Genomic DNA, 54,954 nt, shown 5'->3' with positions numbered 1-54,954 from the left:
TGACGATTCGGCGTTTCGCCCAGAACGGTATTGAGTTGAAAGGCGCGGTGTTCAACGGCGTCGAGAAGCGCGCGGCCAGCTATTACGGCAACGGCAGCTATTACAACTACGAATACGCGTCCGACCAGTCCTGAAATTCAGCGACGGTCCTTACAGGCATGAAAGTGGGTGGGTTGTGAAAAAAATACTGCACGTGGCGGAAACGATCAAAGGTGGGGTGGCGACGGTCATCCGCACAATTTCGGCGGCTCCCGAAGACGGGCGCTATGAGCTGGTGTATCTGGTCCCGCTAGACCAAAAGAACGAGCTGCACGGCATCGATGAACAACAGATTCGCACCTTCGCCCGAAGCGGACGGAATGTGCCGTCGCTGCTGCGTTTTGCCTGGCAACTGGCGCGGGTGCTGCTCAAGGAAAAACCCGACGTGGTGCATTTGCACAGCACTTTTTCCGGGGTGATCGGCCGTTGCGTGTGCGTGCTCCTGCGGCCGTGGCGCAAGCCGAAAATCGTCTACTGCCCGCATGCGTTTTCGTTCCTGATGGAAAGCTCGCCGATCAAGCAGAAAGTCTATGCGTGGATCGAACGGGTGCTGCAGAAGGTCACGGACAAAATCATTTGCGTCAGCCAGTTCGAACTGGACAAGGCGGCGAAATTTGGCATCGAGCGCCAGCGCATGACGCTGATCTACAACGGCATCGATCACAAGCATGAAGAACGCAAGGTGGTTGATCCGGCACCCATTCATCTGCTGTTCGTCGGTCGCCTCGACTACCAGAAAGGCTTCGACGTATTGCTCAAGGCCTACAGCGAAGCAAAGCGCAGTGACCTGAAACTGACGGTGGTGGGCAGTGCGGTGAACGAGGACGTCGTCGAGTGTCCGCCGCTGGACGGGGTGGAGTACCTGCCCTGGGTGACGCCAACCGAGGTGCACGCGCTGTATCAGAAAGCCGATGCGCTGATCGTCCCCAGTCGCTGGGAAGGCTTTGCCATGGTGCCGCTGGAAGGCATGGCGCTGGGCCTGCCGGTGATTGCCAGCGACTGCACGTCGTTGCCCGAACTGGTCACCCATGGCGTGTCCGGTTACGTGTTCCCCGCCGGTGACCACCAGGCGCTGGCCGATCGGCTGAAGAAAATCCAGAAGCCTGCGTTGTCGGCGCTCGGCATCGAAGGCCGGCGCATCGTTCGCGAGCGTTTCAGCGCCGCGTTGATGATCCGCCAGACCTACGACGTGTATTCCGCTCCCTCTTATTAAGTAGAACTCCGCTCATGAACGTAACGATTTTGCATGGCTACAGTGCCTCCAACTCCGGTGATGGTCTGCTGGTCGATCTGGCCATTGCTTTGGTGCAGCGCAACTTTGGCGAAGACACCGCGATCAGTGTGGTGGCTTCCGATCCGGACTCTTTCAAGTACCTGCCGCACCCGCGTTTCGAGGCGCCAGTGATGGCGGCCAAGGGTTTTGGCCGGGTCAAGCAGGCGGTGTTTCTCAATCAGTCCTACGCGGGGTTGGCGGATCTGCTGAAGAAAACCGATCTGATCGTCGGCGTCGGCGGCGGCTACATGCGCTCGAAAAGTGCCTTCGAGCACATCAAGCTGAAGCTCGGCCACGCCAAGCAACTGGAAACCGCGATCCTCAGCAAAGTGCCGTCGGTGTACCTGCCGCAAAGCATCGGGCCGTTCCACGGCGACAGCGACAAGATCGTCGGCCACTACGCCAGCGCCGATGCGGTGTTCGTGCGCGATAACCGCTCCTCGGCATTGTTCGATGCCTGTGAAAATGTCTACCGCGCGCCGGACCTCGCGGTGCAGGCCCTGGCCGGCAAGATCCTCCAGCAACCCAAGTTCACCCGCTGCGCCTCGACGCCGGCCACGGTGTGCGTGGTGCTGCGCAAGCCGCCGGCCTGGAGCAAGGAAAAGAAGCTGGCCTACGTGGCCAACCTGAAGGTGCTGCTGCAGCGCTTGAAGAACAAAAGCAAAGTGGTTTGCGCCGTACAGAGCGCCGTGCGCGGTAACGATGACGGCGCGTTCTATCGCGAACTGGGCATCACCGAAGACCTGTTGCCATTGAAGGCCACGCTGGCCAAATACCAACCGGACCTGGTGATTTCCGTACGCCTGCACGGCGCGATCGAATCGCTGCTCTCGGGGGTGCCGGCGTATCACATCAGCTATGAACGCAAAGGCTTCGGCGCCTATCAGGACATGGGCGTCGAGGACTGGGTCATCAACGGCGGTGACATCAATGTCGACACCATCATCGACACGGTTTACGCGCCTGACGCGCTGTCGAATTTCGGCAAGCGCCTGACCGACACCTGCCGCGAGATCGAGGCGAAAACCGTGGCCATGGACGACATCATCAAGGGCGTCATTCGATGATATTCCGGCTGTTGCTGCGCGGCGGGGCACTGGGCGCGAAGTTCTTGCTGGTGCTCGCCATCACCCATTACCTCGGTTACGAGGCGCTGGGTTTTTACGGCGTGGTGGGCGCGGCATCGTTGATCGCGTCGAAGTTCTACAGCGTCGGTTTCAGTTCCGAGATCAACCGGCTGATCAGCGTGGGCGGCAGTTCGCGCCGGGTCGTCGACAAGGTGCTGTTGCTGTACCTGGCCGTGGGCTTGGCGTTGTCGGTGCTGACGGTGGTGATTTATTCACTGTTCCAGTCGGTGGAAGCGACTACCGCGTTGATTGCCTGCGTGACGCTGGTGCTGCTCACCGAGCACCTGTCGTTCGAGATCAACTCGTTCGTGTTTTCCGCCCAGAAAGCCACGGCGGGGGCGCTGCTGTTTTTCATCAAGACCGGACTTTGGGCGCTGCTGGCCGTGGGCGGGATGGCGCTCGGCTGGGTCTCGGGAATCGCCAGCGTGTTGTGGCTGTGGGTCATCGCCAACGGGCTGGTGATCGTCGCCGGTTACCTGATCGTGGTGAAGGTTCATCGCGGGCGGGAAGAGGGGACGCTGGCCACCGCCGCTGTGTGGAAAGCCGGGTTGCCGTTTTACCTGGGCACCGGCCTGATCGCACTGAGTCAATACGCCGAGCGCTTTCTGATCATCGACCTTGAACCCTACGCCAGCCTCGGTAAATACGTGTACGCGTGGTCGGCGGCCAATACCTTGCAGGCGCTGTCCTACGCGGTGGTGGCGGTGGTCGGCATTCCGCTGCTCGCCAAGCGGTATCAGGCCGATCAGCAACCGTTCACGGTCAGGCAGTTGTTCGTGAACAAATGGGTCGCGCGTTCGCTGGCGGTTTCGGCGGTGGTCGCGGTGGGCATTTATCTGTTCTTCAACGTGGTGCTCGATTATGTCGCCACCAGCGTTCCGCGCCCGGACAACGGCATCCTCTTGGTGCTGATTTTCTCCTTCGCCCTGCGTGCCATTGGCGACATCGTCTGGGGCGGCTTGATCGCGTCGAAAAACAGTCGAGTGTCCCTCGCCAGCGCGGCCATTTGTCTGCTGGTTTCAGTGCCGGTCAGTTACCTGCTGATCAAGCACTGGTCGATCTACGGCGCGGCCTGGGGCAACGTCTTCGCGATCATCGTGCAGCTCGCCGTGATCGCACTGCTGACTCGCGCCACGCGGGCGAAAAAGGCTGTCGTGTCATGGGTCTGAAGTTGCCGTGCATCGAGTTTCGTGGCCGCCGACTCGATTCGTCGCTGTCGTTCCTGATCCTGTTCACCGGGCTGTTTCTGTCGGTGGCCATGCCGCTGCTGGTGCCGCGCGATCCGGGCCCGGATGCGATGACCCTGTGGTCGTCCTATGCCCGGGCCGACAACTGTAATTTCTGGAACCCGTTCTCGCCGGATCGCTCATCCTACGAGTGTTCGGCATTCCTGCTGCGGCCCACCGGGATCAACCTGACCAACGCCTGGGCCTATGGGATGTTCTGCAACTTTTTCCTCACCGCGATTCCCGTGGTGGTGTTCCGGCGCATGCCGCTGACCATCTTCGGCACCCTGTGCCTGTGGGGCATCGTGCGTTCGTTTTTCCTGGAAAACCTGACCAAGGAAATCATCGTGTCGGTGGCGGTGCTGAGCATTCTGTTCAGCTCGCTGACGCGCAAATATCGCGGCGGATTTTTTCTGTCGGCGGTGATCTATGGCGTGCTGATCCGGCCCTACTGGATTCTGTTTTCGCTGTCCTGGGTCGGCGTCTGCGTGATGAAAAAATACGTCTCACGCATGACCTTCTTCCTGATGCTGTTCCTGTTCTATCTCGCGGTTGCCATGGCGATCCAGTTGGCGTTGGGCTTTCCGGTGTCGTCGATTCGCGCCAGCAACAACGAGCTGCGCACGGCGGGCGAGGAGGGTTCCAAATCGCTGATCGTCTCGTGGCTCAGCGGCAGCGACTTCGTTTCGCAGGCCCTGGATTCGATGATCATTTTCTTCCGGTTGTCGTTCCCTGTTGAGCTGATCCTGCTGTCCGGGCCGGGTCAGGTGATCTTCGTGGCATTGATGATCATGACCGCGCTGCTGCTGTTCAAAGTCATCACCTCGACCGATTACAAGGGCGCGCCAATCCAGACCAAACCCAAGGAACTGATCGCGATTCCGCTGGCGTTCCTGCTGGTTCAAGGCCTGTTCGAACCGGACTTCGGCTCGTTCGCCCGACACTTTTCGATGGTGGTGCCGGTGCTGTTCGTGGGCCTGGGATTGATGCTTCGGGCGAACAAACCGGTGAAGGTTGAATCAAGAATTCTGAATTGAGGCAGGTGCTTTATGTCGAGCAAGAAAAAGTCCCTGGAGATCGAAACCCTGCGTGGCCTGGCGTGCCTGTTGCTGGTGCTTTATCACGTGATCGGGCCGTTGGGCGGTGGTTTGAAAATCGACATCGGCTCGCCGTTCCGGGTGATCGCCGATTCGATGGTGTACGTGCGCATGCCGCTGTTCACCTTCATCTCCGGCTACATCTATTCCCTCTACAAGATTCGCGGCAATGACTTTTCCGCGTTCTTCAGTGGCAAGGTGCGGCGCCTGATCGTGCCGCTGTTTTGTGTGGGGGTGCCGTTCTCGCTGTTGCAGGCGGTGGGGCCGGGGGTGAACAAGGATGTCAGCGTGATGGATGCGCTGTTGTCGTTTTATGTGCCGATCAACCACTTCTGGTTTCTGCAGGCGGTGTTCATCATTTTCATGTTCGTCGGCCTGCTGGAGTGGCGCGGTTTGTTGCGTACACCGACGCGCCTGTATCTGCTGTTCGCGTTCGCGGCGGCGGTGTTCCTGTTGCCGCCGTTTCCCGTGGATGCGTTCGGCATCAACGGGGCGATTTATCTGCTGCCGTTCTTCGTGGCGGGCATGATCGGCCAGGAAAAAGTCAGCGAGCTGAAGCAGACGTTCAAGGTGATCGGCCCGCTGGTGTTTGTGCTGATCTCGCTGACGCTGCTGTACGTGGCGGCGGTGGATCGCGAGTTGATCGTCGACCGCCGCAGCCTGATCGGCCTGACGGTGGGCTGTGTGTCGTGCATCGCCTTGCTGTCGAGTGACATGCGTTCGAAGGCGTTGACCTGGCTTGGCGGTTATTCCTATGCGATTTTCCTCTTTCACGTGTTGTTCGCCGCCACGTCGCGTTCGATTCTCGGCCGCCTGGGTGTGAAAGACGAAAGCGTGCTGGTGTTCTGCGGCGTGACGTGTGGCTTGCTCGGGCCGGTGTTGTTGTCGATGATTTTCAGCCGGTTCAACTTCACCTCCGTGCTGTTTCTCGGCGAACGTGCGGTGACGAAAAAGAAGCCGGCGGCGACCATTGCCCCGGTGGCGCAGACCCGATGAAGGAAGCGATTGATGTTGGCTGTTGATGATGTGCCGCCGGTGGCGGCGTCGGTGGTGCAAATCGGTGACGCTCGCGAACGGTTTGGCCAGTGGCGCGAGGGCAAGGTCGGCAAGGTGTTGTCGATCTCGGTGATCGGCGACAGTTACAGCGCCGGGCAGGATTTCTACCTGAACAGACTGGTGCAGCGGGTGGCCGGTGAAGTCGGGTTTGCCGGGCCGGGTTATGTCGGCTTCAACCACGGCGCAGCGCTGGGCGGCACGCACTTCAAGTACACCCGCAGCAGCGAGAAATACTTCGGCGGCGACTGGCAGGTGTCCGGCCTCGGGCAGGCCAGCCCCGACAGCCGCACGGTCACCGGCCGGCCCGGCGCCTGGCTGCAAGTCGAGGCCAGCCCGACGCCTGCCATCAACACCGAGGTCACTCAGGCGAAACTGCTCTACCTCGGCAACGGTGAGTCCAGTGAGTTGCGTTATCGCTGGTCGCCCTCCGCCGACTGGCAGCCGTTGAAACTCGCGGGCGAGGGCGTTCAGGAAGTTCCGCTGTCCGGCACATCGGCAGCGACCGATTGGGCCTTCAGACTGGAAGTGCTGAAGGGCGCGCCGACGCTGTTCGGCCTGTGGCTGAGCAACGATCAGAACGGCGTTCGGGTATCGAAACTGGCCGCGTCCGGCGCAGCGTCCGCAGATTTCTACCACGACGATGCGCGCTGGCAGGCGCAGTGGAAAACCGTGGTGTCGAAGATTCCCGCCGACATTTACCTGATCATGCTCGGTGGCAACGACCAGGGTTTTGGCGTGAAGCCCGAGCAGTATCTGAATAACGTTCAGGGGCTGGTCGGCATGCTCCGCGAGATTCAACCGGCGGCGAGCATCAACCTGATCCTGCGTCAGGACACCACCCGCTCCAGCGCGTATCCGATGTCGGCTTATGCGCAGGTCATCGAGCCCTGGGCCCGTGAGCAGCATCTGGGTTATGCCAATCTGCAATGCGCGTTCGGCACGGACGTCAAAGGCTACGCCGCGGCCATGATCGGGCCGGACAAGATTCATCCGCTACCGGCCACGGGCGGGCGGGTGATTGCCGATTACTTCTATCGTTGGGTCGTGGGCGGACAGCAAAAGGTCTCGCCACAGGACCAGTGTGGCGAGACCTCGAAGTAGCGGTCAGTTGTCGAACAGATCCAGATGGCTCAGCAGCTCTGCGGTTTTCTGCGGCATCAACTGCGTCACGCAGCGGGTTTCCACGTTGACGATGATCACCGGTTCGTTGCAGCAGATCCGCACCCGAAATCGCCAGTCGCTGAAAATCATCTTCAGGCCGTCGCGGTCATCGACCTCCAGCGCCTGTTCGCCGTAGATCCGTTTCAGGTGGGCGAGCAGGGGCCAGGGATCGCGCATCGGTCGGCGTATGTCCCCGGAGGAGGGAAACACGCCGATGCGATCGACCAGCAGCAGGGTGCCCAGCCACGGGCCGTTGGCGCTGGGCAATGGCTGATGGCGGGATAACCAGCTCATCACCCCGAGGTTGTCCACCTCACGTTCAATCTCTGCGGAATGTTGTGCAATGTTCATGGTTGCCTCGTTGGATGTGCGTGCTGCGATGGATCAGTGGGGCCGCTCAGCGGCCCTTCAGGTAAACGTTTTCGTAGCAGAAGTTGGTCGCCTGCAGGTAACCCTCGGCGTCGCCGCAGTCGAAGCGCAGGCCCTTGAATTTGTAGGCCAGCACGCAACCGTTCTGCGCCTGTTTCATCAGGGCGTCGGTGATCTGGATTTCGCCGCCCTTGCCTGGCTCGGTGTCGGCGATCAGGTCGAAGATGTCGGGCGTGAGGATGTAGCGACCGATGATCGCCAGGTTCGACGGCGCGTCTTGCGGGGCCGGTTTTTCCACCATGTGGTTGACCCGGTAGATGCCCTCGGAAATTGCCTCGCCAGCGATCACGCCGTACTTGTGGGTCTGGTCGCGCGGGACTTCCTGGATGGCGACGATCGAGCAGCGGAATTTCCTGTAGAGCTCGATCATCTGCGTGAGCACGCCGTCGCCTTCCAGGTTCAGGCACAGGTCGTCCGCCAGCACCACGGCGAACGGCTCGTCGCCGATCAGCGGACGACCGCTGAGAATCGCGTGGCCCAGGCCTTTCATTTCCACCTGACGGGTGTAGGAGAAGGTGCAGGTGTCGATCAACTCGCGAGTGCCGGCCAGGAACTTCTCTTTCTCGGTGCCGCGAATCTGGTGTTCGAGTTCGTAGCTGATGTCGAAGTGGTCTTCCAGTGCGCGCTTGCCCCGTCCGGTAACGATGGCCATGTGTTGCAGGCCGGCATCCCGTGCTTCTTCGACGGCGTATTCGATCAACGGTTTGTTGACGATCGGCAGCATTTCCTTGGGCATGGCTTTGGTGGCCGGCAAGAAACGCGTGCCATAACCGGCAGCGGGGAACAAACATTTACGGATCATAAAAGTTTCCTGGTCATTCATGGCGCACTGCCATCGTTTATTGCAATAACGAAAAGTTGCAAGTTATTGAAGCTGTACTTTAATACCTGACTCGGGAGATGAGTGGCAAATAGCAATGAGTGTAAAACACGACAATGTTATGAGATGTCGGGTTAACGGTTATTGGTTATTTTTAGTCGGCATCTGTTGATAGTGATGACTGCGCGGGAGTGCTAATAAGTACCAGGCAATACAGTTTGGCTTGTAAAAATATTTATAGCCAGTGATTGAACTGTTTTTGTTTCTGGTTGTTGTCGCCCTGTTTGTGTGAATCAAGACACACATTAAACAAACAGCGCTTGACACGCGAGTTGGCACTTTTCCCACTATGGACCGCGCTATGAAGATTCTGGTAACGGGTGGCGCCGGCTATATCGGCTCGCACACCACACTTGCACTACTTGAAGCAGGTTATGAAGTTGTAGTTCTGGATAATCTTTGCAACAGCAGCGACGCCGCCTTGCACGCGGTGGAAGCCATTTGCGGCAAAAGTGCGCTGATGATTCGCGGGGATGTCTGTGACCGGGCCTTGCTGGACCGGATTTTCCAGCAGCACGCCATTGATGCCGTGCTGCATTTCGCCGGGCTAAAGGCCGTGGGTGAAAGCGTGCGCAAGCCGCTCGAATACTACGAAACCAACGTCAGCGGCAGCATCACGCTGTGCCAGGCGATGGCAGCGGCGGGGGTGTTCCGGCTGGTGTTCAGCTCGTCCGCCACGGTCTACGGCGAGCCTGAGCAGATGCCGATCCGCGAGGATTTCCCGACCGGCACTCCGACCAATCCCTACGGCCAGTCCAAGCTGATCGTCGAGAACGTGCTGCGCGACCTGTGTCAGTCCGAACCGCGCTGGAGCATTGCGCTGCTGCGCTACTTCAACCCGATCGGTGCCCATCACAGCGGCATGATGGGCGAGGACCCCAACGGCATCCCCAACAATCTGGTGCCTTACATCAGCCAGGTGGCGGTCGGCAGCCTCAAGGAATTGTCGATCTTCGGCGACGATTACCCGACCGTCGACGGCACCGGCGTGCGTGACTACATCCACGTCGTCGACCTGGCGGACGGGCACCTGAAAGCCCTGCAAACCATCGCCGGGCGCACCGGCATTCATACCTGGAACCTCGGCACCGGCGACGGCTACAGCGTGTTGCAGGTGCTGCGGGCTTTCGAACAGGCCTGTGGGCAGCCGGTGCCTTACCGGGTGATGCCACGGCGGTCCGGGGACATTGCCGAGAGCTGGGCCGACGCCTCCAAGGCGGCAAAAGAGCTCGGCTGGAAAGCCACGCGCAACTTGCAGGACATGGTCACCGATACCTGGCGCTGGCAATCGAATCATCCCCGGGGTTATCAGGGATGATGGCGTTTTAGTGCAATGTTAGTTTCAGTCAGGTTGTTAGATATCGTCGGGAAATTAGACTGGCAATGCCTTTTGCAAGTCCGTAGATATAAACCTGCCGTTCGACTTTTATCAGTTGGGTAAGACTGTGAAAGAACAACGGATCATGTTCGCGCTTTTTGCGACTTGAACTCTACCACCTCTAACCAGCACCCGATGTTCAGGTGCGATGTTAGAAAGGAGTTGATATGAAAAAAGTGATGGCGATTGCCCTGTTGACGATGTTGAGCAACTGGGCATCCGCAGCTGAAGCGCCGCTTACAGCAGTGACCAATGTATCTGGCAGTGTTGCGGCTTCTACAGCGCCCGCTGCCAGTACTGCCATGGTCGCCAGTGCTGTCGCGGCGTCCAACAGTGGTGGAAGTGCCAACGGCGGTACAACGGGTACCACCGGTACCACGGGTACAACCGGCACGCACAACTAACTGAAGTCTCTGTTGGTGCAGTACAGGGTCGCCCGACGAAAGTCGGGTGACTTTGTTTTTGGATTCGCCCTTGAATAGCGTAGTGCCATTATGACCCGTCGTTTTTCTCTTTTATTGTTGGCAAGTATCGCTTTGCAAGGTTGCATGTTCTCCCCCGGCCAGTACCTGAGCACCAGTAGCATCACCCGCCAGGGCGCCAGCGAAAGCAGCCGGGTCGAGCTCATTCAGATCACCCCCAAACTAATCGCCATGAACCGCGCCACGTACAAGCGTGAGTCGGTGCCGGCGGAGTTGTTGGCGACCCCGGCCGAATACCGCATCGGCAGCAACGATGTGTTGTACATCACGGTCTGGGATCACCCCGAGCTGACCGCTCCCTCGGGTGCGCAACAGCAGATCGACGCCAACGGTCGTCTGGTGCGTTCCGACGGCACGCTGTATTACCCGTACATCAAGGAAGTCCAGGCCGCCGGCAAAACCATCCAGCAACTGCGTTCGGATATCGAGCAACGTCTCTCGGCGTTCATTGCCGAGCCGCAAGTGGATGTCGCGGTGCTGCGGTTCGCCAGCCAGAAAGTCGTGGTCTCGGGCGCCGTGACCAAGGCCGGTCCCCAGGCGATTTCGACCAACCCGCTGAGCGTGGTCGAAGCCCTCGGTTCGGCCGGTGTCGATACCAACAATGCCGACCTGTCCGGGCTGATGCTGACGCGCAACGGGCGGGTCTATTCGCTCAATCTCGACGCCCTCAATCAGCAGGATTCCGAATTGCAGAACGTCTACCTCAAGGGGGGCGATCAGCTGTATCTGCCGTACAACGACAACAAGCGCATCTACGTGATGGGCGAGGTCAACCAGCCCCGTGCGCTGAGTTTCAAGACCGCCACCATGAACCTGTCCGACGTGCTCGGCTCGGTCGGCGGCTTGAGCCAGACCACCTCCAACGGCAACGCCGTGTACGTGATTCGCGGGGTCGAAAACCTCGACGTGGAGCCGGCGAAAATCTACCAACTGGAAGCCGAGTCGCCGACCGCCATGGCGCTCGCTTCGCACTTCGAAGTGCGACCCCAGGACGTGGTCTATGTCGGGCCTGCCAACGTGACTCGCTGGAACCGCCTGATCAGCCAGTTGGTGCCGTCGGCATCGATTGTCGGGACCGGGGCTTCCGCTGCGAAGAACTGGAGCGAATACAGTAACAACAGCAAATAAGGCCGCCGACTGTGAAAACGTTGAAAGTGGGCGTGTGCCTGATGGCGGCCGTGTTGTTGAGTGGCTGCAATCCGCTGATGAGCGCTTCGTTGAACAACCTCAAGGCGTCGGTCATCGGACCGGATGAGCTCGATGTGTCGGCGGAGCAGGTGGCCGGGGTCAAGTATCCCCAGCTCAAACTGACCACGCCATCCGGCTCCGGGGTGCTGGCGCTGGTGCGCGAGCGTGAGGACCTGCAGTTCTGGGTCGCCTCCGGCAAGCAGGTGTTGCTGATGCGCGACGGCCTGGCCCTGCGCACTGTCGGCCTGGGCGTGGAGGGTGATCTGGACGGCACGCGGCTGTCCGATGACTCGCCGTTCAAACAGGGCCTGCATCGCATCACCGACGGTTACACCAGCCGCCGCTGGATCGACCTCTACAAGGGGCAGGAAGTCGGGATCATCGTCAACAGCCGCTTCTCCCGAAAATCCCTGGAAACCCTCGACATTCTCGACAAGGAATACTCCGTGCTGCGTGTCGATGAGCAGATTGACGCGCCGGCCATCGGCCTGCGCGCGACCAATCGTTACTGGGTCGATCCGGTGGACGGTTTCATTGTGCAGAGTGAACAGCAACTGACCTCGCAGTTGCGGGTCAGGATCGTGCAATTGACCCCTGACCGCAGGCATGTCCCGTGAAGCGGCTCAGAGCGCTCTCGGCGTGCCTGATGTTGCTTGCCGGTGCCAGCGAGGCCGCGGTGATCGTCAGCGGTGATGTGGCCAACCCGGGCCCGATCGAATTGCCGGCGGGCGGGCGCTTGCGCGATGTGATCGGCGAGGCCGTGCCGAATGCCGAAGGCTACTGGCTGGCGGGCGTCCTGTTGCGCCAGTCGCTGCTGGAAGAACAGACGCGACTGAAGGTCGGCGTGCTGTTCGATCTGGATGTGCTGCGGCGTATGGCCATGCTGTTCGACAAGCCGAGTCGGGCGGCGCTGGCCCAGCGTCTGGCCGAGCAGGTCCGGCAGATGCCGGTGACCGGGCGGCAGATCGCCGATCTCGATCCGGTGGCGGTGGAAGTCGGCTTCGCCCGCAACATCCGTCTCGACGATGGCGATCAACTGATCTACCCGAAACGGGTCGACGAAGTCGAAGTGCTGGGCGCCGTCGCCGAGCCGTGCCGCTTGCCTTATCAGCCGTTGCAGGAGGCCCGCGAATACCTGCAGGGCTGCACGTTGCTGGAGGCCGACGCCGATGCCGATTACCTGTGGCTGATCCAGCCCAACGGCGAATCGCGGCGGGTCGGCATCGCCCACTGGAACCGCGAGAGCGGGCAGATACCCGTGGCCGGCAGCAAGATTCTGGTGCCGGTGAAAAACGATGATCTGGATCCGCCTGTCCCTGAACTGAATCAGCAGTTGGCCGAATTGATTGCCACGCAGTTGGCTGAGGTGGTTCGTTGAATTTGCGTTTTGCAGCTGTGTTGTTATTGCCGTGTGGCCTGGTGCATGCCGAGCCACGCATTACCCAGAATGACTTCGGCGGCGTCGGTCTGTTGCAGACCCCGACCGCGCGCATGTCGCCCGCCGGTGAGTTGAGCGTCAACGCCAACCGCACCGAACCGTACAGCCGCTACAGCGTTTCGTTGCAGCCGCTCGACTGGCTGGAAGGTTCGTTTCGCTACACCGCCATCACCAACCGTCCGTACGGTTCCGAAGCGCTGAGCGGCAGCCAGAGCTATAAGGACAAGGCGGTCGACGCCAAGGTCCGGCTGTGGCAGGAAAGCCACTGGGCGCCGGAAGTGGCGCTGGGCTTTCGAGACATCGGCGGTACCGGTTTGTTTGCCAGTGAATTCTTCGTGGCCAACAAGCGTTATGACAACTTTGATTTCAGTGCCGGCATTGCCTGGGGTTACATCGGCAATCGCGGCGATGTCGACAACCCGCTGGGTTCGATCAGTGACCGCTTCAACACCCGCCCTGATCTGGAAGGCACCGGTGACGTCAACGCCGGCTCGTACTTTCGCGGCAAGCCATCGTTTTTCGGTGGCGTGAGTTACCAGACACCCTGGGATCGCCTCAGCCTGAAACTCGAATACGAAGGCAACGACTACAAGCACGAGCCCAAGGACAACATCATCAAACAGGACTCGCCGATCAACCTCGGTGCGGTGTTCAAGGTGACTGATTCCGTCGATGTGAGCGCGGCCTGGGAGCGCGGCAACACGGCGATGTTTGGCATCACGTTCCACACCAATTTCGTCAGTCGCAAGGCCCCGGCCAAAACCTTCGACCCACCGGCCGAACCGCTGCCGGCGAAGGCTCCGAGCACGAAGATGGAAGAGGTCAACTGGGCCGACGTATCCCGGCGCTTGCAGCAGAACGCCGGCTACAAGGTCGAGCGCATCACCCAGCGCGATTCCGAACTGATCGTGTACGGCGAGCAGCAGCGCTATTTCCATTCGCCCAAGGCGGTTGGCCGTGCGAGCCGGATTCTCGACAACAGCGTCAACGACGACATCGACTGGTTCACCGTGGTCAACAAGCGCTACGACCTGCCGCTGGAAGAAACCAGCGTGCCTCGCCAGACCTTCCGCGAAGTGATCAACAACGAGGAACCGCTCCAATCGCTGCACCGCACCACCGAGATCAATCCGGCGATGCCGCGCAACGAGAAAACCCTCTATACCGAAGCGCCGCAGCACTTCAATTACGGCGTCGGCCTGGGCTTCAAACAGAACGTCGGCGGTCCCGATGGCTTGCTCTATCAGTTCACTGCCGACCTGGACGCCGAGTATCGCTTCAACCGCAACACCTGGTGGAACGGTTTGCTCAGTCAGAACCTGATCAACAACTTCGACAAGTTCAGCTACGACGCACCCAGCGGCCTGCCGCGTGTGCGCACCGACTTGCGTCAGTACCTGACCACGTCGGACACCACCATGCCGCTGTTTCAGGTCAGCCACGCCGAGCAACTGGACAAGGATTTGTACGGCATGGTTTACGGCGGTTATCTGGAATCGATGTTCGCCGGGGTCGGGGGCGAGGTGCTGTTTCGTCCGACCGGCAAGCGCTGGTCGATCGGTGCGGACCTGAACTACGTGCGTCAGCGTGAATTCGACCAGGGGTTCGGCCTGCGTGATTACTCGGTCTGGACCGGCCACATCACCGGCTATACCGATCTGCCGTTCGACACGCTGGCCGCGGTCAGCGTCGGGCGTTACCTGGCGGGCGACTTTGGCGGCACGGTGGACATCTCCCGCGAGTTCTTCAACGGCGTGCGCTTTGGCGCCTGGGCGACGATCACCTCCGCCGGCAGCGCCGAGTATGGCGAGGGTAGTTTCGACAAGGGCCTGTACCTGTCGATTCCGTTCGACGAAATGATGAGCATGTCGACCATGCGCCGCGCCAACCTGGTGTGGGCGCCGCTGACCCGTGACGGTGGCGCGCGGCTCAACCGCAGCTTCCAGCTGCACTCCATGACCGACAGCCGTGAAGGGGACATGTTCTACCGCAACTTCGGGAAGATTACCGAGTAGGTTCGGGAGAGTGGGCAGTCAAAACGGGAGCCTGATGGCTCCCGTTTTGGTTTGTGGTGATCTCGTGGTGAGGTAGATAGGTTCAAGCTCATTGTTGAACGCTTGGGCGCTATCGTCAGGTCAAACGACATCAAATCAACTGACCCACCGTGGTCGCAAGCTACCTGCCACCTCCCCAAATCCCGCCCACAAAAAAGGGGACTTTCGTCCCCTTGCGGTAGTGCTTCCTGAAGCCCTGCGTCTCAGTAAATATCCTTCGACAACAGCGTGAACGGCGTCTTCACCAGAATTTTCAGATCCAGCCACAGCGACCAGTTGTTGATGTACTTCAGGTCGATCTCGACGCGCTTTTCCATCTTGTCGAGGGTGTCTGTCTCACCCCGGCAACCGCTGATTTGCGCCAGGCCAGTGATGCCCGGTTTGATTCGATGACGGGCCATGTAGGCGAGGATCTTGCCCGAATAGTAGTTGTTGTGCGCCACGGCGTGCGGACGTGGGCCGACCAGTGCCATGTGCCCTTGCAGCACGTTGAACAGTTGTGGCAGCTCATCCAGCGAAGTGCGACGGATGAAGCGACCGACCGCGGTAATGCGCGAATCGTTGCGGCTGGCCTGCTTGACGTCACGGTCATCGTGAACGCGCATCGAGCGGAATTTCCAGACCTTGATCACTTTGCCGTTCCAGCCATGGCGATCCTGCTTGAAGAACACCGGGCCCGGCGAGTTGAGCTTCACCGCCAGCGCCACGGCCAGCAGCACCGGGCTCAACAGAATGATCGCCAGCAGGGCGACGGCTTTTTCCACCAGGCTCTTGCTCAGGGCAGCAGTCGGGCGGCTGGTCAGCGGACTTTCGTTGAGGTAGATCGCCGGCAGGCCATCCACGACTTTCACCGAGTGATTGAGCAGCGTCAGGCTGTTCAGGTCCGGCACCCAGACCACGTCAACGTTGGCATCCAGCAAGTCCACATACATCGCTTCGATCTTGGCGGCTTCCGACAGCGGCAGCGTGATGTACAGGCGGCGGATGTCGTGGGTCTGGATCAGCTCGAGCAGTTCGTCCTGGGCGCCGACAACGCGCGGGGCGTCCGCTTCCAGAGACGGGGTATCGCCGTTGCTGACCAGGCCGACCAGCGGCAGGTTTTCGTGCTGGCTCAATTTCTTCGCCAGGCCCAAAGCCAATTCGCCGGTGCCGACGATCAGGGTCTTGTGCTCGCTTTTGCGCGAGCGCTGGTAGAACTTCGAAAACGCATGCAGCGGTGCGTACAGCAGTGCCTGACCCAGGAAACCGTATACCGCCCATTCAAGGATGACCTGGCGGGAGAACAGCGCATCGGCCTTGCAGATGAAGGCGATAAACGCCAGCCCGGCCATGGTCATGAACCAGCCCATGAACAGTCGGCCCAGCCCGGTCAGGTAATTGTCTCGCTTTCGATACGCGCCGCTGAAGGTATAAGCCGGCACCGAGGCCAGAACCGCCAGGATCGTGCACATCCGATAGTAGAACTCGACGGTGCCTGTGTGTTGTTCGGCCAGTATGAACAACAGGGAAACAACGAAACTCTGTGCCAGCGCCCATTGGCCCCAAAAGGTCAGTCCCTTGAGGCCGGTGTTTCGATTGATACGAAGAGAAAGATCCATACGATATCCCCAAAAGACGTCCATTCAGGTTTCGACAGTAGAAAACCGAGTTGTTAAGCAGACTTGTTATTGTTGTTTGAGCCAGTGTCCTGAGGTAACAACGCCGGAATGCGGAACTGTCGTCAGTCAATAGACTAAGTTATTGCCGGGGATGCTGTCTGACGAGTTCTAACAAGATGGCACAGTGCCAACTTATTTGAATTTCCAATATTCAAACGTTAGAAAAGGTCGAAAGGCAGGGGGTGAATAATCAATATTGTGTTTGCTATCGTAGGTGGGGTCAGGAGGCGGGTATAACCAGGGAGGGGTAAAACCAGACAGAGTGCTTTTTTATTTTTGTAATCGCACTTTTATCTGTTTGTCTTGGTGTGGGGGACGTTGTTCAGGCAACAACTTCCTGGATCAGGCAATAACCGCGATTGCGCACGGCACGAAACAATCGCTCACCGTTACTGGCGTTCTTGAATTTGTCTTGAAGACGGCTCAGGCACATTTCCAGTCCCCGGTATTGCTCCGGCTCGCGGCCGATGCTGAGGATCAGATCGTCGCGACTGACAACGCGATCTTCGTGGTGCAGCATCTTGCGCACCAGTGCGGTTTCGAGCCCGGTGAGACTGATTTCGACACCCTCTTTCGTCAATGCGCCCTGATCATTGTCCAGATGCCAGGCGTCAGTGCAGGGCGCGTCGGACTCGATCGTCCGGGAAGTTTCAGTGGTGTCTTCGGATACGGCCGTGGAACCGTGGAACGAGTACGCCGATTGTGCTGCCAGCCATTGCGATTCAAGCGTAGCCAATAGGCGCTGGGTATCGTGTTCAATGCTGCGTGCGACATGCTTCCTTGTGCCGCGTGGGTAAGTGAACTCCATCAGCATCGGAGTGGAAGAGGGCGAAGCAACACCTTCAATAAACATTTGTGCCTGAGACGTGCCAAACGAATTGAAACGCTCACTGGAGAGAATGCTCTCGAGTTCGCGTTGCGACGCTGAGCTGTTAGTCACGACAACAAAGTATTTTCTTGGGAGGGTCGTGCTGGTTTCCATGTCTCTCTCCTAAAGTACACACCAAATTTGGCGAAAAAATAATGGCAGGCGAGCAATGTTTTCCTCGGAATTAATCGATCAGGCAGGGTCTGGGCCCAAAGATGGCCCTCGATAAGTTCCACTCGGTCTGCGTTAGAGTAATGGTTTATTGTTATGTTTAAGTGTTGCAGCGCTCATGCAATTGACGGCTTTTTATTAGATATGTGACGCGGTTAAAACTATGAGAATGTGGATGTTTGAAGCGTTGCATCAGACGTTCCCTCGTATGCTGCAAAAGAGTGTTTCCCTGAATCAAGGGGTCGAGATCAACCCCCGCATCAGACGATAGCCATACCCGCGAATGCTCTGTATGGCGTTCGTACCGTACACGTCCTTGATTTTCCCACGCAAGCGGCTGATGGATTTTTCCAGCGCCCGAGGGTCGTAGAATTGGGTGTTGAGCCCCATGATGCCGGCGATTTCATCGTGGCTGAGAATGTGATTGCCGGTCTGCGCAAAGGCTTGCAGGATCTTCATTTCGGCAAAGGAGATATCCAGCTTCTTGCTGGTGTCCGAGAGGCAGATGCGGGTGGGATCCAGCATCAGGCTGATATCCCGCTGCCATTCTTCGCTGTCGAAGAACTCACCCAGCAGTTCCGCGCTTTCATCGGACAAGGTATTGAGTTTGATACAGAAGTCGGCACCGGCCAGAAAATACTTGATCTTGTTGTGGGCGCCGCGCCCCGTGATCACTGCACAAATAATCGGCTTCAAGTTGTCGTTACGCAGGTTTTCCACCAGGGCAAGGTTATCTTCGAGTGCCTGAGGGCTGTCGATGATAATGAAGATCGCCCGATACAGGCCGTGATATTCGTTGTGCTGATATGAACTAAGGTAGGCGTCGGCTTCAACAGCCACACCGCTCTGCACATGCTTTGCGATTAGCGCGCTAAAGTGTTCAGCCACGCCACGGGTACGGCCCAGGGTGAGAACACCTGGTTCGTCGGTTGTGCGGCGCGGGCTTCTAGTCGCTAAGTTACCTGTAAGCATCATGCATTGACTCGAAAAGGTGCTGACATCGGGATGTTAAAGCACCGGTTCTCATCTGTGACTGACAATTGGTAACATTCGGACGAATTTTAGACGTGGCTCCCGAGTTTTCTAACAATAATTAAGCGATTCAAGCTTTTAGTTGATTTTTTCGGGGCTGTGAACTAACGAAATTGAGGCCGTTAGATGGTGGCAATATGGAATGGTGCCACTATTTTGTAATTATCGCGACCTGTTTTTATGTCCCTTGGCCATCACTCAACTGCATACGTATCAGAGCAGTGTGAGGTGGTTCACATTTTATGGGGAGGCCTGTGTTTTGGCTATAACGTCGACAAGTTCACATGCGGACGTTTATTAACATGCCTTGAGTGTGGCTTTTGATAAGACATATTCTCCGTCCTCGAGTCGGGCAATGGGTGCGCATCTGCCAATTGTTTTACTTCAGATACTCAATGCCTGAATGCATTTAACAGGGCGCCCGCAAAGAGCGCTCTGACGGAGGAATAATGGATTTACTGACCTTGTTCAAGGTGCTGATTCTTGGGGCGGTAGAAGGCCTGACCGAGTTCCTGCCCATTTCCAGTACGGGCCACCAGATTATTGTTGCCGACTTGCTGGAGTTCGGCGGCGAACGCGCGATGGCGTTCAACATCATTATTCAACTGGGCGCCATTCTGGCGGTGGTCTGGGAATTTCGCCCGAAGATCTTCGAGATCGTCAAAGGCCTGCCGACCCAAAGCAATGCCCAGCGTTTTACCCGCAATCTACTGATCGCCTTTTTCCCGGCGGTCATTCTCGGCGTGTTATTCGCCGACACGATTCATGAATACCTGTTCAACCCGATCACCGTTGCCGTTGCATTGGTGGCGGGCGGCATCGTGATGTTGTGGGCCGAGCAACGGGATCATGCAGTGAGTGTCGACCATGTGGACGACATGAAGTGGGCCGACGCGCTGAAGATCGGTTGCGTACAGTGCCTGGCGATGATTCCGGGCACGTCGCGCTCCGGTTCCACCATCATCGGCGGTTTGCTGTTCGGCCTGTCACGCAAGGCCGCCACGGAGTTCTCGTTCTTCCTGGCGATGCCGACCATGGTCGGCGCTGCGGTGTATTCCGGCTACAAGTACCGCGAACTGTTCCAGAGCAGCGACCTGCCGGTCTTCGCCCTGGGCTTCGTCGTCGCATTCATCTTCGCGATGATCGCCGTGCGCGGCCTGCTGAAGTTCATTGCGAACCACAGCTACGCCACCTTCGCCTGGTACCGCATCGCCTTCGGCTTGCTGATCCTTGCCACCTGGCAATTTGGCTGGGTCAACTGGACGGCTGCGACGGCAAGCTGATTACTGACTGCTGAGCAGCGCAGCGACGGCGAGGTCATTCAATTCAGAGTCGGGCGAATCCTGACGAAACCGCTGCAACGCCGAAGTGAAATACGCGGCTTGCAGCATGCCGTCACTGGCGAGGAAATAACGTGCCGCTTCAATTTCCTCTACCGAATACACACGTTTTTTCAGTCCGGAAATGTCCGACATCCCGTCGACTGTGACCATCGTCGTCGTGAAAACCAGAAAACCAGACATCTGGGTAGATTGAAAAGGGCCATTTTCCCCGTTGCCGCACCCCTTCGCAAAATCACAGGATGCATAGGCGCTTGCAGAGAGAGTCGAGAGTAAAGCGAGGAGGGTGAAACGCTTGAATAAAACACAGCTGAACGCGGGCATAACCAAAAGACATCCTGTCAGTACAACAAAACTCCGGGCAACGCTCATTCGTTGCCCACACGCTCCACGCGTCGATCAACGCCCGGCCAGCAACTCCGCCGCCTGATCCAGCAACGCCAGCGGATCCTTGGCCTTGTGGATATCCACCGACAACAACTGACGAAACTTGCGCGCCCCCGGGAAACCGGTGCCCAGGCCCAGCACATGCCGGGTGATGTGATGCATCGCACCGCCGGCCAGCAAATGCTCGGCTATATAAGGCCGCAACTGCGCCAGCGCCTCGGCCCGGCTGATCACCGGCGCGCTGCTGCCGAACAACTGCTGATCCACCTCGGCCAGCAGATAAGGATTGTGATACGCCTCGCGCCCCAGCATCACCCCGTCAAAGGTCTGCAGATGCTCATGGCAGGCCTCCATCGTCTTGATCCCGCCGTTCAGAATGAACTCCAACTCCGGAAAATCCGCCTTCAACCGCGCCGCCACGTCATAACGCAACGGCGGAATGTCCCGGTTCTCCTTCGGCGACAACCCCTCAAGAATCGCAATCCGCGCATGCACCGTAAAACTGGTGCACCCGGCCTCCCGCACCGTGCCGACGAAATCGCACAGCTGCTCATAACTGTCCCGCCCATTGATCCCGATCCGATGCTTCACCGTCACCGGAATCGACACCGCATCACGCATCGCCTTCACACAATCCGCCACCAACTGCGGATGCCCCATCAGGCACGCACCGATCATATTGTTCTGCACCCGATCACTCGGGCAGCCCACGTTCAGATTCACCTCGTCGTAACCGTGCTCCTGCGCCATGCGCGCGCAAGCGGCCAGGTCCAGCGGAACACTACCGCCCAACTGCAACGCCAGCGGGTGCTCGGCTTCGTTGTGACGGAGGAACCGCTCGTGATCGCCGTTGAGCAGAGCGCCGGTGGTGACCATCTCGGTGTAGAGCAGAGCGTTTTTCGACAGGATGCGCAGGAAGTACCGGCAGTGACGGTCAGTCCAATCCATCATGGGCGCAACGGAGAACCTTCTAGACAGCGTAGAGCCGGTGTTTGTTGGGTATGTAGCTGAATTCTGTACCATTTTGCTCTACGTGTTCTAAGCCGGTTTCAGGGGGTAAATAGGCGTTTTCTGAGGTCGGTTGGTACAATGTACCAATCACCTTTCAAATTGTACCAGTTGACTATGGCCACGATCAGAGCACGGAAACGCACCGACGGCAGCACCAGTTACACGGCACAGATACGCCTGTTTCGCGATGGGGCGCAAGTTTACCAAGAGAGCCAGACCTTCGCCCGAAAACAGGCCGCACAGGCTTGGGTACGTAAAAGAGAAACCGAACTGGATGAACCAGGTGCGATCGAGCGGGCGAACCGACCGGGTGCGACGATTAAGGAAATGATCGATCGGTACTTGGCCGAGATGACCAAGGCGCGCCCTCTCGGGAAGACGAAGCTCGGCACGTTGAAGGCGATCAGCGAATGCTACCTGGGGAAGTTGAACGACAGAGATGTAAGCAGCCAGCACCTGGTCGAATACGCGTTATGGCGCATGGGCAAGGAGGGCGGGGGCGTTCAGCCTCAAACCGCCGGTAACGATCTCGCACACCTGGGCGCGGTTCTCTCGATTGCTCGGCCCGCTTGGGGGTATGAGGTGGATCCGCACGCAATGGCGGACGCCCGCCGAGTGTTGAAAAAGCTCGGTTACAACATGAAAAGTCGCGAGCGCGATCGCCGGCCCACCTTGGAAGAACTCGACAAACTGCTGACGCACTTTCGGAGTATTCAAAGCCGTCGTCCGACTTCTATCAACATGCTAAAGCTGACTGGATTCGCGTTGTTTTCCACGCGTAGGCAAGAAGAGATTACCCGGATCCGGTGGGATGACTTGGATGAAGCAGGCCATCGGGTTCTTGTTCGTGACATGAAGAACCCTGGGCAAAAAATCGGTAACGACGTCTGGTGTCATTTGCCGCCAGAAGCATGGGAGATCCTTCAGACCATGCCTAAAGTGTTGCCTGAGATCTTTCCTTACAGCGCTGAATCAGTGTCCACATCCTGGACAAGGGCCTGCAAAATTTTGGGCATTGAAGATCTGCATTTTCACGACCTGCGCCACGAAGGCGTAAGCCGGCTTTTCGAGATGGATTGGGATATTCCGCGAGTAGCGAGCGTGTCTGGACATCGAGACTGGAACTCAATGCGCCGTTATACCCACTTGCGTGGGCGAGGGGATGTTTATGCAACTTGGGAATGGTTCGAGCGCATCCTGCAGGCGCCCGTAAAGCTGGGCGCCAAAACGTTGAAGTGAATTAGCTGCTGCGCGGCGCGCTATTCAATTGATTACTTTCTTTGACTGCTGCAGCGCGCTGTTCATCCAGATAGGCCGACAGGTCTGCAATATGAACACCTTTGGCACTTTTCTGGCTCGGCTCCATGCGAGTAATCGGGAGCTTGATCTGCCCGGCACCAACTTTGCGTTGAAACATATCCGTTGTCAGGTGCGTGAAATAATCCTGGCACACTCGATCCAGGGGAATTACCACTTGGCCATTGTATTGGGCCATCAGTACAAACAGCGTTTTCATAGTGCGATACCTTCGAGTGAGTAAGTTCGATCAATTGGGGGGCGGTCTGCTGTTGATTTGCCTGCCAGTAGTTGAGCGACAACAGCGAACTCTGCCGCATCGATGTCGCCCAACTCCTTGGCGAAAGTGGTAAGGCATTCAAGCCGGATCCGCGCTGCTTCAGTTTTCCGTACTCGATAATCAAACAGCGCTGTACCTACGATTCTGATAGCCATCAGATGCCGAGCGTGCGGGTCACTATTTTTGAGTGTGTTAGCCTGTGAATCACTGCTGCTTTGGTGCTTAGCTTTCATGGCGTTGCTCCCAGTGGTGGTTGATGTCGGGGAGCTGCAACTCCTCGACATCGCTTCTCATCCGTCAGTCTCGACGGGCCAGGTGAATAACCAGGTCAGCGTAATTCGGGTCTTCCTCGGTGCAGGATTGCCATTCCAGTACGCTCAAAATCTGCTGTGGGCTGCATGAGTCCACCAGGATTTCGCGCTGGCCGCCTGCAGCACGAACTTCAAGAATCTGCAGCAGCCCGTCCTCGCCATAAGCCCCGGCTTGAATCACCGGCTGGCTTTTCCCCAACGCATTCAGGTGATCGATGATCTCCTGCAGCTTGTTCGTGTTGCCGTCGCCGGCATTACCCATAAAGACTTGGATTTGCATCGGTGTAGCCTCCTTTTCACGCTTTGAAGATCCAGCACTTGACCGTCGTGGGACGGCCCGGCGCCAAGGGGGTTCTGCTGTTCATCGCTGCGCGGACTGCGCTGTGTACCGCTTTATTTGCTTCCAGAAACTTGTGCGAGCGTGACTCTTTCAGCAGGTCGCGCAGGGTGGCCACGTCGGCCAGCTTCTGTTTGTGTTCGGCGGCGCGTTCGCTGAATTCGTTGAGGTTGATCGCGATCACGTTCGGGTCGCTGCTGTGATCAACCAAGGGGTCGTCATTCAGCGATTCGAGGTAGTCGTAGACCTCCCAGAATTCGGCCACCGCCGGATGGTCGGAGCTGATCGAGGCCTGGCGCTCGATGGCCATGCGTACGATCTGGCGCTGGGTCGCGGCTACCTGAGGCTCGTCCAGTTTCAGAACCAGACGCAGGGCATCGAGCAGCGAAAGCAACTGCGCGTGGTTTTTGCTGATCCGCTCGACGCGGATGTATCCGCGCAGGTCATACCCGCAGCTGCTGCAGTTGCCTTGCTCGTTGAGATATTCCGTACCGCAGGCAAAGCAGTGGGTGTGCAGGCGGCGTAGCCTGGCTTCGTGTTCGGGCATGCGCTGGGCGAAAAGCTCGAGGACGGCCGACTCTTTACCGACGGCCCGAATCAGAAAATGGCTGAGCGTGCCGCCGTCCAGGGCGTTCAGCTTGTCCGCTGCAGCGCGGCTTTGCGGCGTCACTGTCGGCCGGATGAAGTGCAGCTTGACGATCCGGGTCATGATTGCTTCATGGGCGACCACGGCCGCGTTCTGGCTTATGGCGATCGTGCCGCGAAACGGCGGTTCATAGGTCTCGTTGCCGGCGGTCTTCACGCCTTTGGTGGCCAACGTGCCGCCGCCGTAGAAGTCTTTGAGTTCGTCCCATTCGAAGGTCTTGGCGTGCGATCGATCATCGCCGTGGCGATCGGCTTCCAGAAATACCACCGGCATGCCCGACACCTGGCCCATCAACCGCGAGCGACCGGCTTTCGTCGACTTCATTGGGTCGAAGCCTTCGTAGCCTTCACGGCCGAGCAGTTTCCACAGCAGGTTGAGCAGGGTGGTTTTACCGGCGCCGGCCTCGCCGGTGGCTTCCAGAAAAGGGAACGACTGATAGCGCGCCCGGATCTGCTCGCAGAACAGCGAACCGAAGAAGAACACCAGTGCGACCAAGCCCTGTGCGCCGAAGCAGGTCCACAGCAGCGGCAGCCAGGCTTCATTGAAGTCCTTGCCATCTCGCTGCAGTTTGATTGGGACGCCTTTCTGCAGCGATTTCAGCCGCAGTTTTCCGAACTCGAAATAGTCCTCGCTGTTGACCTTGTAGGTCGTGCCGTCCTTGATCGCCAGGTCGCCGTAGACGTAGCAGCCGTATTCCTTGCTGTAGCCCACGTAGTCGATCGTCGACACGGTTTTGATGCCGAACAGTTGGTCCTTCATCAGCTTGTCCAGTTGCTGACCGCTGCCGGTGTACATGGCGCCGGCGGCCATGCCAAGCAGGCGTTTTTTGAATTCGCTGGCGGCTGAAAGCTGGCCGCTGGTGAAGGTGTTCTTAACGCTTTCGGAGTCGTGCGGGAAATCGACGCGCAGGTAATACCAGGACTCGTCCGTCACTTCGTTGCGCTGGAAATACAGGGCTTGCGGGTAGCAGTTGGCAATCTCGACCACGCTGCCCGATTGCTGCAGGGCTTTTTCGCGCTGCTGTGCTTGGTTGAGCAGTTGGTCGTCGTGGTTCTCGCTGTCCTCGATGTCCTGCATCGCCCGGTTGAATTTCTCCATGTCCAACTTGAACCAGTACAGGCGACTGCCGAAGCCCAGGTGGAATTCACCGCGCTTGTTCCAGTCGTACATCAGCAGCGCTTTTTCGGCGGCGCTCTCGGCCAGCAGTAGCGCACCCAGGTGACGCACCTGTTTCAGATCAGCCGCGATCTGTTCGGCGCGTTGGCTCTCGTCTTCGATGAAACTCCAACGTTGATGCAGATCGTTCCAGTCGTTCTTCCGGCCATCACGCAGCGGGATCTGTGCCGCCTCGCAGACGAACCCCAGCGCGCGGGCCTGCTTCGCCCAGCGTTTGGTGTAGGCGTGGGCGCCCGGTTCGTTGTCGAGTGCCCAGACCAGCTTGGGCAGCTTGCCGTCGCGGTTACGGGCGAGGGCTCGCAGCGACTCTTCAGGGAATGCATTCGAGGACATGGCCGACACCGCGACGATGTCGTTGTGCACTAGGGCGATGGCGTCAAAGATGCCCTCGACAATCCAGACTTCTTTCGCCTCCAGAAGGTCCACGCAGGGCGGGCACCACCAGACGCCTCGATAGCTGTCCTTAGATTTGAACCGGGCTTTCATCTTGCCGAAGCGATGCGGCCGATCGATAAGGCGTTCCCACCAGCCGCCTTTGTCCAATGCGAAGCGCACGGTTGCGCTGCCGGCGTTGTGGTCGGGGGAGTAAAAGCTTTCCTGGGTGAACCAACCCTGGATCAGCTCAATGCGAAAACCCCGGGCGAATTCCAGGTAGGCACGGGCTGTCGCGTTGGGGTGTTGGTCAGTGGCCGGCGCACGCTTGCTCCAGTCTTCGAACAGGTCTTCATACAGCTCTTTCACATGTAGGGTGTGAGCGCATTTTTCAGGTCTGCCGCAGATAACCAACCACGGAGCATCAAAACGGGTGTACAGCGTTTTCTGACGGCACTTCGGGCAGGTGCCGCCGCGCATGTAGTCAGTGCTCGTCCGATGCTTGAGCCCGTAATCGGTTTTCAGGCGCTCGATCACGTCGCTGCGCAGTTGCTCTTTCATGGGGTTACTTCGCTTTCTTGAGGCAGTAGGAGAGGGCGCCAATCAGGTGTTTCTGAGCGGCCATCACGGGGCAGTGGGCGAGGATTGAGCCGTGGCGCAGGCCATCGGGAATCAGGCGGAACTGGTCTGCGTACCAGAGTTCGTTGAAGCTGAGACGGTACTGCTCGCGCAGGTTGGCCAAGAGCGCTTGAGCCTCTACAGGCGTCAGTTTTGCGTTGATATGCAGGGCGTTTTCCATCGTCAAACCTCAATTTCGGGCGCAGCTCACCCAAACCCACGGCGATGGGTAACGGGGATTTTTTGGTTAGGTGTTAGGAAGCGGTGATGCGGAAGCGCCCGTTATCGGGAGCAATGAGGATGCGTTCGTAGATCAGGCTGACCGGGATTGCCCAGGCGTTGCCGGTGGCGGTATCGAAAATCACGGTGTGCGTTGATGTGCTGTTGATGACATCCAGTCGCTGCCGATCGCTGACCGCTGACATTTCACTGTTGGCCAGATGCACCAGGCGTTCGGCGTGCTGCGGCGTGGCGTTGTAATCCGTTACAAGGTGCTGAACAGCCCGTTTGAACAGTTGCTGATCGTCGCCCAGGTGTTCGCACTGATGACGTTCAAGAAACGCAAAAGCCGCTGTTTTGAGCATGTCCTGATACTCCTGTACGGCAAGCAGATTGTTCATTGGTTTTTCCCTGGTTTGGCGCGGTACAGGTCGATAGCGGCCAGCACTTCAGCGTGACGTGCGGCCATGTGGAGGTTGTGAGCAGCAAGGATGTGTTCGGCTTCATCCATGCTGATAGAGCCGTCTTCCAATGCCTGGGCAATCGCCTGGTCAACGCAACCGCGCTTGGCCGATACCTGCACCGACCGGGCATACAGTTCGACGTTGTCCAGCTTCTCCGGGTCGGCAACGGCCACAAACAAACCGCCATACATTTGCGCCACGTAGTTCGGAAAGTGGTTAGTGCCGCTGGCTTGCTCCAGCATGTAAACCTGGACATCCGTCAGTGGACTGCAACCGGCATTCTCGTAGGCGTGGTTGTCGAACTTTTTGACTTTCATTCCCAAGTGATCGGCAGCGCCTTCGCGTCCCTCGGGAAAACTGCGAATGATCTCGCGCATTGCTTCCTTGCGCGTCTTTAGAACTGGGCTTTTCATCTTCTACTGTTCCCTGTTAATACAGATCGTTACTGTTCTATTACGCCGTCTTTGATACCCAGTAGAACGGCGGCGCGATGTGCCTCCCCACGGCGACAATGGCTCTGACCACTCAGCACCGCGTATACGGTGCTGGGATTCAGGTTGTTCAATTCAGCAAAGTTCTTCGCGGTCTGGCCTCGCTTCTCCAGCGCTTCACGCGCTTGTATGCGGGCTTGCTCGGTGATGGTTGTGTTGGGCATAGTGCAATTCCTTGCGTTTTCGTGTGATGACGAGCGCAGGATGTGGCAAAAAACTGCCATTGTAAATATCTGAGTGGAAAAAAATTGACCCTGTCCGAAGAGATTGGCGCCCGCTTGCGACAATTGCGTGCCCAGGCTGGGCTGACGCAAGATCAGCTAGCTGAAAAACTTGGTGTCTCAAAACGAACTCAAGGAAATTATGAATCTGGGGCGAGTGATGCCCCCGCGTCTTACCTGAGCCTCGCAGCAAGCGAGCTGGGCTTTGACGTTGCATTCATCGTCAATGGCATCCGTACCACGCTCCCGAATGAAGCGCTTTCAGAAGTAGAGGACTGCTTGATTGCTCAATACCGGAGCATTACTCCCGGTGACCAAGAGGCAATCCGCCGGTTTCTGAAAGCAATGGCTGACGACGCTGCCCGTCAGAAGACTTAACCCGTTACATAGCTTGTACGACAATGGTCGTCCCTACGTTCTAAAGTCGGTCCTCATCCCGTCAATGCCGATTCACCCATGCACTTTATGGAGTAGTCAGCATGTTGGATCGCATCAAAAAAGAACCTCTTTGCTTGGGATTCGCCGAGTTCGAATGGCATACCCTGAGCAAAGCGGAACGCCGCCTCATAGGCCTTTACCGGTCATTGAGTGAAAAGGAGCAAGGTCAGCTTCGTCGGCTATCTGAAATTCTTGCCATCAATCCTGAAGAGTCAGCCAACAACTGATGTCTTGATCGCCGACGTTTCGGTGTCGGCGATTGACCTGTCACGCAACTGCCTGCGCCCCGAGCTGCTCGAACAACTCTCGCTGTTTCGCCCTAGGCATTTCCCGGAGACGATCGAACAGCAATCGGTCGAAGGTCTGAGCTGATGGACTCAGCGTGTGGGAAAACGTCAAATGGGCGACCCATGTATGCCCGCACTGGACGTCCAGGCACTGGCAATAAAGCGTCACGAAATCTGGCGATTGCGGCTTGCTATCGCGGATTAATCCCTTGTTTCCACACTTACATGTCACTCGCATATGTCCCTCCCCAGGGGCAGCTGAACGCTACCATATTGCCACATTTTGTAGTGGCATCCGCTGCGCTTACTGTTTCATGCAGTGACATCCACTGTGTCAGGTGCAGGTTTCCAGCCAAACCGCCTATCTTCGCGTAGCCGGTCGTTCAGCTGATTGAACAACTGACAGATCGGTCGAATCTCGTTGCTGGTGTACACGCGATCGATCTTCTCGATGTCGCCAAATCCGCCGGTGTTTTCCGGGATGATGCCGGCCAGTGCGGGGTTCATCCGCCAAGCCGCGATGACATCGTTTCGGGTGATGTTCTTCACCTTTTCCAGCTCGTCTTTCGCCTGGAAGTCACCCACGGGAATGATCTGAATCGCGTTCTCTTTGCCGTTGGGGATGTTCACGAACATTGAGCGGAAGTTGCCCACACCTTTGCTGGCGCTGATTTGGGCGCGCAGCTCGTCTTCGTCCTCTTCGGTCAGATCCGGGTCGTTGGTGTAGAAGATGTAGCCGGCGTGCGCGCCGTTGCTGTAGTAGCGCCGGCGGAAGAGGGTCGCAGCCTCATTCAGCAGCAACGCCTGCAGACCGCCCAGGTAGTCCGGGATCCCGTAAATGTTCTGTTCCACGTCGTAGTCCAAGACGTGGGAGATTTCGTGCGCCTCGAACTCCATTTCCTTGTTGTCGGGCAGCAGCATCACGAAGCCTCCGTCGACCTTCACGCGCATGTTGATCGCCGGCAGGTGCTGCAGCTCCAGCACCTGGCCGAACGCGTTGGTGTCGTTGTAGAAGTACGCTTCGCCGAACACCATGTAGTCCAGGCCGGCACGGCCCATCGTCTCCGTGCTGCAGCCGGCCGAGGCGATGAACTCACGCAGCAACAGGTTGCGCTTGAACTTCGGAATGGCGCCGTGGTGCGCGTTGGCGCGCAACAGCTTGGCCAGCCCAGCCCGTGACACCGGCGGCTTGTAGATCTTGCCGTCGTCGCTGGGAAACACACCCACGTACTCGCCGATGTTGCCGGACAGCACCTGCTCCGGTTCCCCGAACGTAAACGAGCGCATTGGCTGTTGCTGTGGTTGGGCTACGTGGTGCTTTCTGCGTTTGCGGTTGGCCATGGCTGCTCTGGTTACTCGTGACGTAGCGGCTACGGCGCCGCTTGTTGGTGTTCAAAGGTTCGTTGGACAGGGCGTGCATCACCGCCCAGGCAATGTCGGCGTGACCGGTGGCTTCGGTACGGGATGCGCTGTAGGTGATCTGGCCGCTGTTGGTGGCGCCGCGCTTGATGGTCAGGAACGCCTGGGCGATGTCCGTCCAGCCGGCGTCCCACTCGATGCGGCTACCTTGGATCGTGTCCTGAGCCTTGAGGACGAGCGCGTTTTTCGCCTCAAGGCTGTAGTGAATCGGCGTCGCCTTGGCGTAGAAGTCGCGCACCAGGTCGAACACGCCGTAACCCACGCCGGTGACGTCGATGCCGATGTGCTGGACGTTGAAGCGCTCGGTCAGCTTCTTGACCTGCGCGGCTTGGTAGGTGAACGAGTGGCCCCGCCAGCTGTGCTTTTCCAGAATCCGAAACTTCGCCCCGGGTTCGAGCGGCGGCGCAATGACCACGCAGGTGGCGTCGTCGCGTGTGCGGCTCGGGTCGTACCCCAGCCAGACCGGGCTGTTGCCGAACGGGCGATCCAGATCCGGGTTGTAGTCCTCCCACAACGACAGATCCGAGTAGCAGCGCTCCAGATCCTTGAGACTGAACGCGCTTTGCGTGCTGTCGATGAACTTGCAGTAGAACAACTGCTGGAATTTGTCTTCGTCGTACTCCAACTGCAGCTGCTCGAGGTCGAACAGATCGCAGCCGCCGGCGATCGCATCGTCCAGGGTGATCGTCTTGCGCCACTGGCCGTCCGGGCACAGCGCGCCCTGCGTGTAAGCCGCTTCGCTCGGCCACACGCCGCCGGCCTTCTTGCCGCGCTTGCTGTTGCGGAACTCTTCACCCGACCAGAACGGGTACGCCTGGTGCGAGACAGCGCTGGGCGTCGAGAAATAGGTTTTGCGCCATTTCTTGTGGGTGCCCATGGCGCTGGCGACGGTGCTGAGTTTTTCGAAGTCGCGAATCCAGAAGTATTCGTCGACGTAGACGTGGCCGTGGTAGCCCTGGGCGGTGCTGCTGTTGGTGCTGAGAAAGCGTAGCTCGGCGCCGTTGCTCAGGGTGATCGGGTTACCTGTCAGCTCGATGCCGAACCACTGCTGGGCGAACTGGATGATGTAGCTGCGGAAAATTTCCGACTGCGATCGGCTGGCCGACAGAAACACCTGGTTGTCACCGCTCAACACGGCGTCCATGAACGCTTCGCCGGCGAAGTAGTAGGTCAGGCCGACCTGACGGCTCTTGAGGATGTTCCGGACACGGCGGGTCAGTGGGTTCTGTTTCGCCTCGAACAGCTCTTTCTGGTAGCCGTACATTTTCGAGATGAACTTATCTAGGAAGTCCACTTCGGTAAGGCCGCTGATGTCGTTCTTGGCCTTCTTTTCGCGCTTCTTGCCGCCGCCTTCGCCACGCTCACGGCGTTGACCAGGCTGACGTTCGCGAGGCTCGTCCGGATTATCTGACGGCGCTGCCGGCGCAGGTTTGGCCGCGAGCTTTTTCAGACGCTCCAGCAGGCTTGTCAGCCGCTCCAGTTCGTCCAGTTCGGCTTTCGTCAGTGGGTCGATCTTTTCCAGAATCAGGGTGATTCGCCGGTTGACGGCGCTCAACGGTTCTTCGTCCGTCAGCATCTCGTCCCAGCCGCCTTGGCGAATCCAGTAGTAGACGATGCGGATGTTAGGCAGCTTCAAATGCGCCTGGATTTCCTTCACTGAACAGCGGCGCAGGTAGAGGCGTTTTGCAGCTTCTTTGACTTCGGTCGGGTAGTTCATGGGCCGCAGTCTATGCGGCGAAAACGCCGGAAACGCGGGCTGAGATGCGGCGTTATTCGTAGGGTTTTCTTCTACGAATCGTGCCGAAGCAAAGCGTTTGTTTGGGGGATTTCGGCTCCCTATCGTGGCGGCTCATTCAACGATTGAGCGCAGTCACCGACCATGCCCCGTTCCCTTGTCTCCTACTGGAAACGTGTTGCCACCAGCGGCCCGACCGTCGATGGCCGCGAGATCCTGCCCCAGGAACTGCGCGACATCGCCGAGACGTACACACCGGCGAAATACACCGCTGTGATCTGGTGCGACCACGAGCGCTGGCCAGGCTCGCACGGCACCGTATTCGCCGTGCGTTTGGTTGAAGAGGGCGAGGATCTTGAGCCTGGCCAGATCGCGCTGGAAGCGCAGTTGAAACCGAACGATCGCCTTTTGTACCTCAACGACCAGGGCCAGAAGCTGTTCAGCAGCATTGAAATCACCCCGAATTTCGCCGGCAGCGGCAAGGCCTATCTGACTGGCCTGGCGGTGACTGATTCGCCGGCGAGCCTCGGCACGCAAGAGCTGTATTTCTCCAATCGCACCAGTCGCGCCGCGTACTACGCCGCCTCACAAGAACTCGGTCCCCTGCGCGAAACCGAGCCGCAGGGCGAGATCGGGCGCCTGGCCGCCATGTTCACCCGTCTGTTCAAGCGTTTCGGTATTGAAGACACGCCCACCGAAACAAACCCGCAAACCCCAACCGAGAGCAAACCCCCAATGGATGAAGCTACCGCAACGGCCTTGAAAGCCCTGCTGGCCCAGCTGCTGGTCGTCGCTGCCGGCATTCAGGCCGTGATCGAGCCTGCAGCCGAAGATGCGCCGGAACCCGATCAGGCCCCGATCGATGACGTCAGCGCTGCAGTAGACGAGATCGTCACCACTGCCGAAGAGGACCGTGAATTCAAGCGCAATGGCGGCGGCAACAAGGCTGTGCTGGCCGCGCTGACCAGCCTGCAGAAGCAATTCACCGAGCTGAAGAACACCCCAGCCGGCCGCCAATTGCCGCGCACCACCGGCGCCACCGACAAATCCAAAGTGCGGGTGCTCTGACATGGCCCGTTCCCTGAGCGCCTACGGCGCCAAGATGTACGCCGAAATGCAGCTTGCGATCGCCGAGACCTACGGTGTCGAGCTGGCCAGCAAGATGTTCTCCGTTGAACCGTCGATCGCCCAGGAGCTGAACGACGCCATCACCGCCAAATCGGACTTCTTGCAGCGCATCAACGTCATTCCAGTGACCGAGATCAAGGGCGAGAAGGTGTTTATTGGCGTGTCCGGTCCGGTAACTGGCCGCACCAACACCAAGACCACCGATCGCGTGGCGAAAGATGCTTCGGCGCTGGACAACAGCACCTACGAGCTGTCGTCGACCGAGTCGGACGTGGGCCTGCCGTACGCGAAAATCGATGCCTGGGCCAAGTTCCCGGACTTCCATCAACGCTACTCGGCTGCCGTGCAGAAACAGATCGCTCTGGATCGCATCATGGTCGGCTTCCATGGTGAAAAAGCGGCTGCTCAGACCGACATCGAAGCCTTTCCAATGCTGCAGGACGTGAACAAAGGCTGGCTGCAGCAGCTGCGCGAACAGGCGCCGCAGCAGGTACTCAAGGAAGGCAAGACACCCGGCAAGGTCACCCTGGGGCCGGGGGGCGATTACGAAAACCTCGACGCCCTGGTGCATGACACCAAGCAAATGGTGGACGAGCGTCTGCGCGATGCCGGCGACCTGGTGGCGATCATCGGTTCCGACCTGTTGGCCGCTGACAAAGCCAAGCTGTACGCCAAGCAGGGCGACACCCCGACCGAGAAAGAGCGCATCGAAGATGCCCAGGTGATCGCCACCTACGGCGGTTTGCCGAGCTTCAGCTTGCCGTTCTTCCCGGTCAACGCTGTGCTGGTCACCAGCTGGGACAACCTGTCGATTTACTTCCAGGACTCCAGCTGGCGCAAGCAAACCGTGGACAACCCGAAACGCTCCCGCGTCGAGGATTACAACAGCCGCAACGAGGGCTACGTGATCGAGCAGCTGGAAAAAATCGCGCTGACTGAGAACGTGGAGCTGGTGAAGTGAGCCTGGCCCTTGCCCACAAGCGCCGCATTTTGGCTCAGGGAACCGCTGCAGTGATCGCTGCTGCAGCGGCACCGCTGGCGTATTCGCCGGCGGAAGCCCTGAGCAGCCCAGCCAACGCGAAAAAGCATCTGCTGCTGCAGGAGGCGGCAATGGCTCAAGACCTGGAGCGCCTGAGCGCGATCAAGGGGCTGGCCGGACGCCAGGCGCTCAAGCGTGAGGAACTGTTGCCCAAGTACCAGGACTTCATTCAGCGCTACATGGACTCGGGCCTGGTGATGCCGAACCCCGTCCTGGTGCAGGTGATGGTCTGGCTGTTCGATACCGAGCAGTTCGAAGACGGTCTGGTGCTGGCGGGCTTTGCGATCGAGCAGGGCCAGCAGATGCCGGAGCGCTTCAAACGGCGCGACGTGCAGACCTTCGTTGCAGACGCGGTGATCGACTGGGCCTACGGCGAATACAACGCCCAGCGCAGCCCGGAGCCTTACCTGTCGAACCTGCTGCCGCTTGTCGACGGTGAATGGGATCTGATCGAGCAAATCCCGAGCAAGTACCACAAGTTGATCGGCATGCGCGCCATGGAAGCTGAGCAGTGGGAAACCGCGCTCGAGCACCTGGAACGCTCCACCGAGCTATACGCCAAAGCCGGCAACGAAACGCGAATTGCGAAGTGCCGTAAGGCGATCGCCAAACAAACACCTGCCGTCACCGGCGCCCAATAACCGACTACCCCCCCAGCGGGGAACTGTGGACGTGTGTCTGCCATTTATGGACAGCCCCACGAAAAACAGTCTCCCCGCCCTAATTCGAGCGGTCAGCAATGAGCTTTTCCGGGAAACCCACCACCATCGTGGAACAGGCGATCGAGAACGACGGCTTTTGGCCGAACCTCTCCGTTGCCGAATTCCAGAAGGGCTACCGCCTGCCGGCGGAGTTCCTGGGCGACCTGCTGACCGACGCTTTGTTTATCGCGATGGCCGAGGTCAATACCGACCTGGCTAAGCTCAAAACCAGCTGGCTGGCAGCAGGCATCGTAACCGTGGAAACGGCCGATCCGATGCTGCTGCCTGAGCGTGCATTCAAAGCCAAGCTGTACAAGCGCGCCGTGTATTGCCGCGCCAAGGCCAGTGCCCTGCAGCAGTTCGCCACCGTGACCCGCCGCGAGAGCGCCGAGAACACCGGCAAGGAAGCGCCGGAGCGAGAAGACACGTTTCTGGCATTCAGTCAGCAGGCTGTGCGCGCTCTGCAAGGCCGTGGCCGCATTACGGCGGCACTGCTATGACCAAGCTGCAGGCTTTGACCGCCTACCTGTTGGAACGCCGCCTGGTCGAGCCTGAACAGCTCGACAGCTGGACGGAGCAGGTCAAGCTGTCGCTGATCTGGAAACCCGACGTCGACGGCATGCACTTTGCGGATATGCACTATCGCGCCGTGATCGTCCTGGAGCGATTCGCGGCTCATCCCGCCCGCATGATGGCCTTGGTGGGCAGTTGGCTGGAGACCCACGACGCCGACCGCGACCGCCACGAACTGCCGGCGCCGGAATTCGCCGTGGAGCCGGTCGACACCGACCTGTTCGACGTGGAAGTCACGCTGGAATTCGTCGAGCCGCAGTATCTCTCCGAAGAGCCGGACGGCGAGATCCAGGCCTTTGGCAAAACCTGGGCGTTCGTCCCGTTTGAACTGTGGGTCGCTGAGCGCGGCGAGGTGGCCACCAGTGGCGGGGCGTAGCACGTTCGAACTCGATGTGCGCGGACGCCTGGGCGTACGTGAGCAACTGGCCTTGCTGGCTTTGCCGCCGCAGTTGCGCCGGCGTTTGCTGAACCAGGTGACCAAGCGTGTGCGGACGATGAGCCGCAAGCGTCAGCGCGCCCAGCAGAACGTGGACGGTTCGGCGTTCGCCCCGCGCCAGGGCGAGAGCAAGGGCAAAAAGAAGATGGAAGCCGGACTGGCCAAGCTGATGGTGGTCACCCGCGTGACCGCTGACGAAGCAGAACTGGGCTGGAAAAACGCCCTGACCCGATGGGTCGCCGCCCAGCAGCACTACGGCGTCAGTGAGCGCCGCACCGCCGCGCAGATGCGCCGCTGGAACAAAACCCCGCCTGGCTTGGCTGCCACCGAGAAACAGGCCAAACGTCTGCGTCGGTTGGGTTTTCGCGTGCGTCAGGCCGGCAAAAAGAGCCTGACCAGGCCGTCGGTGGCGTGGATTCAAGAGCATGTGAACTACGCCAAGGCCGGCCTGCTGATTCGCATCCTGGACGACCAGCGCAGCGAGTCGTCGGGCGCGCAGAGCTGGGAAATCACTTTGCCGAAACGCCAGTTCATCGGCGCCGAATCCGAACGCGACACCGACCTGCTGATTAGCCAGGTGTTGCAACAAATCCTAACTTCACCCCGCTAACGAGGCACTGCATGGCACTCGGTCAAGTCACCGTCGACAATCTCAACCTGGGCCAGGGGCCTGTGAGCGAGATTGAACGTTACTTTCTTTTCATCGGCCCCGCCGGCAAAAACGTCGGCCAGATCCTGCCGCTGAACACGGACAGCGATCTGGACGCCGAACTGGGCGTTCCGGCCAGCGACCTGAAAACTCAAATCACCGCCGCCCGTCTCAACGGTGGCCAGCGCTGGGCATGTGTCGCGGCTCCGATCGGCGCCGAGGGCAAATGGGACGAGGCGTTGGAAAAAGCCCAGCAGCAGGGTTACTCCGTGGAAGCCGTGGTGATTACCAAACCGGTAACCGCTGCTGCCGAACTTTCCGCCATGCATGACGCAGCGATCGCGCTGAACAACACCTACGGACGCCGCGTGTTCGTCATGGCGTCCGTGCCTGGCGTCACCGCCGAACAGACCTGGGCGCAGTACGTCAGTGAGCGCAAAGCGCTGTTGGCAAACCTCGCCGCGCCGCGTGTGCTGGTCGTACCGCAACTGCACGGCAATGACCTGGGCGTGCTGGCCGGTCGCCTGGCCAACGCATCCGTGAGCATCGCGGACAGCCCGATGCGCGTGGCCACCGGTGCCGTGCTGGGCCTCGGCCCTGTTCCGATCGATGGCGAAAAAGTCCCGCTGACCTCGGCAGTGCGCAGCGAGCTGGATCGGGCGCGCTACTCGGTTTCGCAGACCTATCCCGACTACCCGGGCGTGTACTGGGGTGACGGCAACATGCTGGACACCGCCGGCAGTGACTTTCAGGTCGTGGAATACCTGCGCATCACCGACAAGGCCGCTCGGCAGATCCGCCCGCTGCTGATTCGCCGCGTGGCCGATCGCCGACTGAACAACACCCCCAACAGCATGGCCGTCAACACCAACCAGTTGATGGCGCCGCTGCGTGCCATGGCCAAGTCCACCACGTTCGCGGGCCAGGTGTTCCCCGGCGACATCGAGCCGCCGAAGGACGGCGACCTGGTGCTGACCTGGCTGACCAAAACCAAGGTCGCGGCCTACATCAAGCTCAAACCCCACAACTGCCCGAAAGACCTCACGGCGAACATTGCCCTGGATCTTTCCACTGACCAAACGGAGTAACGCCCCATGGCGAAGATTGGCGGCAAGAACTTTGACGTGAGCCTGGGCGATATCGCGCTGCACGTCGAAAGCTGCACTTTGGATATCACCGACAACTCGGCAGTGGCCCAAACCCGGGGCGTGCCAGACGGCACTGTGGACGGTGACGTGGCCGCTGCCGGTGAATTCGAGCTGGATACCACCAACTTCAATCTGCTGATCGACGCGGCGCGCTCGGCGGGCAGCTTCCGAGGCCTCAAACCGTTCGATGCTGTGTTCTTCGCCAAGGCCGGCGAAGACGAGGAACTGCGGGTGGAAGCCTTCGGCTGCAAGGTGAAGCTCTCCAGCCTGCTGGCGATCGATCCGAAGGGCGGCGAGAAGAGCAAACACAAGGTTCCTTTCGACGTGACCAGCCCGGATTTCATCCACATCAACGGCGTGCCGTACCTGGCTGCGACCGAGATCGAGGGGCTGCGCTGATGGTGGACTGGTTCGACCGCGCCCAGGAGCTGGAGCAACGCCAACGTGACCAGGCGATCAAGGCTCAGCTGAGCAAGCCTGTGCCGGTTGGGCCAAGCCTGACCCATTGCCAGGACTGCGACAAACCCATCCCGCCGGCGCGCCAGGCGCACGGTGGCATAACACGGTGCGTCCCGTGTCAGACGGACGTCGAGAAGAGTAACCGCCGATGACCACTGAAACTTCGCGTCTGGGAACGCTGGAGCGGCAACTCGCCGTGATCGAGCACCGCATGAACGAGTTTGAAGGTCGTCACGACACCGTGCCGACTCGCGTGACCAAGCTTGAGCAGCAATTCGAAAACATGACTGGCCAGCTCAAGGAACTGAACAAGGGACAGCAGGCGTTGACCCTGGCGGTCAACGTGATCGGCTCCAAGGTCGGGCGCTTGCTCACGATTCTGACGCTGGTTGGCGCCGTGCTGCAGATGGTCGTGCCGGCACTGCTGCGCGTGTGGTTCCCATGAGCCTGCGCGGGCGGATAGCCGCCGGTTTGATCGCGCTGGCCAGCACGCCGCTGGTGATCTTCCTGGGCACCTGGGAAGGCAACGGCCAGAACACCGTTTACGCGGACAAGCTCGCTGGCGGACTTCCCACGGTTTGCAAAGGCATCACCCGGTTTACGAGCCCGTACCCGGTCGTGGTCGGCGACTACTGGTCGCCCGCCAAATGCGCCGAGGTGGAGCAACTGGTGATCCGCAAAACGCAGCTGCAGCTGGCCGAGTGCATCACCAACCCGAACGTGAGCCAGAACACGTTCGACGCACTGACCAGTCACGGCCACAACTTCGGCGTGACCAGCACCTGCGCCAGTCGAGCGGTCGCGCATATCAACGCCGGCCGCATCGCTGAGGGCTGCAAAGCCCTGGCATGGGCACCGGACGGCAAGACGCCGGTATGGGCCTTTGTGACTGACACCAAGGGCCAGAAGCGCTTTGTGCCGGGCCTGCACAACCGCCGGCTGGCCGAGTCCCGGCTGTGTGCGGAGGGCTTGTGATGCTCCGCGAAGCCTTGTTCCTGGTCGTGCTGTGCCTGGTCGCCTGGATCGGCTTCGACGTACTCGAAGGCCAACGCGACGAAGCCAGGCGCGAGCGCGACAGCGCGAAGTGGGAGGCCAGCGGCCTGCGCGAAGCGGCACGTATCAGCGGCGAAATGCTCGCCGAGCGGGACGCGATCGACCAACGAAACACCAAGGAATTGACCGATGCACGCACTGAAAACGAACACCTGCGTCGCGCTGTTGACGATGGCTCTGACCGGTTGCTCGTCCGCGCCACCTGTCCCGCCTCCGGATCTGTGTCCGCCACCGCCGGCACCGCCCGCGTGGCTGATGGAGGACGCGCCGAACTCGCTGCAGACGCTCGACCTGATTATTTCACCCTCCGAGATCAACTCGCTAAAAGCCGGCAAATGATCGTCGGACTGCAGCAATACGCCCTGGGCGTATGCCGGCGATCGCCGGCGCGCCAAAACACCACTTTTCCCAACCTCAGAAAGAGCGATACCCCATGAGCCAGCAAAACACCGAAATCACCCTGGAAGTCGGCGAAAACGAATTCACCTTCAACCTGACACCGGCGGACGTGACCAAGTACTTCAACGCCCTGACCCAGACCAACAAGGTCGCCCCGGGCAACAACCTGCTGATGACCACCGTGCTGCAGGATCAAAAAAACGTGCTGAAACCGCTGCTGGGCAACCCGGTGATGGTGATGCAGCTCGCCGGCGCGCTGCTGGAGGAATACGCACCCAACGTTGAGGTGATCGTAAAAAAGCGCTCGAGCACGCTGAGCGCTTGAGCGAAAACGGCCTGGGCCAGCTGATGGCCCTGACGAACCGCTGGCTACCTGGTGCCGAACCCACGCCCGAGGCGATGGGGACGGCCAAGTGGCTGGAGGACGAACACTGGAGACGCATGGAATTTGCCGTGGCTAACGGCATCGCCCTTGCGCTGAACGGGTAACGACATTGGCAGACCGTAGCGCCAGCCTGGCTTTCATTCTCAGCTTGCAGGACAAGGTCACCGCGCCCCTGGGCAAGGTGAAAATGGGCTTTTCCGAGCTTGCCGATCAGAGCGAAAAGCACATCAAGACGATCGGCCTGGGCTTTGGCGGGCTGACGGCTGGCGTGGTCGCCATTCGCGAATCGATGGAACCGGCGCTGGAGGTCAATCGCGCCCTGGGCGACGTCCGATCGCTGGGCGTAGCCGAGGACGCGCTGTCGGCGCTCAACGCCAAGTCGCTGGAGTTCGCGGTGAACTATGGCGAGAACGCCAAGGACTTTGTGGCGTCCGCCTACCTGATCGAAGGCGCCATCAAGGGCCTTGCCGGCAACCAGCTGGCGACCTTCACCAACACCAGCAACCTGCTGGCCAAGGCCACCAAGACCGACGCCGAAACCATGGGTGAATACGTCGGTACGCTCTACAACCTGCAGAAGTCCCAAGCCGATGCGATGGGTAAAGGTGCATGGGTGGAAAAACTCGGTGGCCAGACGGCGCTGGCGGTGCAGCTGTTCCGCACCAGCGGCGCGGCCATGAAAGACGCCTTCAAGGAAGCCGGGGCGATCGCCACGACGTCCGGCGTCGACCTGGCTGAACAGATGGCGGTGATCGGCACGCTGAGCAGCACCATGGAAGGGGGCGACGCCGGCGGACGCTACAAGGCGTTTTTCGAAAACATCGGCGCGGCCTCGGAAAAGCTCGGCATGAAGTTCACCGACCAGCAGGGCAAGGTGCTGCCGATGATGACCATCCTGGACAAGCTCCAGGGCAAGTTCGGCGACCTCACCAGCGCGTCGGCGGGTGCCAAGCTGATGGAGGCCTTCGGCGGCGAAGGTGCCCAGGTGATCGGCGCGCTCGCCAAGGACACCGATCGGCTGCGCAACGGCATCGAGCAGCTGGGCAAAGTGCGCGGGCTGGAGAACGCCGAGCAGATGGCCCGGGCGATGGTTGATCCCTGGCAGCAATGGGCGTCCCTGGTCGAAGTCATGCGAGTGGTATTCGGCCAGGTGCTGATCCCGGTGCTGTCGCCGTTCATGGCCAAGATGGTCGACATTGGCAAAACACTGGTGCGCTGGTCGCAGCTGTTCCCGAACATCACCCGGGTGATCGGCATCACCGCGCTGACGATCATGGGCATAGTCGCTGCAATGTCGGCACTGACCATGGTGGTGGGCATTGCCCGCATGACCTGGTTGGGCATGCTCACCGTCTGGAAAGTCTTCCAACTGATGGGGCTGCGCACCGTCGCGGTGTTCATCCTGCAGAAGCTGGCCATCCTCGCTTACGTCGCCGTGATCTACACGCTGAGCGCCGGCCTGGCGCTGATTCGCGGCGCCATGATGCTGTGGCAGGGCGCGATCTGGCTGGTCAACGCGGCTCTGTTGGCCAACCCGGTGGTGTGGATTGTGGTCGGGATCGTCGCCCTGGTGGCGGTCATTGTGGCGGCGGTCTACTTCTGGAAGGAGTGGACGAGCGCCCTGATGAACACGGCTGCGTTCCAGTTCGTCGCCGACAAGCTGCAGAAGCTGTCCGACTGGTTTAACTCCATGGGCGGCTGGTCGGGCATGGCCAAGGCCGCGTGGGACAGCATCGTCGGCATTTTCACCAAGGCCGTTAACGGTGTGATCGAGCTGCTGAACAGCATCCCCGGCGTGAACATCGAAGCGCGCTTCGGCGGCATGCCCGAAGTGCCAGGCGTCGACGCCGCTGCCAGCGCTTCCGACACCGCCAACGCTGCGCAGAAAGCCCAACAGACCATCAATGCGGCCATTCCAAGCCTGTCGCCGGCGCGTCCGTCTGCAGTGCCGGCGGGCGGCCTGCTGACCAGCATTCAGAACAACAACAGCAGCCAGAACAAGGGCACGCATGTTGAGAACGTGAACATTCACACCGGCAAACCAATGACCCCGCTGGAAGTGGAAAACATGGTCGCCATGGCGGTGGGCGGATGAGCGAGTACGTGGATCTGCTGATCGTCGGCAACGACCTGGCGCTCGATCCTTCAAACCAGCCCCGGTTGATCGATGACCGCGCCTGCATCGCTCAGGACATCGCCCACATGATCCGCGACAGCGGGCTGCTGGTGACGCTGGTGGCCGAGCGCGATCGCCTGCGTCAGCGCGACTGTATCCAGCGGATGGAACTGCTGGTGGAGGGCGACGTGCGCCTGGTGCCGGGGACGGCACGCATCACCCAACAGGAACCAGGCGTTTACCTGGTGACCGCCAAAACCCTGAAGTTCGGATCGATTGAGGTAAGTCTGTGAGCGTCGATTTTAAAAAGGTGATCGCCGATGCCGGCATCCCGACCACTGAGGCGGCGTTGAAGGCCGAGTGGGAAAAGGAAGTTGAAGCCCAGGGCGCGAAAGTGGCCAACACCAGCAGCTATTCGCCGTTCTGGCGGGTAATGACCGCGCTGGTGACCAAGCCGGTTCTGTGGCTGCTGGATTTCCTGTGCCTGACCGTGCTGCCCAACTTCTTCGTGAAAACAGCGGTCGACGCCTGGCTGGATACGCTGGCCTGGGCGGTCAATGTCGAACGCAAGGGCGCGACCAAGGCCCAGGGAAAACTGCTGTTCATCCGGGCCATTCCGGACGGTGTGCTGGAGCTGGAAAAGGGCATTGTGGTGCAGTCCGCCGCAATCAACGGCAACGTCTACAAACTGGTTACCACGGCGCCGGCGACGTTCCAGCAGGGCCAGCTGCAGGTGGACGTTCCGGTCGAGGCGATCGAGGCGGGCAGTGGTTTTAACCTGGCCCCGGGTTACTACGCGATCCTGCCGGTGCCGATTCCCGGCATTGTCCAGGTGGTGAACAAAGACGGGTGGCTGGCTTCACCAGGTGCAGATCCGGAACCCAACGACCAGTTGCGCCTGCGCGTGCGTAACCAGTTCTCGGCGGTCAACCAGTGGCACACCGACGCCGTATATCGCGCCATGATTTCCGCCTTCCCGGGCGTGCGTCCGGATGGCGTGTATTTTGAGCACGGCGCCCCGCGTGGGCCAGGCAGCGCCAATGCCTACATCCTGTTTGATGCAGGTGTGCCGGCGGCCAGTTACCTGGAGAAGATCAATGCGCATATCCGCGACCAGGGCAACCACGGCCACGGCGATGACCTGCTGGCCATGGTCATGCCGGAAACCCTTTCCAGCATTGTGGTGAACGTCTGGCCGTTCTCCAATCAGACGCCAGAGCAGAAAGCCACACTCAAACAGGAGGTGGAGTTTTTTGTACGTGCGGCCTTTCGCGAAAGCACGCCCCGCGACTACCAGCCCACGCTGACCTACCCGCAAGCGAAATTCAGCAAAAGCCGCCTTTGCACCGAACTGCATGAACAGTTTCCGAGCATTGAGGCGGTGAGAATTACGCCGATGGTGGATGTGGTAAACGGTCTGTCCATACCCCGTCTGGAGAACCTGACGGTGGTGATCCAGTGATCAAGATCAAATTGCCTTTCTGGCTCGGTGGCGCCGAGCTGAGCAAGCTGGTCGCGGCTGCACAGTCCTGGTGGGAAAACGTCACCGGCTGGCTGCGGTGGCCCTATTCGCAGATCGATCCGGACACCTGCCACCTGAGCATCCTTGAACTGTGGGCCTGGCAGCGGGACGTGACGCGCTTCACCGGCGAGCCGGAAAGCCTGTTCCGGCTGCGCGTGAAATATGCCTTCATCAACTCGGTCGACGCGGGCAGCACCGCCGGCATGAAACGCATTTTCGAGCGCCTGGGCGTTGGCTACGTGGAGATCGAGGAGCGCCAGCCCGATCGGGATTGGGACGTGGTGCTGCTCAAGTTCAGCAACGCCCAGCTGTCGCTGAACCCCGAGCTGCTGCGCGTGCTGATCCAGCAATACGGTCGGACGTGCCGGCGCTATGACTTCGTGACCATCACCCCCGTGGGCCTGCAAATCGGCCTGATCGACTTCAACGACGACCAGCAAACGCTGGTCGCCAGCCTGTAGGAACGCATTGTGAGCGCCAGTATTACGTTGGCCGGCGAAGGCCAAATCGCCCTGAAGCAAAGCCAGAAAAAGCCCCTGGTCGTGACGAAATTCATTTTCGCCAACGTGCCCGGGTTGGCCACCGAAGCGCCGGTGGATCGAGCCGCCGGCAAGCCGCCAGTGGGCCAGATCGTCCACACCTACGAGATCCCCAAGGAGAACGCGGGTTTTGTGAACCCCAACCAGATCGTCTACAGCGCGCAGCTGGGGTCGGACGTCGGCGATTGGGACTTCAACTGGGTCGGCCTTGAAGACGCTGACGGTTTGTTGTTCGCCGTGTCCTACGTGCCGCTGCAGCAAAAGCGCAAGAACATCCCGCCGTTGCAGATCGGCAACAACGTCACCCGCAACTTTCTGGTGGCGTTCGACGGCGCCCAGGCGCTGACCGGCGTAACGATCGATGCCAGCACCTGGCAGCATGACTTCACCGTGCGCCTGGCCGGCATCGATGAGCGCGAGCGCCTGAGCAACCGTGAGCTGTACGGGCGCGCCTGTTTCTTCGGCGATTCGCTGCTGTTCGAAAAGACGGTCAACGGCTTTCAGTTGCGCCAGGGTGTGGCCTATATCGAAGGCATTCGCGTTGCGCTCTCGGCGCCGCTGCCGGTGACCGGCGTTATCCCGGTGGGGAAAATCACCTTGGATGTGTGCCTGGAACGCCAATTGAACGATCGAGTTGCGACGTGGAAAGTGGTGTTTGGCGAACCTGAGGATTACACCGATTCCGCCGGCGCGCGCCACTACTGCGTACCCGTCGCGCACTACCTGTCCTCGGTGGGCTTTTCAGACATGCGCCTGCCTGAGCCGATCAATGGGCCGTTGATTCAGTACCTGGCGGCGCGGGACGGTGACTACCCCAACCTGCGCGCCCGGGGCACGACCAAAGAAGACGTGGATCTGGACAACCTGCCCAACGCGAAGAGCGATGACCCGAACACGAACAGCAGCGAGATCCTCGCCACTACTGCAGCGCTAAATAAATTGCAGCGGCAGGTTGAGGACTCGTTTGTTGGCGTCGTCTGTGGGTTCGCAATGAACACTCCACCTCCCGGCTGGCTCAAGAGCAATGGCTCTGAAGTTTCGCGCACTACTTTCGCCAAGCTGTTTGCACGCATCGGCGTCACTTTCGGAGCTGGTGATGGTTCCACAACCTTCAACTTGCCGGATGTGCGGGGAATGTTCCCAAGAGCCTGGGACGATGGGCGCGGTGTGGATCCCAGCCGAGCGTTCGGCAGCTTTCAGGACATGATGATCCATTCTCACGCGCACACCGCTTCGGCCGCAGCGGTTGGCGACCATGCGCACACCGCTTGGACTGACGCCCAAGGTAACCATACCCATGGTGCTTGGACGGACGCCCAGGGCGCGCACAACCACTCGGCGCCCAGCGCTCCAGGTATTGGCCAAGGGGCCGGCGGCATCAATTCGGTTCAGCAGTCGGGCGGGGCGCACGAAACGTCATGGGCGGGCGTGCACACGCACAACGTTCTGATGAATGGCGCCGGAAACCATGCGCACAACGTCGGGATTGGCGCCGGCGGCGCGCACACCCACGGCGTGACCGTAGCCGCCGCCGGTGGTAGCGAAACACGGCCAAAGAACATGGCCCTCCTTTACTGCATCAAGTATTGAGATCGAGCATGACTGAAAAACTCGTTTATCAGACCAACCACCTGGGCATCCTGGTGGGCACCGTGACCGCTGACGAATCGCCGCTGGAACCGGGCGTGTACATGATCCCGGGCGGCTGTGTGGAGACAGCGCCGCCGCAGATCCCCGAACATAAAGCGGCCTGGTGGAACGGCAAGGCCTGGCAGCTTGTGGACTATTTCGGCGGCGTGGTGGTGTACAACACCGTAACCGGCGAGCCGCGCACGCTCGAAGGCTTCGAGCCGGTGCCGGCGGGTTTCACCATGAAAAAGCCCGGGCCGAACCAGATCTGGAAGGACGGCGAATGGGTCGACGACGTCGATGCCGTGCTGGCCGCACTCCGGGAGAAAAAGCTGCAGGCGATCGCCACTGATTGCGCGGCGTATGTCGCCGGCGGATTCAACTCCAGCGCCCTGGGCGACGCGTACCGTTACAGCAGCGCCATCGATGACCAGGTAAACCTGAACGCCCAAGTACTGCTGGGACAGGATGACGTTTACCCGTGTACCGATGCTGACCAGGTGCTGGCCTTCCGGCCCCACACCATCGCCCAACTGCATAAGGTCAGCCACGACCTGGTGCGCTTTCGTCAAGGCGCCCAGCAGTGCGCCGAGTTGTTGCGCCAGGCCGTTGAAAAGGCCCTGAAAGACAAAAACCTCAAGGCGATGAAAGCCATCACCTGGACGCCGCCGGCATGAGCTGGGCGCCGGTGACGATGCGCTGGCCAGAACAGGCCACGCAATGGATGGGCGGGCTGTCCGCTGCCAAAGATCTGGCCACCGGCGAGCTGGCCAGCACCGCGCAACGGTTGGCCGGTTTGAGCGGGTTGGCCAACACCAACCCGGGGCCGGTCGGCGACGCCGCGAAAGGCGCCATTGAAGCCGGACGGGCGGCGCTGGCCGAGCAGTTGGGTCAGGTGCCCGCGTGCCTGGTGGTGACGCCTTTTCAAAGCGGCGTCGGCCAAGGCAAGGGCTATCAGCGCTTCCTGTCGGCGCCGAACGTGCTGGAACACCTGGCCAAAAAACTGGAGGACGCCACCGACTCCGGCCGTCCGGTCGGGCCGCAATATGCCCTGTCGGTTCTGTTCCTAGGGACACGTCTGGAACAGTTGGCCAGCGGCCTGTCGCGGTTCAACGCGTTGTTGCCGATCGGCGACCTGGTGCGAACCGAGCGGCGCGCCCAGCACCTGATGAAACTTGAGACTGAAAAATGGGAGATCCCCAGCGCCGGTGCGTTGCCGCGCTGGCAAGGACTGCCCCTGGAACGCTGCACGGTGGTCAAGGCTGCCAAGCAATCGATGGCCGGCCAATTGGCCGTGCTGGAGGGCTACGCCGCTGACAGTTCGCCGTTGGGCGATCTAGCGGCGCTGGCCGCTCGCAAGGCGGCACAGCAACAGGGGCGGGATCAGCAATTGGCTGAACTGAAAAACCTGCTGGCTGGGGGTAACCCCGACGTCAGCATACGGGCGCGCCTGATTGGCCCGGGCAACTCCAGCGAGCTGCGCCAGGAGCTGCTGAGCGGCGACGCACCGGGGCATGAGTGGGTGCAATGCGCCGGCCTGCTGCTGGTGGGCACGCAAGAGGGGTTGAGTTTTGTACGGGAACTGGTGGGCCTATGACGCTGTTGCTCGACGGGCAAAAAGTCCAGGGGAAGAACCTCAAGGTCACCGGCAATCTACGCATCGAAAGCGGCGACATGTCGGGGCAGACCAGCAACACCGACAAGGCGCACAAGGGCTTCAAGCCCAAAACATTGGCCGTCTCGCTGATGATCCCCTTCGTTGATCGGGTGCAGCTGACTGACTTGATGCGCCTGGCCGAGGCCACGGCAAGCGGTGGCGAGTTGCATCTGTATCGCGTCGTGAACGACACCGCCGAGGCGTTCGGCGTGCGCCAGGTGGAGTTCTCCGAAGGCGTCAGCGCCCGAGAGGCGGACAACCTGAAAGCCTGGCTGGTGCAGTTCACGTTGAGCGAGCGCGAATCGAACCCGGAAAAGGTCGAGGGTCGACGCGCCGGCAACAAGGTCGACGCCCAAGGCGCCCCGGGCAGCGCGGTCGGTGAAGGTGGTAGTAACTCAGGTTCGAGCGACAACCCGGAACTGAGCGGCTTTGAAAAGGTGCTGGGCCGCGTCGACAAATGGCTGGGGAGTGAGCAGACGTGAAACTGCACAAAGTTCTGTCGATCAATGGCGCGCCTGTTCGCCTGGTCAAAGAAGACGTTCGGCTGGACGCCACCAGTCCCGGGCGGGCGAACTTCACAGTTCAGTCTGCTGAGCCGCTGAAAGGCTTGGTGACGCTGGATATCGGCTACAACGACCGCACGCTGCAGCGCCACTTCATCGGCTACGTCGAGCGTTGCACCGCCGCCAATGGCAAAGAGCAGGTGCTGTTCTGCCGTGAGCTGGCTGCTGTGCTGGCCAACCCGCTGCCGCTGAACCTGCGTCACGTCGATCTGCGCGCTGTGCTGGCTGCCATCAGCGAGCAGACGGGCCTGCGCTTTCGCGTTCCCGATCGGCCTTACGCCGGCGTGAAGGCACCGTACTTCTACAGCCTTGCTGCCGGATACCAGGCGATGGACAGCCTGGCCCGCGTATTCAGTATTCCCGACTTCACCTGGCACCAGCTGGGCAACGGCGAAGTGTTCGCCGGCAGCTGGGCCGACAGTTTTTTTGGCGCCCGGGCGGCGCTGCAGATCCCCACGGAGCTGTTCGACGGCTACCAGGGTAACCAGAGCGCAATGGTCGCGGCCCTTCCTGGCCTGCGACCTGGTGCAACGATCAACGCCGGCGAACGTGTCACCAGTGTGGCACTCGCCAATGACCAGATGGCCATCCGATGGAAGACGCAATCCGCCGCGCTGTAGAGCGCCAGTTCCCCGAACTCACTGGTGGTTACCACCTACCACGCTTCGCCCGCGTCATCGCCGTGGCCGATGCGCCGACGGATGCTGGTATCTGCGACGACTTCCGTCCGCGCTACGCGGTCGACATTGAAGTCCTAGGCGCCGATGACGAGCCAGATCCGGCCATCCCGACGCTTACCGGTGTTCCGTTGCCGCTGCCCACAGGGGGCGAGGATATGGGCATTTATGCCTTTCCGGAGGAAGGCACACGCGTCGTGGTGTGCTTCGCCTACGGGCTGCCGAACAAGCCCTACATCCAGTCGATTCTGCCGCACGGCCTGACCATGCCGAAGGTGCCAAATGGGCACCAGATCTGGCAGCAAAGCGAAGCAGTGCAGCAGCGCGTCGACGCGGATGGCAATTGGTTACGCCAGACCGATGGCAAAATCCGGGATCACGCGATCGAGCGCGAGGTTGAAGCCCTGGACAACCGCGAGCAGTTCCAGACCCACACGCGGGCCGTCGATGACCACTCAACCGAGTCTGTGGGTGGTGTGAAGACGATCGAGGCGCTGGGCGCACTCAAGCTGCTGTCCGGCGGATCCGCGAGCTTGGCGGCGGTGGATGATCTGCACCAGGCTACCGGAAGGGATCTGAATCTGGTTGTGGGGCAAAAGCATAACGCAACGGTGGGCGGTGATATGCAGGAGCGGATTGAGGGCTTGCGCCGGAGTGTAACGGGAATCAGCCAGCAGATGCTGTCACCAAAAAGCTGGGTCGGTTCGCAAGAGGTCAATTTGTTCAAAGTCGTAGTAGATATTCTCGACTTGTTGCAGCAGATGAATCTACAAATTGCCCTCCATACTCACGGCCCAACGCCGGTGCCAGCAAATGCGACGGATTTTGAGCTGTGGGCTGCTCAATCAAAAGCTACGTCGCTAATCCTAAAAAATATAACTTTATAGGTTGGCTCAATTAGGGTTTTCGCAACTTACTTTCACAAGCGACCGGTAGTTGATTGTTTTATTCGCTGCATCGTGGTGCGCTTGATAAATGTTAAACTCCTTTCTCTTGTGCTTATCACAAAGATCCTCGATGACTTGAATGATTTGGTACTTCTCAATTTCAGGAGTTCGGATTCCAAAAATTATGCCTTCCAGTGAATCAAAGTCATATTTCAAACATCTGTTTTTGTAATTTTCATAGTCAGGCATTCCGTTCTGCAAAATTAGCCTGTATTCATTTTCACTTATCCAGTCTTTCATTTTGCTGGTAATGCTTAGCTGCCTGCCTTTCCAGTAGCTCTCTATCCATTCTTCCGTGTTTTCCAGCGCTGAGTAACATGTACTTCGCTGGCCGCTATCACTTAGATACCAATTCTTCAATAGGGTATTTCGGGGGTAGATACCTATAGATCTAAAAAAATCAAGATCACCTACGTCCGTGACGTAGTTAACCTTTTCGAATGTCAATTTAGCCGACTCCCATATCGACCCCGTGGAAGATAATGCTACAGGCATATTAAATGCCAATTGGGCTTTGCCTTCTGATTGATGCGTCTTGAACTTCAAGCAAACGCCCGCATGATTATCACCGTACGTCCCCCATATAGCGGAGTTATCGCAATTCTCCATAAAGCAAGCCGTGTACCATTCTCTGTGACTTAGTTTCTTGAGGCTTTCTACAAATTGAGAAATGAAGCTATGAACGAGCCTTCGCCACTTTTTATCACCTGATTCTTTTTTATAAGATTCATAATTTGAGATAAAAAGCTCTGTCTCCGCCATGTATAAAGCTACTGCGTAGCCTATAGCGCGAGCAGTATCAATGCTTCCCGGACTGCCCTCTCCGCAAACTGAAAGTAACGCCGATGAGGCCTCAAGGCTGCGAGCCTCTCCCATATCTTTTAGCTTAGTATCAACAGGCTTCACGCCTATTTTGATGTACAGTTCAGAAACGAGTTTCATTGCGTACACCTGTATACTGTTCAGATGCACTGTTAACTCTTCTTTAGATACTCGTCTTTCCCCCTCGGCCAAGAAATGAATATGCCGTTGAATATTGCTATTTGAAAGAAAGGTGGAGATCACATCCTTTCCCGGCTCACGCACCTCCGGCGGCAATATGCTTAAATCGTAAACGTCTGGAAAATCTTTCTGATTAAGTTCAAAGCCGGAAAGGTACTGGTAGTTTCTTACAATTAGGCATGCTATATATCGTTTAAATAGCTGGTGCCACACAATGGCGTCACCTGAAAAGAATAATTCCCGATAGCCTTCCAAGGGGTCGTTGAGCTGTTCTGGCGATGCAAAATATATGTAAGTGCCTGACAACTCTCCTTCAAAACCATTCCTGCCAAGCAACTTGTCTACCGGGCGAAATCTGTAGAGGAAATCTGGCATTTGCACTTGGCTCCATTAAAGGTTGGTTGTTTTGGAGGTTTGCACCGTTTAGAAAAGTGAAGCATCCGCCGCGAAGGGACTGGAGTGTGAAGAAAACTTAAAGTTCAGACCGGCGAATCCTGTGCCGCCGACTTCCGTCTATCCAACCAAGAATCCACCACCACCATCTCCTGGGCCAACTGGCGCTGTAAAACCGATGACCTGTTGCAAGAATCACATATAGGCAGTGCCGGGTGTAATCGCCTTTGGCTCTTTGGAGTCGAAACGCTTGAGAACTGCGAACATCTATTGACCGGCTATCTCGGGGATCGATACGAACCCTTAATCCTTCCTCGCCCACCAGTGAGCAGCTATACCCATCTGGCCCGACGTAGCCAAAATCCAACACCGTTACGAGATGCGGACTGTTGTTCGTGATGTACAGGACCATGCCTTGTTGGTCCGATCCTTCATACAGGGCTACCGAGTTTCGATTGAACCTGAATGCTAGCCACGAGACCCATAACGCCCCAGCGGCGATTATGACCGCCATCAACGCTATGGCATCGCTAATTTTGACGTTGTAGCCCCACGCTGTAACGGTCTCCATCAACGGATCCTTTTTTGATCAATTTCTCTCAATGCTAACCGCGCAAAAATCTGTCGGTGAGAAAAATTTTGTGAAAAAAGCACTTATCCCCCTCCCGCCAGCGGACGTTTCACCTCTTTTTTTTGCAATTTGCCGATGCTTACATGTAGTCGCGGCGCAAAGGCCCGCTGCGGGCGGCACGGGCAGCTCGGCAATTTCGCTGAGTGCAAAATTTTGCAAAGATTTGAAGACGCTTTCCATTGTGAGTCAGGAAGGGCGCGTGAAAGCCGAAAGTTTTTCACGCTTGTTTTCAGGGGGCAAGGCGTGAAAAAAGACGATTTACCTAGTTTTCAATTCTTCACCCGCTTGCTTTGGGCGCAGAGAGGGGGCTTTTACAAAAGCGTCAGATGATCTCGAACGTATTGATATTGCTGGGTCTGAAGCCAATGGGGCGTTTCAACGGCTATCAAAAGCTACAGCAAGGTCCCTAGCAGATTTTTCCCCACAGATTCTATCGAATGCACGATATCTATTTAATTGGTAAGGGGGAGGTGGGAGGCAGTCTTGTCAGGAAAGCACTACGCCCAATCGCACTTTTTTGAGGGGAGGTAATGGTGTGGTTCCACTGAGGTTTTGAATGAGAGTTTCAGTGAGTTCTATATCGTTGTTAATGTCTTTAAGTTCATTGTCGTAAATCGCTTGAGATACTTTTTTATTTTGAAGTAACTCAAAAAGCTCTGCCTTTTGGTCTTGAAGTGAAATGAGCTCTTTGGCAGCGATTTTTAGAGCGTGCAAAGTGGTTTTGCGGAAGATGACTTGAGTGTGATCATTCAGCTGTAAGAGATCTTCGGTATATTTTCCAAATGTAGAGCGGGCCGACATCACGCCATTAACAGCATCAAATTTTAGATGTTGGCTCATGATGTGGTCGCATGGGTTGACAATGTACGGGCCTACTTTTTCATCGGCAGGCCAGTCATTGTTCTTGCGAGAGTTACATCCGCCACAGCAGTAGTAAAGATTTTGGTAATCACAAATCAAGCTGGCAAACTGAGACAAACCCTTTGGTCGATAATGATCGACGCCGAAGTTTAGGTTTGGGGCGCTACTGTCAGGCTGGCGACAGTAAACACAGACTCGCGAAAACTCATTTTGCAGCCAGCGCTTATAGCTTTTATATTGCTTGAATAGTCTCGGAGTCAAAGTTCGCGTGTGCTTTGACTTCGGGTACTGGAAGACCGTAAAACTCAAGTAGGCAGCCCCAACCTTTTTGCGCGGTCTAATCTTGATTGTTCAATGGTCTTGATGGATCCGATTGAACCTTCCAAGAAATTTATTTGTTCTACTGTTACCCGAGGTGAACGCTCGATCAGCCTGGAGTTAAGTATCTCCAGGCGTGCGATCATTTCTGCAGAGATAGAATCGTTTGCGTATTTTATCGCAAGAAGCTTAATTCGATCTTCCGCGATTTTATTTATTTCTAAGTCCCTTGCCGGTATGTGCCGCTCATGAACTGGCGCACGAGGTGTGCTTGCTTCGGGGCTCATGGTGACCAAAGGAGTAGCGTCAGTAAGTGGGGCGCTTTTCGGTAGGCTTTCAGAAACGCGGTTACCTGGTTTTCCAACGTTCAAACCAGGGAAGTCTGTTGATACGAACCGAGTCGCACCGGCATAAGTGTTTTCCATGGGAGGTATATGTCCCAAGGGAGCCTGCGACGCATAAAAAACCGAAGGAGATGGCGTTGGAGCGACTGTTGCGTAGTAGTCCATGATTGATCATCCCTTCCTAGATCTTGCATCTGTGGACAGAAAATTTCTCGCACTATCAGTAAGTGCCCAATCGAAAAGATCAAATGCTTGACGATGCATAATATCTATAGCTGCAGCTGTATCGGACAGTGGAACCTCTGCGCGATAGGTGTCAATGTCGATCAAGTAGTCAGGCTTAATTGGCCCATCTGTAGTTGTACGACTCAACTGGATTCCGTGCTGAAGTAAACAGCCGCCATCTTCAGATAGAAGTTGCATTCTACCGCCGAAGTCGTTTATCCCGGTAAATACTTTAGAAGTTATTGGGGCGGTTAACGATGGGTTTATCCAGTTGGTAATTTCTTCGTCTTCACTTTTTAGGACGTTGATATAGCGGAGTCCTATGCGAGTGAAGAAATCAGAGTCAATCACCTTTTCTGCGGCATCGACGACTTGAAGAACCCGTTCTCTAAGGTTGTCAAATCCAGAGTAGGTGGAGGTCTCTATAGATAAAGAGTTTTCCTTGAGGGAAATACTCCATTTACCCTTTGTAGATTTTAGAATATGAATATTGCTTGAGCCGGCGTTCGTAGATCCCAAGCCAAGAGTGAACTCATTGTTCAGTTCTAATATAGGGTAGTCTTTACGAAGTGCCTTAACGAAAGCTGCTGGCGGACGTTGTTCTCCCAGCTCCATGAGAGTCGGGAAACGTAGCTCACAAACGGCCTGCTTCAAAAAATCACGTTTATAGCGATTTTCATTCTCTGACCGAGTAAGTACTAAGTCGTCAGCTTTCCAACGTGCGCTCATGAGCTACTCATCACTAGGTACAAAAGGCGGCCATGATGGCATGGAATCCAAGTACTGTCAGCATCACTACGTGGCTCATACACAGTGAAATTCATAAATCAAGCCTTTCTTCGCAGTATAGCTTTCATTTTTCCACGAGGTGGCTTACCTCGCGTTTCTCAGCTCTGGCTCGCCGAGCACCTGCAAATGATCATTGCGGTGCCTTCGAAAGCCGCAGTGTAGCCCTCGGCTGGGTTTTAGCTAGCCTTTCTCCTGAGCTATCAATCTTGCTATGCCCTGATTGATGAACCCGGCATTTTCGCCGATTCGCTCAAGCGCTACACGGGCATTTTCCCCGACTGCGTGATAACCCCCTTGTTCTGCAAGCAGCACCAACTCCATCAACGCGGCTTCAAGCGCAAGCTGGTTTTCGTAGATTTTATCGAGGACTACAGGGAGGGAATATTCGCTAGCCATCTGTTCGACTCCATTCGGAAAGCAGGAAGCATAGCAGGGCACCTGAGCTGGCCAATTTCAGTTCGAGGCTGGGAAAAAGGTAATTTTAGTAAGTCGGTGCGAAAAAATGGCTGCAGCCCTTATAGATCGTGGCTTTGAGGTATTACCTTTGAGGGTAATATTTGGTAAGGCCGGAGGTAATATTTCACCAAGTGCCTGATTTTAAAGGGTTTCTTAGGTGGCTGAAATTACTACGACTAAGGGTAATTTTCTAACCTTCCTCTTACCCTATTATTACCTTTGATAAATCCATCTAAGCCGCTGAATTTATTGAGTTTTTATGAAGTTAAAAAAGGAAATTACCAAAATTACCTTTTTCCCAGGGGTCAACCTGAAAACGGAGTGAAGCACAGACGAGGCGATTCGCTGCCCTTTCATGCGCGCGGTTTGAACTCTCACCAACAACGCCTGAGCCGACGATAGACAGTGCCAGGATTGGAGCCGAGAACCGCTGCTTAAAATTTGCTAACGCAGTCGGAAGAGAGGATGGGACAAGGAGGGAGAAGAAGAGAGCTGGTACGCAACTGGTACGCGGGTTGGTGGCGAGGCGTTTGGGCCTTTATTTACGGGAGGTAAAAGAATGGTCAGTCCGATCCATCATCGGCGCGACGGAGAAACGGCGGGAGAGTGGAGCGGGTGTGGCGGTGATTGGGGGCATTGGGGGTACGGAATCGGTGTGGCTGGGAGGTGGGGAGTTTATCAGGAATGGGGGAGAGTGGCTGGAGGGCGCC

General features: G+C 58.4%; 64 protein-coding genes (1 of these 64 only partly in view). 41 read left to right on the top strand and 23 right to left on the bottom strand.

Annotated elements, in window-relative coordinates:
• The 7 genes in view from L6D81_RS19690 to L6D81_RS19660 are tightly spaced (at most 41 nt apart) and all read left to right on the top strand, a layout consistent with a single transcriptional unit that may run on beyond the window.
• Positions 1-134, top strand: the final stretch of a protein-coding gene (locus L6D81_RS19690) for a polysaccharide biosynthesis tyrosine autokinase (protein WP_236181559.1). The gene continues 2,089 nt to the left of window position 1, outside the view; 134 of the gene's 2,223 nt are visible here — the last part of the coding sequence; the start codon falls outside the window, past its left edge; it ends in the stop codon at positions 132-134.
• A gap of 41 nt (positions 135-175) precedes the next feature.
• Positions 176-1,252 carry a glycosyltransferase gene (locus L6D81_RS19685; protein ID WP_236181558.1) on the top strand — a complete coding sequence of 359 codons (1,077 nt, stop codon included), beginning with the start codon at positions 176-178 and terminating at the stop codon, positions 1,250-1,252.
• A 14-nt stretch (positions 1,253-1,266) separates the two neighbouring features.
• Positions 1,267-2,379, top strand: coding sequence for a polysaccharide pyruvyl transferase family protein (locus L6D81_RS19680; RefSeq protein WP_236181557.1), 1,113 nt, complete (start codon positions 1,267-1,269; stop codon positions 2,377-2,379).
• Entirely contained in the window at positions 2,376-3,608 is a 1,233-nt protein-coding gene (locus L6D81_RS19675; RefSeq protein ID WP_236181556.1) for an MATE family efflux transporter, read from the top strand. The genes L6D81_RS19680 and L6D81_RS19675 overlap by 4 nt, the downstream gene beginning before the upstream one ends.
• The gene (locus tag L6D81_RS19670; protein WP_236181555.1) at positions 3,599-4,702 is read left to right on the top strand and encodes a hypothetical protein; all 1,104 of its coding nucleotides are present in this window, start codon (positions 3,599-3,601) and stop codon (positions 4,700-4,702) included. Before L6D81_RS19675 ends, L6D81_RS19670 begins: the two co-directional genes overlap by 10 nt.
• A gap of 12 nt (positions 4,703-4,714) precedes the next feature.
• Positions 4,715-5,758 carry an acyltransferase family protein gene (locus L6D81_RS19665; RefSeq protein ID WP_236181554.1) on the top strand — a complete coding sequence of 348 codons (1,044 nt, stop codon included), beginning with the start codon at positions 4,715-4,717 and terminating at the stop codon, positions 5,756-5,758.
• Between the two features lie 12 nt (positions 5,759-5,770).
• Positions 5,771-6,919: an SGNH/GDSL hydrolase family protein gene (locus tag L6D81_RS19660; protein WP_236181553.1), complete on the top strand. Its 1,149-nt coding sequence runs from the start codon at positions 5,771-5,773 to the stop codon at positions 6,917-6,919.
• A 3-nt stretch (positions 6,920-6,922) separates the two neighbouring features.
• On the opposite strand, the gene L6D81_RS19655 is transcribed toward L6D81_RS19660, so the two are convergent.
• On the bottom strand, positions 6,923-7,330 hold the full coding sequence (locus tag L6D81_RS19655; RefSeq protein WP_236181552.1) for a phosphohexomutase domain-containing protein: 408 nt from the start codon (positions 7,328-7,330) through the stop codon (positions 6,923-6,925).
• A gap of 46 nt (positions 7,331-7,376) precedes the next feature.
• Positions 7,377-8,210, bottom strand: coding sequence for a UTP--glucose-1-phosphate uridylyltransferase GalU (gene galU, locus L6D81_RS19650; protein ID WP_236181551.1), 834 nt, complete (start codon positions 8,208-8,210; stop codon positions 7,377-7,379).
• A 379-nt stretch (positions 8,211-8,589) separates the two neighbouring features.
• Between galU and galE the strand changes: the two genes are divergently transcribed.
• The 6 genes from galE (at position 8,590) to L6D81_RS19620 (ending at position 14,789) form a co-directional block, all read left to right on the top strand.
• On the top strand, positions 8,590-9,606 hold the full coding sequence (gene galE / locus L6D81_RS19645; protein WP_236181550.1) for a UDP-glucose 4-epimerase GalE: 1,017 nt from the start codon (positions 8,590-8,592) through the stop codon (positions 9,604-9,606).
• Positions 9,607-9,833: 227 nt separating this feature from the next.
• A complete protein-coding gene (locus L6D81_RS19640) occupies positions 9,834-10,070 on the top strand; it encodes a hypothetical protein (protein WP_003226528.1) in 237 nt (78 codons plus the stop codon).
• Positions 10,071-10,160: 90 nt separating this feature from the next.
• Positions 10,161-11,276, top strand: coding sequence for a polysaccharide biosynthesis/export family protein (locus tag L6D81_RS19635; RefSeq protein WP_309295823.1), 1,116 nt, complete (start codon positions 10,161-10,163; stop codon positions 11,274-11,276).
• 11 nt (positions 11,277-11,287) lie between these two features.
• Positions 11,288-11,953 (top strand): YjbF family lipoprotein, encoded by a 666-nt coding sequence (locus L6D81_RS19630; protein ID WP_236181548.1) that lies wholly within the window; start codon positions 11,288-11,290, stop codon positions 11,951-11,953.
• Positions 11,950-12,714: a capsule biosynthesis GfcC family protein gene (locus L6D81_RS19625; RefSeq protein ID WP_373874320.1), complete on the top strand. Its 765-nt coding sequence runs from the start codon at positions 11,950-11,952 to the stop codon at positions 12,712-12,714. The genes L6D81_RS19630 and L6D81_RS19625 overlap by 4 nt, the downstream gene beginning before the upstream one ends.
• Positions 12,711-14,789 carry a YjbH domain-containing protein gene (locus L6D81_RS19620; protein ID WP_236181547.1) on the top strand — a complete coding sequence of 693 codons (2,079 nt, stop codon included), beginning with the start codon at positions 12,711-12,713 and terminating at the stop codon, positions 14,787-14,789. The genes L6D81_RS19625 and L6D81_RS19620 overlap by 4 nt, the downstream gene beginning before the upstream one ends.
• Before the next feature lie 242 nt (positions 14,790-15,031).
• Here the strand turns inward: L6D81_RS19620 and L6D81_RS19615 are convergent, their stop codons facing one another.
• From L6D81_RS19615 to L6D81_RS19605, 3 genes are all read right to left on the bottom strand, one after another.
• Positions 15,032-16,426 carry an undecaprenyl-phosphate glucose phosphotransferase gene (locus L6D81_RS19615; RefSeq protein ID WP_236181546.1) on the bottom strand — a complete coding sequence of 465 codons (1,395 nt, stop codon included), beginning with the start codon at positions 16,424-16,426 and terminating at the stop codon, positions 15,032-15,034.
• 382 nt (positions 16,427-16,808) lie between these two features.
• Positions 16,809-17,468: a winged helix-turn-helix domain-containing protein gene (locus tag L6D81_RS19610; protein ID WP_236181545.1), complete on the bottom strand. Its 660-nt coding sequence runs from the start codon at positions 17,466-17,468 to the stop codon at positions 16,809-16,811.
• A 291-nt stretch (positions 17,469-17,759) separates the two neighbouring features.
• On the bottom strand, positions 17,760-18,500 hold the full coding sequence (locus L6D81_RS19605) for a winged helix-turn-helix domain-containing protein (protein ID WP_236181544.1): 741 nt from the start codon (positions 18,498-18,500) through the stop codon (positions 17,760-17,762).
• A gap of 506 nt (positions 18,501-19,006) precedes the next feature.
• On the opposite strand from L6D81_RS19605, the gene L6D81_RS19600 reads away from it, so the two are divergent.
• Positions 19,007-19,840 (top strand): undecaprenyl-diphosphate phosphatase, encoded by an 834-nt coding sequence (locus L6D81_RS19600; RefSeq protein ID WP_236181543.1) that lies wholly within the window; start codon positions 19,007-19,009, stop codon positions 19,838-19,840.
• Here the strand turns inward: L6D81_RS19600 and L6D81_RS19595 are convergent, their stop codons facing one another.
• A complete protein-coding gene (locus tag L6D81_RS19595; protein WP_236181542.1) occupies positions 19,841-20,221 on the bottom strand; it encodes a DUF2388 domain-containing protein in 381 nt (126 codons plus the stop codon).
• A 75-nt stretch (positions 20,222-20,296) separates the two neighbouring features.
• A complete protein-coding gene (dusA, locus tag L6D81_RS19590; protein ID WP_236181541.1) occupies positions 20,297-21,307 on the bottom strand; it encodes a tRNA dihydrouridine(20/20a) synthase DusA in 1,011 nt (336 codons plus the stop codon).
• Between the two features lie 102 nt (positions 21,308-21,409).
• On the opposite strand from dusA, the gene L6D81_RS19585 reads away from it, so the two are divergent.
• Positions 21,410-22,534: a site-specific integrase gene (locus L6D81_RS19585; protein WP_221399723.1), complete on the top strand. Its 1,125-nt coding sequence runs from the start codon at positions 21,410-21,412 to the stop codon at positions 22,532-22,534.
• Between the two features lies 1 nt (position 22,535).
• Here the strand turns inward: L6D81_RS19585 and L6D81_RS19580 are convergent, their stop codons facing one another.
• From L6D81_RS19580 to L6D81_RS19545, 8 genes are all read right to left on the bottom strand, one after another.
• The gene (locus L6D81_RS19580) at positions 22,536-22,811 is read right to left on the bottom strand and encodes a pyocin activator PrtN family protein (RefSeq protein ID WP_025111104.1); all 276 of its coding nucleotides are present in this window, start codon (positions 22,809-22,811) and stop codon (positions 22,536-22,538) included.
• The gene (locus L6D81_RS19575; protein WP_236181540.1) at positions 22,808-23,104 is read right to left on the bottom strand and encodes a hypothetical protein; all 297 of its coding nucleotides are present in this window, start codon (positions 23,102-23,104) and stop codon (positions 22,808-22,810) included. Before L6D81_RS19575 ends, L6D81_RS19580 begins: the two co-directional genes overlap by 4 nt.
• 64 nt (positions 23,105-23,168) lie before the next feature.
• On the bottom strand, positions 23,169-23,462 hold the full coding sequence (locus L6D81_RS19570) for a hypothetical protein (protein WP_236181539.1): 294 nt from the start codon (positions 23,460-23,462) through the stop codon (positions 23,169-23,171).
• A gap of 16 nt (positions 23,463-23,478) precedes the next feature.
• A complete protein-coding gene (locus tag L6D81_RS19565) occupies positions 23,479-26,274 on the bottom strand; it encodes a toprim domain-containing protein (protein WP_236181538.1) in 2,796 nt (931 codons plus the stop codon).
• Positions 26,275-26,278: 4 nt separating this feature from the next.
• Positions 26,279-26,512, bottom strand: a complete 234-nt coding sequence (locus L6D81_RS19560) for a hypothetical protein (protein ID WP_236181537.1) — start codon at positions 26,510-26,512, stop codon at positions 26,279-26,281.
• 73 nt (positions 26,513-26,585) lie between these two features.
• Complete coding sequence (locus L6D81_RS19555; RefSeq protein WP_085654362.1) at positions 26,586-26,951, bottom strand: hypothetical protein; 366 nt, start codon at positions 26,949-26,951, stop codon at positions 26,586-26,588.
• Positions 26,948-27,427 (bottom strand): YmfL family putative regulatory protein, encoded by a 480-nt coding sequence (locus L6D81_RS19550; protein ID WP_236181536.1) that lies wholly within the window; start codon positions 27,425-27,427, stop codon positions 26,948-26,950. Before L6D81_RS19550 ends, L6D81_RS19555 begins: the two co-directional genes overlap by 4 nt.
• A 29-nt stretch (positions 27,428-27,456) precedes the next feature.
• On the bottom strand, positions 27,457-27,669 hold the full coding sequence (locus L6D81_RS19545) for a DNA-binding protein (protein ID WP_064381033.1): 213 nt from the start codon (positions 27,667-27,669) through the stop codon (positions 27,457-27,459).
• Between the two features lie 84 nt (positions 27,670-27,753).
• On the opposite strand from L6D81_RS19545, the gene L6D81_RS19540 reads away from it, so the two are divergent.
• Both L6D81_RS19540 and L6D81_RS19535 read left to right on the top strand, forming a co-directional pair.
• Positions 27,754-28,104, top strand: a complete 351-nt coding sequence (locus L6D81_RS19540; protein WP_236181535.1) for a helix-turn-helix domain-containing protein — start codon at positions 27,754-27,756, stop codon at positions 28,102-28,104.
• A gap of 101 nt (positions 28,105-28,205) precedes the next feature.
• Complete coding sequence (locus tag L6D81_RS19535; RefSeq protein ID WP_236181534.1) at positions 28,206-28,391, top strand: hypothetical protein; 186 nt, start codon at positions 28,206-28,208, stop codon at positions 28,389-28,391.
• A gap of 40 nt (positions 28,392-28,431) precedes the next feature.
• Here the strand turns inward: L6D81_RS19535 and L6D81_RS19530 are convergent, their stop codons facing one another.
• From L6D81_RS19530 to L6D81_RS19520, 3 genes are all read right to left on the bottom strand, one after another.
• Positions 28,432-28,689, bottom strand: coding sequence for an ogr/Delta-like zinc finger family protein (locus tag L6D81_RS19530; RefSeq protein WP_081794887.1), 258 nt, complete (start codon positions 28,687-28,689; stop codon positions 28,432-28,434).
• Positions 28,690-28,763: 74 nt separating this feature from the next.
• On the bottom strand, positions 28,764-29,633 hold the full coding sequence (locus L6D81_RS19525) for a phage portal protein (protein ID WP_236181598.1): 870 nt from the start codon (positions 29,631-29,633) through the stop codon (positions 28,764-28,766).
• Positions 29,545-31,587 carry a terminase large subunit domain-containing protein gene (locus L6D81_RS19520; RefSeq protein ID WP_236181533.1) on the bottom strand — a complete coding sequence of 681 codons (2,043 nt, stop codon included), beginning with the start codon at positions 31,585-31,587 and terminating at the stop codon, positions 29,545-29,547. Before L6D81_RS19520 ends, L6D81_RS19525 begins: the two co-directional genes overlap by 89 nt.
• A gap of 162 nt (positions 31,588-31,749) precedes the next feature.
• Here L6D81_RS19520 and L6D81_RS19515 point away from each other — a divergent pair, with 162 nt between their 5' ends.
• The 24 genes from L6D81_RS19515 (at position 31,750) to L6D81_RS19400 (ending at position 49,165) form a co-directional block, all read left to right on the top strand.
• Positions 31,750-32,673 carry a GPO family capsid scaffolding protein gene (locus L6D81_RS19515; RefSeq protein WP_236181532.1) on the top strand — a complete coding sequence of 308 codons (924 nt, stop codon included), beginning with the start codon at positions 31,750-31,752 and terminating at the stop codon, positions 32,671-32,673.
• Between the two features lies 1 nt (position 32,674).
• A complete protein-coding gene (locus L6D81_RS19510; RefSeq protein ID WP_236181531.1) occupies positions 32,675-33,694 on the top strand; it encodes a phage major capsid protein, P2 family in 1,020 nt (339 codons plus the stop codon).
• Positions 33,691-34,413, top strand: coding sequence for a phage terminase small subunit (gene gpM / locus L6D81_RS19505; RefSeq protein WP_236181530.1), 723 nt, complete (start codon positions 33,691-33,693; stop codon positions 34,411-34,413). The genes L6D81_RS19510 and gpM overlap by 4 nt, the downstream gene beginning before the upstream one ends.
• A 98-nt stretch (positions 34,414-34,511) precedes the next feature.
• Positions 34,512-34,973 (top strand): head completion/stabilization protein, encoded by a 462-nt coding sequence (locus tag L6D81_RS19500; RefSeq protein WP_236181529.1) that lies wholly within the window; start codon positions 34,512-34,514, stop codon positions 34,971-34,973.
• On the top strand, positions 34,970-35,422 hold the full coding sequence (locus L6D81_RS19495; RefSeq protein ID WP_236181528.1) for a phage tail protein: 453 nt from the start codon (positions 34,970-34,972) through the stop codon (positions 35,420-35,422). Before L6D81_RS19500 ends, L6D81_RS19495 begins: the two co-directional genes overlap by 4 nt.
• Positions 35,409-36,092, top strand: a complete 684-nt coding sequence (locus L6D81_RS19490; protein WP_236181527.1) for a phage virion morphogenesis protein — start codon at positions 35,409-35,411, stop codon at positions 36,090-36,092. The genes L6D81_RS19495 and L6D81_RS19490 overlap by 14 nt, the downstream gene beginning before the upstream one ends.
• 11 nt (positions 36,093-36,103) lie before the next feature.
• The gene (locus L6D81_RS19485) at positions 36,104-37,219 is read left to right on the top strand and encodes a DUF2586 domain-containing protein (RefSeq protein ID WP_236181526.1); all 1,116 of its coding nucleotides are present in this window, start codon (positions 36,104-36,106) and stop codon (positions 37,217-37,219) included.
• Positions 37,220-37,225: 6 nt separating this feature from the next.
• A complete protein-coding gene (locus L6D81_RS19480; protein ID WP_025111123.1) occupies positions 37,226-37,678 on the top strand; it encodes a phage protein in 453 nt (150 codons plus the stop codon).
• On the top strand, positions 37,678-37,890 hold the full coding sequence (locus L6D81_RS19475) for a TraR/DksA C4-type zinc finger protein (RefSeq protein WP_236181525.1): 213 nt from the start codon (positions 37,678-37,680) through the stop codon (positions 37,888-37,890). The genes L6D81_RS19480 and L6D81_RS19475 overlap by 1 nt, the downstream gene beginning before the upstream one ends.
• Positions 37,887-38,183 (top strand): hypothetical protein, encoded by a 297-nt coding sequence (locus tag L6D81_RS19470; RefSeq protein WP_025111125.1) that lies wholly within the window; start codon positions 37,887-37,889, stop codon positions 38,181-38,183. Before L6D81_RS19475 ends, L6D81_RS19470 begins: the two co-directional genes overlap by 4 nt.
• Positions 38,180-38,713 carry a lysozyme gene (locus tag L6D81_RS19465; protein ID WP_236181524.1) on the top strand — a complete coding sequence of 178 codons (534 nt, stop codon included), beginning with the start codon at positions 38,180-38,182 and terminating at the stop codon, positions 38,711-38,713. The genes L6D81_RS19470 and L6D81_RS19465 overlap by 4 nt, the downstream gene beginning before the upstream one ends.
• The gene (locus L6D81_RS19460; protein ID WP_236181523.1) at positions 38,713-39,228 is read left to right on the top strand and encodes a lysis system i-spanin subunit Rz; all 516 of its coding nucleotides are present in this window, start codon (positions 38,713-38,715) and stop codon (positions 39,226-39,228) included. Before L6D81_RS19465 ends, L6D81_RS19460 begins: the two co-directional genes overlap by 1 nt.
• Entirely contained in the window at positions 39,225-39,515 is a 291-nt protein-coding gene (locus L6D81_RS19455) for a putative phage tail assembly chaperone (protein WP_236181522.1), read from the top strand. Before L6D81_RS19460 ends, L6D81_RS19455 begins: the two co-directional genes overlap by 4 nt.
• A gap of 23 nt (positions 39,516-39,538) precedes the next feature.
• Positions 39,539-39,679, top strand: a complete 141-nt coding sequence (locus L6D81_RS19450) for a DUF6890 family protein (protein WP_039013052.1) — start codon at positions 39,539-39,541, stop codon at positions 39,677-39,679.
• A 5-nt stretch (positions 39,680-39,684) separates the two neighbouring features.
• Positions 39,685-41,670 (top strand): phage tail tape measure protein, encoded by a 1,986-nt coding sequence (locus L6D81_RS19445; protein ID WP_236181521.1) that lies wholly within the window; start codon positions 39,685-39,687, stop codon positions 41,668-41,670.
• Complete coding sequence (locus tag L6D81_RS19440; protein ID WP_085654343.1) at positions 41,667-41,984, top strand: DUF2590 family protein; 318 nt, start codon at positions 41,667-41,669, stop codon at positions 41,982-41,984. Before L6D81_RS19445 ends, L6D81_RS19440 begins: the two co-directional genes overlap by 4 nt.
• Positions 41,981-43,153 (top strand): baseplate J/gp47 family protein, encoded by a 1,173-nt coding sequence (locus L6D81_RS19435; protein WP_236181520.1) that lies wholly within the window; start codon positions 41,981-41,983, stop codon positions 43,151-43,153. Before L6D81_RS19440 ends, L6D81_RS19435 begins: the two co-directional genes overlap by 4 nt.
• Positions 43,150-43,674 carry a phage tail protein gene (locus L6D81_RS19430; RefSeq protein WP_236181519.1) on the top strand — a complete coding sequence of 175 codons (525 nt, stop codon included), beginning with the start codon at positions 43,150-43,152 and terminating at the stop codon, positions 43,672-43,674. The genes L6D81_RS19435 and L6D81_RS19430 overlap by 4 nt, the downstream gene beginning before the upstream one ends.
• A 9-nt stretch (positions 43,675-43,683) precedes the next feature.
• A complete protein-coding gene (locus L6D81_RS19425; protein ID WP_236181518.1) occupies positions 43,684-45,342 on the top strand; it encodes a phage tail-collar fiber domain-containing protein in 1,659 nt (552 codons plus the stop codon).
• Between the two features lie 8 nt (positions 45,343-45,350).
• Positions 45,351-46,058 carry a DUF4376 domain-containing protein gene (locus tag L6D81_RS19420; RefSeq protein ID WP_236181517.1) on the top strand — a complete coding sequence of 236 codons (708 nt, stop codon included), beginning with the start codon at positions 45,351-45,353 and terminating at the stop codon, positions 46,056-46,058.
• Positions 46,055-46,978 carry a hypothetical protein gene (locus tag L6D81_RS19415; RefSeq protein ID WP_236181516.1) on the top strand — a complete coding sequence of 308 codons (924 nt, stop codon included), beginning with the start codon at positions 46,055-46,057 and terminating at the stop codon, positions 46,976-46,978. The genes L6D81_RS19420 and L6D81_RS19415 overlap by 4 nt, the downstream gene beginning before the upstream one ends.
• Positions 46,975-47,520: a baseplate complex protein gene (locus L6D81_RS19410; RefSeq protein ID WP_236181515.1), complete on the top strand. Its 546-nt coding sequence runs from the start codon at positions 46,975-46,977 to the stop codon at positions 47,518-47,520. The genes L6D81_RS19415 and L6D81_RS19410 overlap by 4 nt, the downstream gene beginning before the upstream one ends.
• On the top strand, positions 47,517-48,221 hold the full coding sequence (locus L6D81_RS19405) for a hypothetical protein (RefSeq protein WP_236181514.1): 705 nt from the start codon (positions 47,517-47,519) through the stop codon (positions 48,219-48,221). The genes L6D81_RS19410 and L6D81_RS19405 overlap by 4 nt, the downstream gene beginning before the upstream one ends.
• On the top strand, positions 48,194-49,165 hold the full coding sequence (locus tag L6D81_RS19400) for a hypothetical protein (protein WP_236181513.1): 972 nt from the start codon (positions 48,194-48,196) through the stop codon (positions 49,163-49,165). Before L6D81_RS19405 ends, L6D81_RS19400 begins: the two co-directional genes overlap by 28 nt.
• 6 nt (positions 49,166-49,171) lie before the next feature.
• Here the strand turns inward: L6D81_RS19400 and L6D81_RS19395 are convergent, their stop codons facing one another.
• The 5 genes from L6D81_RS19395 to L6D81_RS19375 all read right to left on the bottom strand — a co-directional run bounded on the left by L6D81_RS19395 (position 49,172) and on the right by L6D81_RS19375 (position 54,184).
• Entirely contained in the window at positions 49,172-50,602 is a 1,431-nt protein-coding gene (locus L6D81_RS19395) for a DUF2971 domain-containing protein (RefSeq protein ID WP_236181512.1), read from the bottom strand.
• A 1,135-nt stretch (positions 50,603-51,737) separates the two neighbouring features.
• The gene (locus L6D81_RS19390; RefSeq protein ID WP_236181511.1) at positions 51,738-52,091 is read right to left on the bottom strand and encodes a hypothetical protein; all 354 of its coding nucleotides are present in this window, start codon (positions 52,089-52,091) and stop codon (positions 51,738-51,740) included.
• Between the two features lie 326 nt (positions 52,092-52,417).
• Positions 52,418-52,939 (bottom strand): hypothetical protein, encoded by a 522-nt coding sequence (locus L6D81_RS19385; protein WP_236181510.1) that lies wholly within the window; start codon positions 52,937-52,939, stop codon positions 52,418-52,420.
• A 6-nt stretch (positions 52,940-52,945) separates the two neighbouring features.
• Positions 52,946-53,728, bottom strand: a complete 783-nt coding sequence (locus L6D81_RS19380) for a TIGR04255 family protein (RefSeq protein WP_236181509.1) — start codon at positions 53,726-53,728, stop codon at positions 52,946-52,948.
• 240 nt (positions 53,729-53,968) lie between these two features.
• Entirely contained in the window at positions 53,969-54,184 is a 216-nt protein-coding gene (locus tag L6D81_RS19375) for a hypothetical protein (protein WP_236181508.1), read from the bottom strand.
• Positions 54,185-54,954 lie beyond the last annotated feature (770 nt).

Source organism: Pseudomonas sputi, assembly GCF_021603585.1.
GTDB classification, from domain to species: domain Bacteria; phylum Pseudomonadota; class Gammaproteobacteria; order Pseudomonadales; family Pseudomonadaceae; genus Aquipseudomonas; species Aquipseudomonas sputi.
The sequence above is the reverse complement of the archived record's forward strand: the minus strand, read 5'-3'. Positions and strand labels throughout refer to the sequence as shown.

Coding starts and splice junctions, on each gene's coding strand:
- L6D81_RS19680 (WP_236181557.1), top strand. CDS start 1,267: ATGAACGTAACGATTTTGCATGGCTACAGTGCCTCCAACTCCGGTGAT.
- L6D81_RS19675 (WP_236181556.1), top strand. CDS start 2,376: ATGATATTCCGGCTGTTGCTGCGCGGCGGGGCACTGGGCGCGAAGTTC.
- L6D81_RS19670 (WP_236181555.1), top strand. CDS start 3,599: ATGGGTCTGAAGTTGCCGTGCATCGAGTTTCGTGGCCGCCGACTCGAT.
- L6D81_RS19665 (WP_236181554.1), top strand. CDS start 4,715: ATGTCGAGCAAGAAAAAGTCCCTGGAGATCGAAACCCTGCGTGGCCTG.
- L6D81_RS19660 (WP_236181553.1), top strand. CDS start 5,771: ATGTTGGCTGTTGATGATGTGCCGCCGGTGGCGGCGTCGGTGGTGCAA.
- L6D81_RS19655 (WP_236181552.1), bottom strand. CDS start 7,330: ATGAACATTGCACAACATTCCGCAGAGATTGAACGTGAGGTGGACAAC.
- galU (WP_236181551.1), bottom strand. CDS start 8,210: ATGATCCGTAAATGTTTGTTCCCCGCTGCCGGTTATGGCACGCGTTTC.
- galE (WP_236181550.1), top strand. CDS start 8,590: ATGAAGATTCTGGTAACGGGTGGCGCCGGCTATATCGGCTCGCACACC.
- L6D81_RS19640 (WP_003226528.1), top strand. CDS start 9,834: ATGAAAAAAGTGATGGCGATTGCCCTGTTGACGATGTTGAGCAACTGG.
- L6D81_RS19635 (WP_309295823.1), top strand. CDS start 10,161: ATGACCCGTCGTTTTTCTCTTTTATTGTTGGCAAGTATCGCTTTGCAA.
- L6D81_RS19615 (WP_236181546.1), bottom strand. CDS start 16,426: ATGGATCTTTCTCTTCGTATCAATCGAAACACCGGCCTCAAGGGACTG.
- L6D81_RS19610 (WP_236181545.1), bottom strand. CDS start 17,468: ATGGAAACCAGCACGACCCTCCCAAGAAAATACTTTGTTGTCGTGACT.
- L6D81_RS19605 (WP_236181544.1), bottom strand. CDS start 18,500: ATGATGCTTACAGGTAACTTAGCGACTAGAAGCCCGCGCCGCACAACC.
- L6D81_RS19600 (WP_236181543.1), top strand. CDS start 19,007: ATGGATTTACTGACCTTGTTCAAGGTGCTGATTCTTGGGGCGGTAGAA.
- L6D81_RS19595 (WP_236181542.1), bottom strand. CDS start 20,221: ATGCCCGCGTTCAGCTGTGTTTTATTCAAGCGTTTCACCCTCCTCGCT.
- dusA (WP_236181541.1), bottom strand. CDS start 21,307: ATGGTACAGAATTCAGCTACATACCCAACAAACACCGGCTCTACGCTG.
- L6D81_RS19585 (WP_221399723.1), top strand. CDS start 21,410: ATGGCCACGATCAGAGCACGGAAACGCACCGACGGCAGCACCAGTTAC.
- L6D81_RS19580 (WP_025111104.1), bottom strand. CDS start 22,811: ATGAAAACGCTGTTTGTACTGATGGCCCAATACAATGGCCAAGTGGTA.
- L6D81_RS19575 (WP_236181540.1), bottom strand. CDS start 23,104: ATGAAAGCTAAGCACCAAAGCAGCAGTGATTCACAGGCTAACACACTC.
- L6D81_RS19570 (WP_236181539.1), bottom strand. CDS start 23,462: ATGCAAATCCAAGTCTTTATGGGTAATGCCGGCGACGGCAACACGAAC.
- L6D81_RS19565 (WP_236181538.1), bottom strand. CDS start 26,274: ATGAAAGAGCAACTGCGCAGCGACGTGATCGAGCGCCTGAAAACCGAT.
- L6D81_RS19560 (WP_236181537.1), bottom strand. CDS start 26,512: ATGGAAAACGCCCTGCATATCAACGCAAAACTGACGCCTGTAGAGGCT.
- L6D81_RS19555 (WP_085654362.1), bottom strand. CDS start 26,951: ATGAACAATCTGCTTGCCGTACAGGAGTATCAGGACATGCTCAAAACA.
- L6D81_RS19550 (WP_236181536.1), bottom strand. CDS start 27,427: ATGAAAAGCCCAGTTCTAAAGACGCGCAAGGAAGCAATGCGCGAGATC.
- L6D81_RS19545 (WP_064381033.1), bottom strand. CDS start 27,669: ATGCCCAACACAACCATCACCGAGCAAGCCCGCATACAAGCGCGTGAA.
- L6D81_RS19535 (WP_236181534.1), top strand. CDS start 28,206: ATGTTGGATCGCATCAAAAAAGAACCTCTTTGCTTGGGATTCGCCGAG.
- L6D81_RS19530 (WP_081794887.1), bottom strand. CDS start 28,689: ATGCGAGTGACATGTAAGTGTGGAAACAAGGGATTAATCCGCGATAGC.
- L6D81_RS19520 (WP_236181533.1), bottom strand. CDS start 31,587: ATGAACTACCCGACCGAAGTCAAAGAAGCTGCAAAACGCCTCTACCTG.
- L6D81_RS19515 (WP_236181532.1), top strand. CDS start 31,750: ATGCCCCGTTCCCTTGTCTCCTACTGGAAACGTGTTGCCACCAGCGGC.
- L6D81_RS19510 (WP_236181531.1), top strand. CDS start 32,675: ATGGCCCGTTCCCTGAGCGCCTACGGCGCCAAGATGTACGCCGAAATG.
- L6D81_RS19500 (WP_236181529.1), top strand. CDS start 34,512: ATGAGCTTTTCCGGGAAACCCACCACCATCGTGGAACAGGCGATCGAG.
- L6D81_RS19495 (WP_236181528.1), top strand. CDS start 34,970: ATGACCAAGCTGCAGGCTTTGACCGCCTACCTGTTGGAACGCCGCCTG.
- L6D81_RS19485 (WP_236181526.1), top strand. CDS start 36,104: ATGGCACTCGGTCAAGTCACCGTCGACAATCTCAACCTGGGCCAGGGG.
- L6D81_RS19480 (WP_025111123.1), top strand. CDS start 37,226: ATGGCGAAGATTGGCGGCAAGAACTTTGACGTGAGCCTGGGCGATATC.
- L6D81_RS19475 (WP_236181525.1), top strand. CDS start 37,678: ATGGTGGACTGGTTCGACCGCGCCCAGGAGCTGGAGCAACGCCAACGT.
- L6D81_RS19470 (WP_025111125.1), top strand. CDS start 37,887: ATGACCACTGAAACTTCGCGTCTGGGAACGCTGGAGCGGCAACTCGCC.
- L6D81_RS19465 (WP_236181524.1), top strand. CDS start 38,180: ATGAGCCTGCGCGGGCGGATAGCCGCCGGTTTGATCGCGCTGGCCAGC.
- L6D81_RS19460 (WP_236181523.1), top strand. CDS start 38,713: ATGCTCCGCGAAGCCTTGTTCCTGGTCGTGCTGTGCCTGGTCGCCTGG.
- L6D81_RS19455 (WP_236181522.1), top strand. CDS start 39,225: ATGAGCCAGCAAAACACCGAAATCACCCTGGAAGTCGGCGAAAACGAA.
- L6D81_RS19450 (WP_039013052.1), top strand. CDS start 39,539: ATGGCCCTGACGAACCGCTGGCTACCTGGTGCCGAACCCACGCCCGAG.
- L6D81_RS19440 (WP_085654343.1), top strand. CDS start 41,667: ATGAGCGAGTACGTGGATCTGCTGATCGTCGGCAACGACCTGGCGCTC.
- L6D81_RS19420 (WP_236181517.1), top strand. CDS start 45,351: ATGACTGAAAAACTCGTTTATCAGACCAACCACCTGGGCATCCTGGTG.
- L6D81_RS19415 (WP_236181516.1), top strand. CDS start 46,055: ATGAGCTGGGCGCCGGTGACGATGCGCTGGCCAGAACAGGCCACGCAA.
- L6D81_RS19410 (WP_236181515.1), top strand. CDS start 46,975: ATGACGCTGTTGCTCGACGGGCAAAAAGTCCAGGGGAAGAACCTCAAG.
- L6D81_RS19400 (WP_236181513.1), top strand. CDS start 48,194: ATGGAAGACGCAATCCGCCGCGCTGTAGAGCGCCAGTTCCCCGAACTC.
- L6D81_RS19395 (WP_236181512.1), bottom strand. CDS start 50,602: ATGCCAGATTTCCTCTACAGATTTCGCCCGGTAGACAAGTTGCTTGGC.
- L6D81_RS19390 (WP_236181511.1), bottom strand. CDS start 52,091: ATGAGCCAACATCTAAAATTTGATGCTGTTAATGGCGTGATGTCGGCC.
- L6D81_RS19385 (WP_236181510.1), bottom strand. CDS start 52,939: ATGGACTACTACGCAACAGTCGCTCCAACGCCATCTCCTTCGGTTTTT.
- L6D81_RS19380 (WP_236181509.1), bottom strand. CDS start 53,728: ATGAGCGCACGTTGGAAAGCTGACGACTTAGTACTTACTCGGTCAGAG.
- L6D81_RS19375 (WP_236181508.1), bottom strand. CDS start 54,184: ATGGCTAGCGAATATTCCCTCCCTGTAGTCCTCGATAAAATCTACGAA.